General features: G+C 44.4%; 76 protein-coding genes and 2 tRNA genes (1 of these 78 running past the window's edge). 46 read left to right on the forward strand and 32 right to left on the reverse strand.

Annotated elements, in window-relative coordinates; all coding sequences use genetic code 11:
* Nucleotides 1-477 precede the first annotated feature (477 nt).
* The 3 genes from B3S93_RS11755 (at nt 478) to B3S93_RS11765 (ending at nt 2,665) form a co-directional block, all read left to right on the forward strand.
* Nucleotides 478-816, forward strand: a complete 339-nt coding sequence (locus B3S93_RS11755; protein WP_292748884.1) for a P-II family nitrogen regulator — start codon at nt 478-480, stop codon at nt 814-816.
* 9 nt (nt 817-825) lie between these two features.
* The gene (locus tag B3S93_RS11760) at nt 826-2,079 is read left to right on the forward strand and encodes an ammonium transporter (protein WP_292356038.1); all 1,254 of its coding nucleotides are present in this window, start codon (nt 826-828) and stop codon (nt 2,077-2,079) included.
* 286 nt (nt 2,080-2,365) lie between these two features.
* Complete coding sequence (locus tag B3S93_RS11765; RefSeq protein WP_292403005.1) at nt 2,366-2,665, forward strand: hypothetical protein; 300 nt, start codon at nt 2,366-2,368, stop codon at nt 2,663-2,665.
* 33 nt (nt 2,666-2,698) lie between these two features.
* On the opposite strand, the gene B3S93_RS11770 is transcribed toward B3S93_RS11765, so the two are convergent.
* The 5 genes from B3S93_RS11770 to pstS form a co-directional block, all read right to left on the reverse strand.
* Complete coding sequence (locus B3S93_RS11770) at nt 2,699-3,373, reverse strand: hypothetical protein (protein WP_292403008.1); 675 nt, start codon at nt 3,371-3,373, stop codon at nt 2,699-2,701.
* A gap of 66 nt (nt 3,374-3,439) precedes the next feature.
* Nucleotides 3,440-4,267 (reverse strand): phosphate ABC transporter ATP-binding protein PstB, encoded by an 828-nt coding sequence (pstB, locus tag B3S93_RS11775; RefSeq protein ID WP_104934604.1) that lies wholly within the window; start codon nt 4,265-4,267, stop codon nt 3,440-3,442.
* A gap of 14 nt (nt 4,268-4,281) precedes the next feature.
* Nucleotides 4,282-5,181 (reverse strand): phosphate ABC transporter permease PstA, encoded by a 900-nt coding sequence (gene pstA / locus B3S93_RS11780; RefSeq protein WP_292356032.1) that lies wholly within the window; start codon nt 5,179-5,181, stop codon nt 4,282-4,284.
* Complete coding sequence (gene pstC, locus B3S93_RS11785) at nt 5,178-6,083, reverse strand: phosphate ABC transporter permease subunit PstC (RefSeq protein ID WP_292403011.1); 906 nt, start codon at nt 6,081-6,083, stop codon at nt 5,178-5,180. Before pstC ends, pstA begins: the two co-directional genes overlap by 4 nt.
* Before the next feature lie 202 nt (nt 6,084-6,285).
* Entirely contained in the window at nt 6,286-7,377 is a 1,092-nt protein-coding gene (gene pstS, locus B3S93_RS11790; RefSeq protein WP_292403013.1) for a phosphate ABC transporter substrate-binding protein PstS, read from the reverse strand.
* Nucleotides 7,378-7,710: 333 nt separating this feature from the next.
* Here pstS and B3S93_RS11795 point away from each other — a divergent pair, with 333 nt between their 5' ends.
* The 4 genes from B3S93_RS11795 to B3S93_RS11810 all read left to right on the forward strand — a co-directional run bounded on the left by B3S93_RS11795 (nt 7,711) and on the right by B3S93_RS11810 (nt 11,326).
* Entirely contained in the window at nt 7,711-8,232 is a 522-nt protein-coding gene (locus B3S93_RS11795; RefSeq protein WP_292403016.1) for a hypothetical protein, read from the forward strand.
* Between the two features lie 63 nt (nt 8,233-8,295).
* Nucleotides 8,296-8,973 carry an OmpW/AlkL family protein gene (locus B3S93_RS11800; protein WP_292403019.1) on the forward strand — a complete coding sequence of 226 codons (678 nt, stop codon included), beginning with the start codon at nt 8,296-8,298 and terminating at the stop codon, nt 8,971-8,973.
* Between the two features lie 113 nt (nt 8,974-9,086).
* The gene (locus B3S93_RS11805) at nt 9,087-10,643 is read left to right on the forward strand and encodes a sensor histidine kinase (protein ID WP_292403021.1); all 1,557 of its coding nucleotides are present in this window, start codon (nt 9,087-9,089) and stop codon (nt 10,641-10,643) included.
* A gap of 2 nt (nt 10,644-10,645) precedes the next feature.
* Complete coding sequence (locus B3S93_RS11810; RefSeq protein ID WP_292356023.1) at nt 10,646-11,326, forward strand: response regulator transcription factor; 681 nt, start codon at nt 10,646-10,648, stop codon at nt 11,324-11,326.
* Between the two features lie 161 nt (nt 11,327-11,487).
* Here B3S93_RS11810 and B3S93_RS11815 read toward each other — a convergent pair whose 3' ends face one another.
* Both B3S93_RS11815 and B3S93_RS11820 read right to left on the reverse strand, forming a co-directional pair.
* Nucleotides 11,488-13,260 carry a methanol/ethanol family PQQ-dependent dehydrogenase gene (locus B3S93_RS11815; RefSeq protein ID WP_292403024.1) on the reverse strand — a complete coding sequence of 591 codons (1,773 nt, stop codon included), beginning with the start codon at nt 13,258-13,260 and terminating at the stop codon, nt 11,488-11,490.
* Nucleotides 13,261-13,595: 335 nt separating this feature from the next.
* Nucleotides 13,596-13,671, reverse strand: a tRNA-Asn gene (locus B3S93_RS11820).
* 373 nt (nt 13,672-14,044) lie between these two features.
* On the opposite strand from B3S93_RS11820, the gene B3S93_RS11825 reads away from it, so the two are divergent.
* Nucleotides 14,045-14,482 carry a hypothetical protein gene (locus B3S93_RS11825; RefSeq protein ID WP_292403025.1) on the forward strand — a complete coding sequence of 146 codons (438 nt, stop codon included), beginning with the start codon at nt 14,045-14,047 and terminating at the stop codon, nt 14,480-14,482.
* Nucleotides 14,483-14,507: 25 nt separating this feature from the next.
* Here B3S93_RS11825 and B3S93_RS11830 read toward each other — a convergent pair whose 3' ends face one another.
* Entirely contained in the window at nt 14,508-15,695 is a 1,188-nt protein-coding gene (locus tag B3S93_RS11830) for a pyridoxal phosphate-dependent aminotransferase (RefSeq protein WP_292356018.1), read from the reverse strand.
* A 72-nt stretch (nt 15,696-15,767) separates the two neighbouring features.
* Here B3S93_RS11830 and uvrB point away from each other — a divergent pair, with 72 nt between their 5' ends.
* Both uvrB and B3S93_RS11840 read left to right on the forward strand, forming a co-directional pair.
* Nucleotides 15,768-17,780 carry an excinuclease ABC subunit UvrB gene (gene uvrB / locus B3S93_RS11835; RefSeq protein ID WP_292356016.1) on the forward strand — a complete coding sequence of 671 codons (2,013 nt, stop codon included), beginning with the start codon at nt 15,768-15,770 and terminating at the stop codon, nt 17,778-17,780.
* Nucleotides 17,781-17,878: 98 nt separating this feature from the next.
* Nucleotides 17,879-17,955: transfer RNA gene (locus B3S93_RS11840), tRNA-Val, on the forward strand.
* A 93-nt stretch (nt 17,956-18,048) separates the two neighbouring features.
* Here the strand turns inward: B3S93_RS11840 and B3S93_RS11845 are convergent.
* From B3S93_RS11845 to B3S93_RS11950, 22 genes are all read right to left on the reverse strand, one after another.
* Entirely contained in the window at nt 18,049-18,384 is a 336-nt protein-coding gene (locus B3S93_RS11845) for a hypothetical protein (RefSeq protein WP_292403027.1), read from the reverse strand.
* A gap of 27 nt (nt 18,385-18,411) precedes the next feature.
* Nucleotides 18,412-18,702 (reverse strand): hypothetical protein, encoded by a 291-nt coding sequence (locus tag B3S93_RS11850; RefSeq protein WP_292403029.1) that lies wholly within the window; start codon nt 18,700-18,702, stop codon nt 18,412-18,414.
* 14 nt (nt 18,703-18,716) lie between these two features.
* A complete protein-coding gene (locus tag B3S93_RS11855) occupies nt 18,717-19,868 on the reverse strand; it encodes a phage integrase Arm DNA-binding domain-containing protein (RefSeq protein WP_292403032.1) in 1,152 nt (383 codons plus the stop codon).
* A gap of 198 nt (nt 19,869-20,066) precedes the next feature.
* Nucleotides 20,067-20,258 (reverse strand): hypothetical protein, encoded by a 192-nt coding sequence (locus B3S93_RS11860; RefSeq protein WP_292403036.1) that lies wholly within the window; start codon nt 20,256-20,258, stop codon nt 20,067-20,069.
* Nucleotides 20,259-20,290: 32 nt separating this feature from the next.
* The gene (locus B3S93_RS11865; protein WP_292403039.1) at nt 20,291-20,494 is read right to left on the reverse strand and encodes a hypothetical protein; all 204 of its coding nucleotides are present in this window, start codon (nt 20,492-20,494) and stop codon (nt 20,291-20,293) included.
* Nucleotide 20,495: 1 nt separating this feature from the next.
* On the reverse strand, nt 20,496-20,834 hold the full coding sequence (locus B3S93_RS11870; RefSeq protein WP_292403042.1) for a hypothetical protein: 339 nt from the start codon (nt 20,832-20,834) through the stop codon (nt 20,496-20,498).
* Nucleotides 20,831-21,055 carry a hypothetical protein gene (locus tag B3S93_RS11875; RefSeq protein WP_292403045.1) on the reverse strand — a complete coding sequence of 75 codons (225 nt, stop codon included), beginning with the start codon at nt 21,053-21,055 and terminating at the stop codon, nt 20,831-20,833. Before B3S93_RS11875 ends, B3S93_RS11870 begins: the two co-directional genes overlap by 4 nt.
* A gap of 159 nt (nt 21,056-21,214) precedes the next feature.
* Complete coding sequence (locus B3S93_RS11880; protein WP_292403048.1) at nt 21,215-21,694, reverse strand: hypothetical protein; 480 nt, start codon at nt 21,692-21,694, stop codon at nt 21,215-21,217.
* Complete coding sequence (locus tag B3S93_RS11885; protein ID WP_292403050.1) at nt 21,694-22,014, reverse strand: hypothetical protein; 321 nt, start codon at nt 22,012-22,014, stop codon at nt 21,694-21,696. Before B3S93_RS11885 ends, B3S93_RS11880 begins: the two co-directional genes overlap by 1 nt.
* Before the next feature lie 11 nt (nt 22,015-22,025).
* Nucleotides 22,026-22,505: a hypothetical protein gene (locus B3S93_RS11890; RefSeq protein ID WP_292403052.1), complete on the reverse strand. Its 480-nt coding sequence runs from the start codon at nt 22,503-22,505 to the stop codon at nt 22,026-22,028.
* On the reverse strand, nt 22,502-22,675 hold the full coding sequence (locus B3S93_RS11895; protein WP_292403055.1) for a hypothetical protein: 174 nt from the start codon (nt 22,673-22,675) through the stop codon (nt 22,502-22,504). The genes B3S93_RS11890 and B3S93_RS11895 overlap by 4 nt, the downstream gene beginning before the upstream one ends.
* On the reverse strand, nt 22,672-22,854 hold the full coding sequence (locus tag B3S93_RS11900; protein WP_292403058.1) for a carbon storage regulator: 183 nt from the start codon (nt 22,852-22,854) through the stop codon (nt 22,672-22,674). Before B3S93_RS11900 ends, B3S93_RS11895 begins: the two co-directional genes overlap by 4 nt.
* Before the next feature lie 31 nt (nt 22,855-22,885).
* The gene (locus tag B3S93_RS11905; RefSeq protein WP_292403061.1) at nt 22,886-23,095 is read right to left on the reverse strand and encodes a hypothetical protein; all 210 of its coding nucleotides are present in this window, start codon (nt 23,093-23,095) and stop codon (nt 22,886-22,888) included.
* A gap of 747 nt (nt 23,096-23,842) precedes the next feature.
* Nucleotides 23,843-24,235, reverse strand: coding sequence for a single-stranded DNA-binding protein (locus tag B3S93_RS11910; protein WP_292403064.1), 393 nt, complete (start codon nt 24,233-24,235; stop codon nt 23,843-23,845).
* An 8-nt stretch (nt 24,236-24,243) separates the two neighbouring features.
* Nucleotides 24,244-25,068: a YqaJ viral recombinase family protein gene (locus tag B3S93_RS11915; protein WP_292403067.1), complete on the reverse strand. Its 825-nt coding sequence runs from the start codon at nt 25,066-25,068 to the stop codon at nt 24,244-24,246.
* Entirely contained in the window at nt 25,068-25,664 is a 597-nt protein-coding gene (locus tag B3S93_RS11920; protein ID WP_292403070.1) for an ERF family protein, read from the reverse strand. The genes B3S93_RS11915 and B3S93_RS11920 overlap by 1 nt, the downstream gene beginning before the upstream one ends.
* Nucleotides 25,661-25,828: a hypothetical protein gene (locus B3S93_RS11925; RefSeq protein WP_292403072.1), complete on the reverse strand. Its 168-nt coding sequence runs from the start codon at nt 25,826-25,828 to the stop codon at nt 25,661-25,663. Before B3S93_RS11925 ends, B3S93_RS11920 begins: the two co-directional genes overlap by 4 nt.
* A complete protein-coding gene (locus tag B3S93_RS11930) occupies nt 25,812-25,988 on the reverse strand; it encodes a hypothetical protein (RefSeq protein WP_292403075.1) in 177 nt (58 codons plus the stop codon). The genes B3S93_RS11925 and B3S93_RS11930 overlap by 17 nt, the downstream gene beginning before the upstream one ends.
* Nucleotides 25,988-26,257: a hypothetical protein gene (locus tag B3S93_RS11935; RefSeq protein WP_292403076.1), complete on the reverse strand. Its 270-nt coding sequence runs from the start codon at nt 26,255-26,257 to the stop codon at nt 25,988-25,990. Before B3S93_RS11935 ends, B3S93_RS11930 begins: the two co-directional genes overlap by 1 nt.
* Complete coding sequence (locus tag B3S93_RS11940) at nt 26,254-26,598, reverse strand: hypothetical protein (RefSeq protein WP_292403079.1); 345 nt, start codon at nt 26,596-26,598, stop codon at nt 26,254-26,256. Before B3S93_RS11940 ends, B3S93_RS11935 begins: the two co-directional genes overlap by 4 nt.
* On the reverse strand, nt 26,588-26,890 hold the full coding sequence (locus tag B3S93_RS11945; RefSeq protein ID WP_292403082.1) for a hypothetical protein: 303 nt from the start codon (nt 26,888-26,890) through the stop codon (nt 26,588-26,590). Before B3S93_RS11945 ends, B3S93_RS11940 begins: the two co-directional genes overlap by 11 nt.
* Nucleotides 26,890-27,084 (reverse strand): hypothetical protein, encoded by a 195-nt coding sequence (locus B3S93_RS11950; RefSeq protein WP_292403085.1) that lies wholly within the window; start codon nt 27,082-27,084, stop codon nt 26,890-26,892. Before B3S93_RS11950 ends, B3S93_RS11945 begins: the two co-directional genes overlap by 1 nt.
* A 292-nt stretch (nt 27,085-27,376) precedes the next feature.
* Between B3S93_RS11950 and B3S93_RS11955 the strand changes: the two genes are divergently transcribed.
* Complete coding sequence (locus B3S93_RS11955) at nt 27,377-27,991, forward strand: hypothetical protein (RefSeq protein WP_292403088.1); 615 nt, start codon at nt 27,377-27,379, stop codon at nt 27,989-27,991.
* A 140-nt stretch (nt 27,992-28,131) separates the two neighbouring features.
* Here B3S93_RS11955 and B3S93_RS11960 read toward each other — a convergent pair whose 3' ends face one another.
* On the reverse strand, nt 28,132-28,500 hold the full coding sequence (locus tag B3S93_RS11960) for a helix-turn-helix domain-containing protein (RefSeq protein ID WP_292403091.1): 369 nt from the start codon (nt 28,498-28,500) through the stop codon (nt 28,132-28,134).
* A gap of 410 nt (nt 28,501-28,910) precedes the next feature.
* Between B3S93_RS11960 and B3S93_RS11965 the strand changes: the two genes are divergently transcribed.
* The gene (locus B3S93_RS11965) at nt 28,911-29,363 is read left to right on the forward strand and encodes a phage regulatory CII family protein (RefSeq protein ID WP_292403092.1); all 453 of its coding nucleotides are present in this window, start codon (nt 28,911-28,913) and stop codon (nt 29,361-29,363) included.
* Nucleotides 29,364-29,563: 200 nt separating this feature from the next.
* Here B3S93_RS11965 and B3S93_RS11970 read toward each other — a convergent pair whose 3' ends face one another.
* Nucleotides 29,564-29,911, reverse strand: coding sequence for a hypothetical protein (locus B3S93_RS11970; RefSeq protein ID WP_292403094.1), 348 nt, complete (start codon nt 29,909-29,911; stop codon nt 29,564-29,566).
* A 30-nt stretch (nt 29,912-29,941) separates the two neighbouring features.
* On the opposite strand from B3S93_RS11970, the gene B3S93_RS11975 reads away from it, so the two are divergent.
* The 34 genes from B3S93_RS11975 to B3S93_RS12140 form a co-directional block, all read left to right on the forward strand.
* Nucleotides 29,942-30,682 (forward strand): helix-turn-helix domain-containing protein, encoded by a 741-nt coding sequence (locus B3S93_RS11975; protein WP_292403097.1) that lies wholly within the window; start codon nt 29,942-29,944, stop codon nt 30,680-30,682.
* Nucleotides 30,679-31,479: a hypothetical protein gene (locus tag B3S93_RS11980; RefSeq protein ID WP_292403100.1), complete on the forward strand. Its 801-nt coding sequence runs from the start codon at nt 30,679-30,681 to the stop codon at nt 31,477-31,479. Before B3S93_RS11975 ends, B3S93_RS11980 begins: the two co-directional genes overlap by 4 nt.
* Nucleotides 31,480-31,524: 45 nt before the next feature.
* Nucleotides 31,525-31,749, forward strand: coding sequence for a hypothetical protein (locus B3S93_RS11985; protein WP_292403103.1), 225 nt, complete (start codon nt 31,525-31,527; stop codon nt 31,747-31,749).
* Nucleotides 31,746-32,336: an HNH endonuclease signature motif containing protein gene (locus tag B3S93_RS11990; RefSeq protein ID WP_292403106.1), complete on the forward strand. Its 591-nt coding sequence runs from the start codon at nt 31,746-31,748 to the stop codon at nt 32,334-32,336. Before B3S93_RS11985 ends, B3S93_RS11990 begins: the two co-directional genes overlap by 4 nt.
* Entirely contained in the window at nt 32,336-32,731 is a 396-nt protein-coding gene (locus tag B3S93_RS11995) for a hypothetical protein (protein ID WP_292403108.1), read from the forward strand. The genes B3S93_RS11990 and B3S93_RS11995 overlap by 1 nt, the downstream gene beginning before the upstream one ends.
* Nucleotides 32,728-33,339 (forward strand): hypothetical protein, encoded by a 612-nt coding sequence (locus tag B3S93_RS12000; protein WP_292403111.1) that lies wholly within the window; start codon nt 32,728-32,730, stop codon nt 33,337-33,339. Before B3S93_RS11995 ends, B3S93_RS12000 begins: the two co-directional genes overlap by 4 nt.
* Complete coding sequence (locus B3S93_RS12005) at nt 33,336-33,623, forward strand: hypothetical protein (RefSeq protein ID WP_292403114.1); 288 nt, start codon at nt 33,336-33,338, stop codon at nt 33,621-33,623. Before B3S93_RS12000 ends, B3S93_RS12005 begins: the two co-directional genes overlap by 4 nt.
* Nucleotides 33,624-33,698: 75 nt before the next feature.
* Entirely contained in the window at nt 33,699-34,055 is a 357-nt protein-coding gene (locus B3S93_RS12010; protein ID WP_292403117.1) for a DUF7681 family protein, read from the forward strand.
* 159 nt (nt 34,056-34,214) lie between these two features.
* Nucleotides 34,215-34,412 (forward strand): hypothetical protein, encoded by a 198-nt coding sequence (locus B3S93_RS12015; RefSeq protein WP_292403120.1) that lies wholly within the window; start codon nt 34,215-34,217, stop codon nt 34,410-34,412.
* The gene (locus B3S93_RS12020; RefSeq protein ID WP_292403123.1) at nt 34,405-35,301 is read left to right on the forward strand and encodes an HNH endonuclease; all 897 of its coding nucleotides are present in this window, start codon (nt 34,405-34,407) and stop codon (nt 35,299-35,301) included. Before B3S93_RS12015 ends, B3S93_RS12020 begins: the two co-directional genes overlap by 8 nt.
* Complete coding sequence (locus B3S93_RS12025; protein ID WP_292403125.1) at nt 35,294-35,593, forward strand: hypothetical protein; 300 nt, start codon at nt 35,294-35,296, stop codon at nt 35,591-35,593. The genes B3S93_RS12020 and B3S93_RS12025 overlap by 8 nt, the downstream gene beginning before the upstream one ends.
* A gap of 2 nt (nt 35,594-35,595) precedes the next feature.
* Nucleotides 35,596-35,910 (forward strand): hypothetical protein, encoded by a 315-nt coding sequence (locus B3S93_RS12030; RefSeq protein ID WP_292403128.1) that lies wholly within the window; start codon nt 35,596-35,598, stop codon nt 35,908-35,910.
* A gap of 194 nt (nt 35,911-36,104) precedes the next feature.
* A complete protein-coding gene (locus B3S93_RS12035; RefSeq protein ID WP_292403131.1) occupies nt 36,105-36,269 on the forward strand; it encodes a hypothetical protein in 165 nt (54 codons plus the stop codon).
* Nucleotides 36,266-36,478: a hypothetical protein gene (locus B3S93_RS12040; protein ID WP_292403134.1), complete on the forward strand. Its 213-nt coding sequence runs from the start codon at nt 36,266-36,268 to the stop codon at nt 36,476-36,478. The genes B3S93_RS12035 and B3S93_RS12040 overlap by 4 nt, the downstream gene beginning before the upstream one ends.
* 224 nt (nt 36,479-36,702) lie before the next feature.
* Nucleotides 36,703-37,311 carry a hypothetical protein gene (locus B3S93_RS12045; RefSeq protein ID WP_292403136.1) on the forward strand — a complete coding sequence of 203 codons (609 nt, stop codon included), beginning with the start codon at nt 36,703-36,705 and terminating at the stop codon, nt 37,309-37,311.
* 422 nt (nt 37,312-37,733) lie between these two features.
* A complete protein-coding gene (locus B3S93_RS12050; protein ID WP_292403138.1) occupies nt 37,734-38,030 on the forward strand; it encodes a phage holin in 297 nt (98 codons plus the stop codon).
* 25 nt (nt 38,031-38,055) lie between these two features.
* Nucleotides 38,056-38,367, forward strand: a complete 312-nt coding sequence (locus tag B3S93_RS12055) for a hypothetical protein (RefSeq protein ID WP_292403140.1) — start codon at nt 38,056-38,058, stop codon at nt 38,365-38,367.
* Nucleotides 38,368-38,414: 47 nt separating this feature from the next.
* Entirely contained in the window at nt 38,415-38,882 is a 468-nt protein-coding gene (locus B3S93_RS12060; RefSeq protein ID WP_292403143.1) for a hypothetical protein, read from the forward strand.
* 43 nt (nt 38,883-38,925) lie between these two features.
* Entirely contained in the window at nt 38,926-40,122 is a 1,197-nt protein-coding gene (locus B3S93_RS12065; RefSeq protein WP_292403146.1) for a terminase large subunit domain-containing protein, read from the forward strand.
* A gap of 2 nt (nt 40,123-40,124) precedes the next feature.
* The gene (locus tag B3S93_RS12070) at nt 40,125-41,297 is read left to right on the forward strand and encodes a hypothetical protein (RefSeq protein ID WP_292403149.1); all 1,173 of its coding nucleotides are present in this window, start codon (nt 40,125-40,127) and stop codon (nt 41,295-41,297) included.
* Between the two features lie 3 nt (nt 41,298-41,300).
* A complete protein-coding gene (locus B3S93_RS12075) occupies nt 41,301-42,788 on the forward strand; it encodes a hypothetical protein (RefSeq protein WP_292403150.1) in 1,488 nt (495 codons plus the stop codon).
* Nucleotides 42,789-42,815: 27 nt separating this feature from the next.
* Complete coding sequence (locus B3S93_RS12080) at nt 42,816-43,553, forward strand: hypothetical protein (protein WP_292403152.1); 738 nt, start codon at nt 42,816-42,818, stop codon at nt 43,551-43,553.
* A gap of 13 nt (nt 43,554-43,566) precedes the next feature.
* Nucleotides 43,567-44,580 (forward strand): hypothetical protein, encoded by a 1,014-nt coding sequence (locus tag B3S93_RS12085; protein WP_292403154.1) that lies wholly within the window; start codon nt 43,567-43,569, stop codon nt 44,578-44,580.
* A gap of 57 nt (nt 44,581-44,637) precedes the next feature.
* Nucleotides 44,638-44,934, forward strand: coding sequence for a hypothetical protein (locus B3S93_RS12090; protein WP_292403157.1), 297 nt, complete (start codon nt 44,638-44,640; stop codon nt 44,932-44,934).
* 94 nt (nt 44,935-45,028) lie between these two features.
* A complete protein-coding gene (locus B3S93_RS12095; RefSeq protein WP_292403160.1) occupies nt 45,029-45,517 on the forward strand; it encodes a DnaT-like ssDNA-binding protein in 489 nt (162 codons plus the stop codon).
* Nucleotides 45,514-45,912: a hypothetical protein gene (locus tag B3S93_RS12100; RefSeq protein ID WP_292403163.1), complete on the forward strand. Its 399-nt coding sequence runs from the start codon at nt 45,514-45,516 to the stop codon at nt 45,910-45,912. Before B3S93_RS12095 ends, B3S93_RS12100 begins: the two co-directional genes overlap by 4 nt.
* A 60-nt stretch (nt 45,913-45,972) precedes the next feature.
* The gene (locus tag B3S93_RS12105; RefSeq protein ID WP_292403166.1) at nt 45,973-46,332 is read left to right on the forward strand and encodes a hypothetical protein; all 360 of its coding nucleotides are present in this window, start codon (nt 45,973-45,975) and stop codon (nt 46,330-46,332) included.
* The gene (locus tag B3S93_RS12110; protein WP_292403168.1) at nt 46,332-46,535 is read left to right on the forward strand and encodes a hypothetical protein; all 204 of its coding nucleotides are present in this window, start codon (nt 46,332-46,334) and stop codon (nt 46,533-46,535) included. The genes B3S93_RS12105 and B3S93_RS12110 overlap by 1 nt, the downstream gene beginning before the upstream one ends.
* A complete protein-coding gene (locus tag B3S93_RS12115) occupies nt 46,528-46,680 on the forward strand; it encodes a hypothetical protein (protein WP_292403171.1) in 153 nt (50 codons plus the stop codon). The genes B3S93_RS12110 and B3S93_RS12115 overlap by 8 nt, the downstream gene beginning before the upstream one ends.
* Nucleotides 46,670-47,083 (forward strand): phage tail terminator-like protein, encoded by a 414-nt coding sequence (locus B3S93_RS12120; RefSeq protein ID WP_292403175.1) that lies wholly within the window; start codon nt 46,670-46,672, stop codon nt 47,081-47,083. The genes B3S93_RS12115 and B3S93_RS12120 overlap by 11 nt, the downstream gene beginning before the upstream one ends.
* A 63-nt stretch (nt 47,084-47,146) precedes the next feature.
* On the forward strand, nt 47,147-47,605 hold the full coding sequence (locus B3S93_RS12125; RefSeq protein WP_292403178.1) for a hypothetical protein: 459 nt from the start codon (nt 47,147-47,149) through the stop codon (nt 47,603-47,605).
* 150 nt (nt 47,606-47,755) lie between these two features.
* Nucleotides 47,756-48,181 carry a hypothetical protein gene (locus B3S93_RS12130; protein ID WP_292403180.1) on the forward strand — a complete coding sequence of 142 codons (426 nt, stop codon included), beginning with the start codon at nt 47,756-47,758 and terminating at the stop codon, nt 48,179-48,181.
* Between the two features lie 56 nt (nt 48,182-48,237).
* Nucleotides 48,238-48,609 (forward strand): phage tail assembly chaperone, encoded by a 372-nt coding sequence (locus B3S93_RS12135; RefSeq protein ID WP_292403183.1) that lies wholly within the window; start codon nt 48,238-48,240, stop codon nt 48,607-48,609.
* A gap of 12 nt (nt 48,610-48,621) precedes the next feature.
* A protein-coding gene (locus tag B3S93_RS12140) for a phage tail tape measure protein (RefSeq protein ID WP_292403185.1) crosses the window boundary here: on the forward strand, nt 48,622-52,313 show its 5' portion. Its footprint extends 253 nt past the window's final position; only the first 3,692 of its 3,945 coding nucleotides appear in the window; its start codon is at nt 48,622-48,624; its stop codon lies beyond the right edge, outside the window.

Below are 52,313 nucleotides of genomic sequence, written 5' to 3' on the forward strand. Positions count from 1 at the left end.
TAGGTCAGGGGCGTGAGCAGGATGCGGAAGCTTTGCTCGTCACTTATTTAGAACAACTACAAAAACGCCGGGACAAGCAATGTTCCAGACATTGCTTTTGCATACACTCCATCCATGGAGATAAACGTTTTTGAGCGTAAGCCCCAACGGGGTGGGATACATGGATGTATCTCACAAAAGGCGCTCCTCGTGCCTTGATTGACGCTTTTTCAGCTCACAACAGAGGCGGAGATGAAAGATCAACACGCCCTAATAACAGAACCTGCTTTGAATCCTGAATAAAAATTCCTTTACTTAAAGGTGCACATTGCCAGTGCATTTTTAACTTTTCTGCTGCACCAAAATGATGCGTTTGTTCTTCATCTATCTAACATTTATTCTTAACTCACTGACTATTATAGGAAAAATACGTGGCATGGATTTTTCATTGTTTCGCCAGGGTAAATTAAATTTAATTTTAATCAACAGGAGCGAGAAATGAAGATGATAACGGCGATCATTCGCCCACATGCTCTCGAACTGGTGCGGGCCGGGATTCAGGAAATTGGTATATCCGGCCTCACCGTGACAGAGGTTAAGGGTTATGGCCGGCAAAAAGGCCATAACGAGATGTATCGGGGGGCAGAATATACGATTAATTTTCAGCCAAAAATCAAACTTGAATTAGTGGTGGGTGATGATGATGTGGCAAAAGCCATTGAAGCCATTACTACCAGCGCCAAATCCGGAAGAATCGGTGATGGCAAAATTTTCGTTTCAACACTGGAGTCGGCTGTTCGTATCAGAACGGGTGAAACCGGTGAAGCAGCTATTTAGGAGAGTAAAATGGATACGCTTGTAATTGAAGTAAGTTATGCGCTCGACACATTTTATTTCCTGATGTGTACAGCGCTGGTGATGTTGATGGCAGCTGGGTTTGCCATGTTGGAATCGGGATTGGTACGTAGTAAGAATACTGTCGAAATTCTCAATAAAAATGTTCTTTTATATGGTATTGCCTGTCTGGTGTACTTTGTTATCGGCTACAACATCATGTACCCGGCCGATCCAGTAAACTCGTGGATTCCTGGTCTGGACTTCTTCCTCGGTGAAGATAATAGTCCTGAATCGGTATTAGCCGGTGGCGAAGGTGCGCCATATTACTCAGCGATGGCTGATTTTATCTTCCAGGCGGTATTTGCTGCAGCAACCATGTCGATTGTTTCTGGTGCGGTAGCTGAACGTATGCGTTTGTGGCCTTTCCTGATCTTTGCTGTGTTTATGGTCGGTTTTATCTATCCGGTAGAAGGTTATTGGAAATGGGGTGGTGGTTTCCTCGATCAACTGGGCTTCCAGGATTTTGCCGGTTCAGTCGTCGTGCATATGGCTGGTGCCGCCGCCGCGTTGGCCGCGGTCATTATTATCGGGCCACGTAAGGGCAAATACGGTAAAAATGGTGAGGTTCACGCGATTCCAGGTGCGAATTTACCGATGGCAACATTAGGGATGTTTATTCTGTGGTTTGGCTGGTTCGGTTTCAATGGCGGTTCTGAGTTAAAAATTGCCAATATTGAAGAAGCCAACGCCGTAGCGAAGATCTTTGTAAACACCAATATGGCCGCCGCTGCAGGTATGGTTGCTGCATCATTGCTGGCCAGATTCCTGTTCGGTAAAACGGACTTAACTATGACAATCAGTGGTGCGTTGGCTGGTCTGGTGGCAATTACTGCTGAACCCTTAATGCCAAGTCCTGGGCTGGCACTGATCATTGGTGCAGTTGGTGGTATTGTGCTGGTGTTCTCTGTCATCTTTCTGGATAAAATGCAGCTTGATGATCCGGTTGGGGCAATCTCGGTCCATGGTACTGCCGGTATCTGGGGTATCTTCGCGGTCATGTTCAGTAACCCGGATGCTACCTTTGCCGGTCAGCTGATCGGTACTGTAGTCACGTTTGCGTGGATGTTTATCGCTTCATTTATCGTACTGTCGATCATTAATAAATTCGCCAAACTACGTGTTGATGAAGAAGAAGAAATGGAAGGTATGGATATCAGCGAATGCGGTATGTCTGCTTATCCGGAATTTACTTCTGATAAATAAATCGAGCAGTGACATTGTTCCACTAAAACGCCGGCTTAATGCCGGCGTTTTACCTTTGGGGATTTATTCAAACCGGCTTTTAGCGGATCATATACTGGTAGCCGACAACATTACCTACAATAGAATCAAAGCGAATAATTGTGCAGCTTAAGACTACGAACAAAAGTCGATTATTGGTTTTACGTAATGACATGGCCCAAGATATATCATTAGCCTATGAATTAACTATCTGAGCTGACTGAGCCTCTATCAGACAAAACACCGTTTACAGTATTTGAGAATCACTATGAGCAAAAAAGAAAATCAGGATATGGTGGTGGAGTTTACGCCGTTAGAAAAAATCGAAGCACTCTATAGTGAGCTAACCGACTGGTATGGTGAAGCGGATAACAAAGAACTCAGAGTCGCTGCTAAATTATTAATGGTGTCACTGGAGAAGTTTTCCATTTACGGTGGTGCCGACTGGCATGAATTAGTAAATGAATATGTCAATATTCTCAAAAACGATCCGGAACAGTTTCAAAAAATCCTGCGCTCCAATCGTGGTGAATTAAAAGATAAAAAATCCACGGGAAACTATCACTAGGATCTATTTCACATTAATAGCTGAGTTTGAAGTTCAACAAGCACCACTCAGTAAAAACCGGCGTTTCTCCTGCTCGCTTCTGAGTAGCTTGGCAAATTTTCGTGTTTGTTTGGGCAGGTAAATGAAGTCATCTACCAGCGATTTTTTTCGCCGCTTTTTAGTTAACTCTGCTGGCTCAAAAAAATGCTTGGCATTTTCATAAGATAAGACAAAAGGTGAATAACCTTCACGCATTAACACATAGCTCATAATCAAGGAGCCTGTGCGGTGATTTCCTTCTAAAAATAGCTGTGGCTGACTGAGGATGTTGGTGAAGATACCAGCACAACGTTTCCAGACATTCGTATTCTGATTTAATGCCAGCCAATCCATTAACTGACCAATCCCACCATCTCTTACATCATAAAAGTGGGCTTGAGTGGCTTCAAACTGGGAGTGTTTCTCTACAGATGATGTGGTGGAGTGTTGATACAGAACAATATAGTTCAGTTCGAGAAGTAACCCCGAATTACCATAGGCAAATAAATCAATACCGTTGACCAGGTACTCGTCTATTTTTGCATAACCCGCTATCAGGTTTTCGATCACCGTATCGCTTGGTGGTGTGCGTTTCACCTTGAGCGAGGCATTAATCTTTTTAAAGTTGAGTTGCGTATCTATCAGGCACGATCTGATGGCAGCAATATCAAGTCTTGCAATATTGACCATCAAATCAAGCCCGATAGTTCATCATGTTGTTCCGTAATTATTCGTGAAAATGACAAAAGACCAGGATTAACTAAACTCACCCCGGACATATTGTTTGGTGAGCAATTGCTGTGGGTCTTCAAAAATTTTCTTTGTGTCATCCATTTCCACCAGATAGCCGGTGCGGCCACCATTAGAAATATCCACTCCCAGAAATGCGGTGACATCAGCAACACGCATTGCCTGCTGCATATTGTGGGTGACCAGCGCTACGCTGTAATGCTGTTTTAACTCAACCATCAGTTCTTCAATCTGTCGTGTGGCAATGGGATCCAGGGCAGAGCAGGGCTCATCCATTAACAGCACATCGGGCTCTGTTGCAATCGCTCGAGCAATACACAAACGCTGCTGCTGGCCACCTGATAGTGAGAGACCACTGTTTTTAAGTTTATCTTTAACATCATTCCAGATAGCCGCTCTTTTCAACGCTTTGACCACCATCTCTTCTTCATCGCCTTTATAACCATTGAGTCGTAAACCAAATGCAACATTGTCATAAATGCTCATTGAGAAGGGGTTAGGAAGCTGGAACACCATGCCGATATAACGTCTTACTATCACGGCATCTACTTTTTTGCTGTAGATATCGTGATCATGATATTGAATGTGACCTTCAAATCTGAACGAGTCAATCAAATCATTCATCCGATTCATACTTCTCAGTACGGTACTTTTGCCGCAACCAGAAGGACCAATAAAGCCAGTCACTTTATTTTTTTCAACCGGGATAGTGGTATCTCTAACAGCCCTGAAATCACCGTAGTAAATATTTTTGACGTAGCAGTCTAAAACGACTGGGCCTTTAGGCTCATATTTCTTGGCAATAAATTCACCTGTTTCGGCTTGCATATTCATAGTTATTTCCTTGGTTATTCTTTAAATTTCGTTCTGCCAACGACACGGGCAACGATATTGAAAAACAGTACGAGTAAGACCAGCGCCAGCGATGCGGTCCATGCCAGTTCAATCTGATTCTCAAACGGCATACCAGAGAAGTTGTAAATCAGAATGGAGAGCGAGGCAGTTGGTTCTGCCAGCTCTGACATGTAGTAATTGCTGAACAAGGCTGTGAACAGTAATGGAGCAGATTCACCCGCCGCACCGGCAACAGCCAGAATGACCCCGGTCATAATCCCGGGTAGGGCGGTCGGTAATACCACTTTAAATATGACCTGAGTACGGGTACATCCCATGCCAAACGCAGCATCTTTCATTCTTTGTGGAACCTGCTTCATGGCTTCCTCAGCAGCCAGAGTGACCGTTGGCAGCATTAATACAGCCAATGCCACACCACCGGCCCAGGCCGAGTAGGTGCCGGTGGTGATAACGATGACAGCATAGACAAACACACCGGCCAAAATAGAAGGAAAGCCGGTCAGCACCTTGGCTAAAAATCTGGAAACGGTCGCGGTTTTACTGTTGGGATTAAGAATGGCCAGATACAGAGCAGCCATGGTTCCAATAGGAATACTCAGTGCGGAGGCAATACCTACCATGGTTAACGTTCCCACGATGGCATTACCAAATCCACCGCCGGTTTCGAATCCGGCTGGTGGCAAGGCTGTGATAGCCTCGAAATCAAGCCTTGCACCACCTTCCATGATGAGCATGTAAATAACCGATACCAGCGGAATACTGGCTAATATGGCTAGCCCCCAAACCAGTCCTGTCAGGAAAAAATCTTTCAGGGCTCTCAGTTCGAGCACATTTTTTTCAAGACTGGGTAAATTGATTCTTGGTGGAAGAATCTGTTCGTTAATCTGACTCATTTTTTACCCTCAAATTTACGCATGGTGTATTGCTGTACGGCCAGGCCGGCAACATTGACCACAAAGGTGATAAGCAGCAAAACCAGAGACGCATACATCAGAGCCTGAATTTCAATCTCACCTGCTTCTGGGAAGGTTGAAGCCAGCAAGGATGCCAGTGTGTTGGCAGGAGCAAACAGCGAAACACTGATGTCATTCACGTTACCAATTAACATGGCCAGTGCCATGGTTTCACCCAACGCGCGACCAAATCCCAATACCAAACCGGCCAGAATCCCGGAGGAGGCTGTTGGTAACATGACTTTAAGAATCACTTCCCATTTTGTCGCCCCCATACCATAGGCTGCTTCTTTTACTTTATAAGGAATACGACGGAAGGCATCGGCTGAAATGGCTGCGACAGTCGGAAGAATCATAATAGCGAGTACTAATGCGGCGGGAGCCAGGCCTGGACCACTTAAATCAGTACTAAATAAAGGAAACCAGCCAAACGTTTCATGTAGCCAATGGGCGGCCGGCCTGATTAGCGGGATAAGTACATAAATACCCCACAAACCATAAACCACCGAAGGAATCGCCGCTAACAGTTCAATGATGGTTCTGAACATCACTTCGATTTTGGCATGCATGAATCCCTGGGTCAGGAAGATGGCAATAGCGACTCCTAATCCACCACCAATCAGCAGCGCGAGCAGTGAGCTGTATAACGTGCCCCAAATTTCAGGTAACACGCCAAATTCATTCTGGTTGGTATCCCAGGTTGTACCAGTAATAAAACCTAAACCATGCTCCTTAATTGCAGGTAAAGCCTGAGAACCGAGTTCAAAGACGATATAAGCCAATAAAAGTATGATTGATAAAGCACATAAATAAGCAAAAGATCGGAAGACAGAATCTTTCATATAATCACTGGGAGAAGGTGGCGCGGACAATGTTTTGCCACTTGCGGAATCTTTAAAAGGATCGTGAACCATTTGTGTTCCTATCAATCGTGAATATTTATAATAAATATCGCTAACATCTTATTTTCAGGCTCTTGAACAGATAAATGCTGCAAGTGTTTTAAACACTTGCAGCATTGTTTTATCCGATCACCAAGAGTGATTACTGAATCATGCTGGCCGCGTTGCGAACTTTCTCAACAACATTTTCTGGCAGCGGGATATAGCCCATTGCTTCAGATGATTCCTGACCTGTTGTAATCATGTATTCAATAAGGTCTTTTAAGGCTTTGGCTTTCTCTTCACCTTGGTTTTTGTAAACCAATAACCATGTGAACGTTGCGATAGGATAGGCATCATCACCCGATGGGTCAGTTGCCCATGCACGCAGGTCCGGTACATCACTATTTGGCAGATTACCCTCCGGGAAATCAGTCGTCGCTAAGGCTGAAGCACCTGTTTCGCCACCAGCTTCAATAAAGTTACCTTTTTGATTTTCCAGCATGGCCGTCGGCATTTTGGTCAGTTTGGCAAATCCATATTCAACATAGCCGATTGCGCCAGGTGTTTGTTTGATAGTCGCTGTTACACCATCATTTTTAGGTGCTTTGACAATTGTGCCAGCACTTGGCCAGTTAGGTGCTTTTGCACCACCAACTTGTTCTTTGAAGTTATCGCTGATTGCTGCTAAGTGATTAGTGAATACATAGCTGGTACCACTTGAATCAGAACGAACAACAACAGTAATGTTTTGGTCAGGAAGTTTTACACCAGGATTGGCCGCCTGAATTTTCGGGTCGTTCCAGTTCGTAATGTTGCCCAGGAAGATTTCCGGATAAACATCACGTGGCAATTTTAATTCTTGAATACCATCAAGGTTGTAAGAAATGACGACTTCGCCCGCCGTGACTGGAAGCAGGATAACGCCTTTTTTGACTTGTTCTATTTCACTGTCTTTCATTGCAGCATCACTGCCTGCAAAGTCTACCGTTTCGTTAATGAAATCCTGAATACCTGCGCCACTACCTTTAGATTGGTAATCAATACGAACGCCATCAGTTTGCTTGCTGTAGTCCTTAAACCACTTGTTATAAAGTGGTGCTGGGAAACTTGCACCAGAACCAATCAATTTAAGATCAGCGTATGCAGCGGATGAATTCATGGCACCAATAAGCGCGCCAATGACAAAAACTGACTTTGCGCTCTTCGCAAATAGTTTCATAAAAACTCCTGACAAATGAAAAAAGTAAAACACTCAATTTACTGGTTGCTAAGTCTATTGGTGGTTTGTTAAAGATTTATGACAGTGGCGAAGATGTTGAATGTATCTCTCTAAATGACGCGTAAGTTTGGCCTTAAAGGTATTCCTGGACCGACGGCATTAACAGGTGAAATCTCACGTTAGCCTTGTTTATCAGGTCATCGAACTAGTATTAAGTTGATATGCCAATGCCGTCTTCTGAAAACAGACAATAAAAGATTAACAACTTGTTAATCTGTTATTCATCCAAGCTTAATTCCTTGTCGGTTTGATTTTCATCTCTTGCAAATATCATGGCTCTCAGGTTAACAACAGGAGAGACCAACAATGAAAACGACATATCTTGCAAGCGCATTCAGTCTGATTTTTACCACCTCGGCATTTGCTCAAATCGATAAAATCGATGCAGAAGCTATTCAGGCAGCACAAAACGCCTGGGCAGAAGGTATTGTGGAAATCGGTCAGGCCAAAATCAATGGTGAAGATGCAGGTGCAGTCGCCAGTGAGTTACTGGACAACTTGTATGCATTCGACGACAAAGTGCTATTCAAACCAACTAAAGCGGTGGATGACCCGTTCCGAAACAGTTATGAAGAAGCGCTTTCGTATTTTGTAGGCGGCATGCTTGAGGAAGATAAAGGCTTTGCTCTGCAGCCTTGGACTGCAGTTCGATTTGAGAATGAAGACTTGCTGATTCGTGACGACAATGCCCTTGCAATGGGGCTTTACTACTTTACCGATACGGCTGGTAACGAAACCAAAGTTGAATACACATTTGGTTATCGATTGGATGACGATGGCAGTGTCAAAATCGAATTACATCACTCTTCCTTACCTTTTAGTAAGTAATTAATTCAGCCTGCACAAGATCTTGTGCAGGCTTTTTCTCCTTTATTAAAGAGTCTGCTTAATATGAAGAAATATTCGAGTGCACCTTTGTTTATGCTGTTGGCCGGGTTTCTTGGTCCTGTCAGTTATGTTCAGGCTTATGAGGCTGGTGACTGGTTGATTCGTGGAAGGGTGATTAACGTTAATCCAAATGATTCAAGTGGAACGGTATCAGTCAATGGAGTTGATCAAGGAACGGAAGGTGTCAGTGTTGATAGCGATACTGTACCGGAACTGGATATCACCTACATGATGACACCCAACTGGGGCATAGAGTTGATTTTAGGGTATTCCGAGCACACCGTGGATGGTAGCCAAAGCTGGGATTTTCTGGGGCCGGTCGCTGAAACCAAAGTTCTGCCACCAACCCTAACCTTGCAATATCATTTCCGCCCAAATGGCAAACTGAAGCCGTATGTCGGAATGGGAGTGAACTACACCTATTTCTTTGATGAAAAGGTTCCCAACAGCTCTGGCCTCAGTAATCCCGGTGACTCGGTCAAGCTTAAATCATCCTGGGGACTGGCTTTTCAGGCGGGTGTTGACTATGCACTGGATGATGACTGGTTTGTGAACCTTGACCTGAAATACATCGATATTGATACCACAGCGACTTATCGGAATACGGCGGCGGGCTCTGTGTCTGTCAGCACTGATATTGATCCTGTGATCTTCGGTATCGGTATTGGCAGACGTTTTTAATGTGAAAAACCCATTAGATTAATCTGAGATAGTGGAGATGGTTTAAGTAAACTGCCTGAATGTTGATATATTAGCTTTTGCGAACGATTTTATTCTTCACTGGGTTGCATTTGATGTACCGGAAAAAAATTATTGCTTTTGCTGTTGTCGCTCTTGCCATGGTTTTCCTGGCAGGAGCGCTGGCTATCTGGTCAACAAGACTGACTGCCCAGAACATCGTTCAAGTGAACATGGCAAATGCATTGCTCACAGAGCATTGGAAATTATCCAATAACAGTTATCGTTTATTCAAACAGATTACCGATGAATTATTATTTGGCAAAAATGCCAATCAGGCGTTAGTTCGTAACAAGCGAGAGTTGATTGCCAATGCCATTTCCACAATAACGCAACTTGAACAACAACAACGACTGGCTCTGGGCGAAATCGCCACCAAGGGAACGGTAGAAGATACCAAGGAGCTGGAAAAGTTACTCAACGATATTCTTGATGCGTTTGACGCGGTGCTTGCTGAGCCGGTAAGTCAGCTTAATACTGAAAAAATTCGTTTCCTGCTGGAGGAGCAGATTGATAATCGGTTTCGGGAAGCCATTAATTCAGCTTTGCAACGACAAAGTACTATCGTCAATTCACTAAATTCAGATATCGAAAATATTCACACCAATATTGCCTGGGCTGCTGCCGCACTCACTATTTTTGCTGTATTTGCAGCGCTGTTGGGTAGTTATGCCATGATTCGTAATATTTCGATTCCAGTAGATTTTCTAAAAAAAGCAGCCGAATCTTTTGCTGGCGGAAACCTGAATTATCGTGTGCCACGCGGATTTGATCGAGAGTTTGATGCGATTTCAGCCGCCTTTAACGATATGGCTCAGAAACTTTCTGAAGAGAAATCTTTGCGGGATAAACTCAATAGTCAGCTGGAGTTTGAGGTTAATAAACGCACCAGTGAATTGCAGGTCCTCAATGAAACCTTGAAAAAAAATGATGCTGCCAGAAGAAGCTTTCTGGCAGATGTCAGTCATGAACTGCGCACACCACTCACCATCATTCGTGGCGAAACCCAGGTCGCGCTTCGACAGAGCAGACAACTTGATGAGACCGAGGCACGAAGTATTTTGGAAAGCGTTCATGAACAGTCTCTTTTATTGAGTCGTCTAGTGGATGATTTGTTGTTTATTGCTCGAACAGAAGCCAATAATCTTCAGTTAAAGATAGATGTATATTCGATTAATAAGCTGCTGAAAAATTGCGTAAATGAATTTCAACGTACGGCAAATCAGCACAAAATCAATCTGAAATGTGGCCTTCCTTTTGATGAGGCTATTGTCAGGGTTGATAAAGATCGATTTCAACAATTGCTGAGAATCTTGTTTGATAATGCAATTAAATATAGTCCATCCGATACCAACGTTACCGTTTCGTCAAAACTGGATGCTGGTAATGTAATCATTACTGTTCAGGATCAAGGTGCTGGGGTGGCAGATGACGAGTTGCCATTAATTTTTGACCGATTTTATCGAAGTCAACGAATGCAGCATGAAAAACCAACGGGATCAGGACTGGGCTTGTCCATTGCCAAATCAATATGTGATGCCCATCAGGCATCTATCTGGGCGGTCAATACGGAAGACGGACTGGCAATTCATATTAAGCTTGCTGTGGAGTAACAATGCAAATATTGATTGTTGAAGATGAAAAGCGTGTGGCCGATTTTATCTGCAAAGGTTTGAGGGTTGAAGGCTATTTTTGTGAACAGGCTCATAATGGTCAATCAGGGCTTATGCTGGTCAATTCACATAGCTTCGATGTCATTATTCTTGACAGAATGTTACCGGATACAGACGGCATCAGTTTTTTAAAGCATATTCGTAATGCAGGTATTTCTACGCCGGTGTTATTTCTTACAGCGTTGGATGATATTGAAGAAAAGGTTCACGGCTTGCGTGCAGGAGCCGATGATTATTTAACAAAACCTTTTGATTTTGAAGAATTACTTGCCCGTATCGAAGTTCTTTCCCGCCGGGGAATAAATGGACCTGATGTCGATGAAAATATTATTAAATTGAATGATATTTCTATTTCTCTGACCCACAGGACAGTATATAAGGGCAATGAGCTGATAAAAATGACCACAATGGAATTTGACTTATTGTTGTTTTTAGCAAAATCCAAAGGTCGTGTGTTAAGTCGTGAACGTATACTGAATGCAGTCTGGCAACTCAACAGTGATCCATTGACGAATGTGGTTGATGTTTATATCAATCGTTTACGCAAAAAATTCGACATTCATCAATCCGAATCCTTTATCGAAACACTTCGTGGTGTAGGTTACAGATTAAACATTAATTGACGTAAGGATGTCGGCTGGGAATTTCAATTAGCCATTTTGCTGCACACTGTTAGATCACTGAAAATCTTGCTTTGGTGTATTTATTTCCAACGACTCCAATAAAAAAAGCCCAGCACTATTAAGAGTGCCGGGCCAATTTATGAAGCTGCTTTTACATTAACTTACAAGCTAAACACGCTTAATACACCACCCAGTGTGGTCCAGCTTGATAGCGATCGGTAGGCACCTACAGCGCCAAGACCATCGGTATCATTTTCAAGATTATTGGTCATGCCAATACCGGCCCAACCACCAATGCCTGACAAAATTGAGATGTATTGTTTACCATCGTGTTTGTAGGAATTAACGTTGCCAATAATGCCCGATGGGGTTTTAAAGCGCCAAAGTTCACGTCCGGTTTTGGCATCCAGGGCTTTCAGATACCCCTCCAGCGTGCCATAAAAAACAACATCGCCAGCGGTAACCATGGCTCCGGACCAAACTGAGAACCGTTCAGGATTTGTCCAGACGATTTTGCCTTCACGAGCATCCCAGGCAATAAAGTTACCCATATTGTCTTTGGTGGCCGCAAACATATTTACTTCAGCACCGACGTATGGCTGACCGGCTAAATATTCAACTTCAAACGGTTCCAAATCCATACAGATATGGTTGGTTGGTACATAGAACAAACCCGTTCTTGGAGAATAAGCCGCAGGTTGCTGATCTTTGGCTCCATGGGCCGCAGGACAGATACCGGTTGTCTGAGTATCTTCACCATTGGCTTCAGGTGAGTAGGTGGCCACACGATCCGGAAGTCCCGTTTTCATATTGATGCTGTTGGCCCAGTTAACACTTGGGTCGAATTTTTCAGCTACCAATAATTCACCGGTTGCACGATCCATGGTGTAACCAAAGCCATTACGGTCAAAATGCACCAGCATCTTACGCATTTTGCCTTTTACTTTCTGGTCCACCAGAATATTTTCGTTAACGCCGTCATAATCCCATTCATCATGCGGTGTCATCTGATAGATCCATTTGGCTACACCGCTATCCAGATCACGAGCAAACAGGGACATGGTCCATTTGTTGTCACCGGGTCGTTGTAGCGGATTCCAGGTAGATGGATTACCGGTTCCGTAGTAATAAAGATTCATTTCAGGATCATAGGAGAACCAGCCCCAGGTAGTGCCGCCACCAATTTTCCACTGCTCACCTTGCCAGGAATTCAATGAGGAATCTTTGCCGATTGGTTGTAACATAGCGGTGGTATTTTCTGGATCGACCATCATTTCGTCATCAGGTCCGGTGCTATATGCTTTGTAGAGTGTTTTGCCATTCATATCATAGGCTTGAACATAGCCACGAACACCAAATTCACCACCGGAAATACCGACAATGATTTTGTCTTTAAAGACATTGGCATTACCGGTATTGGTTGCGCCGGTAGTTGGGGTATCACGTTTATCTGACCAGAGCACTTCACCGGTATCAATATCTAACGCCACCAACGTGGTATCCGCCTGGTTAAGGAAAATTTTACCGTCCCCATAAGACAAACCACGATTGACCACGTCACAGCACATTACTGGAACCGTTTCAGAGTAGTTTTGTTTGGGTTCGTATTTCCATTTGATGGCCCCATCGTTGCTCAAATCCAGTGCATAGACGATATTTGGATAAGGTGTATGGACATACATCACATCATCAATGATCAACGAGTTACCCTCGTGCCCGCGTAATACGCCGGTAGAAAAAGACCAGGCCATTTCCAGATCTTTAACGTTCTCCAGATTGATTTCATCTAATTGGCTGTAACGTGTATTGGCATAGTTTCCTGCTGACATAACCCATGTCTCTGGATTTTCCTGCATGCCGAGTAACTCATCTGCAACAGTGAGACCGGGAAGCGCCAATGACATCATTGCGATAGATAATTTAGTTTTATTCATATTGTTTCCTCTATGTTAGCCGCTTCAAAAACCGATAATTAACCGTCATGTGAAATTAGCTTTTGAACGGAGTGAGGATGTTAGCAACGAGGTAACAGGAATAATTGCCCGTGTGTCCGAATCTTTTTTAACGCTCTGGAACCACAGTCAAGTTGGCGCGGTAGATGTTAAGCAGAAGAAATTCTGTAAAGAACATATATATAAGTTTGAGCACGGTCTATCTGATGGAGAAGAGATCGATTTACAAATTGATGGAGTATTAAAGAAGTGATTAACAAATTTCAGACATAAAAAAACCTCAGAAGTAGCACTTGCTGAGGTTTTTTAATAATCATTGGCTCCCCGAGCTGGACTCGAACCAGCGACCCAATGATTAACAGTCATTTGCTCTACCAACTGAGCTATCGGGGAACAGAAAGATGGCTATGATAGTGATTTGAGCCCGGAGGGTCAAGGATTACTACTAATTTTTTTAACTGTCTGGGCATGACTTTATATATGTTATTGATTGTAATATTTTTTCAACTGTATCGTGTTGACTGGCTTAAAACACTTTTTAGACAGAAGGAGGATTAAGTGGAATATATTGCTCCTATTAGCTCTGCCGTTATGGCACTTATCTGGGTGATTTATTTACAACTATTTATTTGTTCAATATCGCCGCAGTAATCGACCTTATCTGATTTTTCACCATGCCCAGAATGAAAATCCTGATGCATTGTGCCTATTGGTCAATATGGGTGAGAGAGCGATTCATATTCAATGTGTCCAGGCAGTTGTAACGATGCAATCCGGAGAAATATATGAGCTTGGTGTTACCCAGTTCAAACGGGTGAATGTGATGGAGCAAAATGTTCAGCAGACTCTGCGTCAGGGACCATTGTTAAATGGGGGCTATCTGGTACTTGGAACCTTCAGAGATATTATTGAGAATGCTGAAGCAGCAAAAGGAGAAGCAATTGTGCTTGAACAGGTTGAAACGCTTGAATTAAGAGCTGCTGCTATACATGCGCCCAGTAAACATCCAGTGGGAGCCCGGCGTGGCTTTAAACTAAAACATGATGGAGGTTCATGCATTTTTCCAAAACAGATCTCCACTGAGCAGATGGTGAACCGTAAACAACAGAAAGAGGTGATTAACTGGATTGAAACAGAACTTAACCCAGTTAATCATCCAACAGACAGAGATGATCAGGAAAAGCCAAAAGAGCCTAATCCCTAGGCTCAAATGCAATTATCAGAGTAATTTATTGCTCAATAAATTCAGCAATGCGTTGTAAAGCATTTTGTAAATTACTTTCGCTGGTGGCAATTGATAAACGAATATGGTTTTTCAGACCAAATGCGGTTCCAGGAACCACTGCAACACCTTTTTCAACCAATAAGGCTTCTGCAAAGTCCATATCATCTGTTAAATCTGGTTTGTTAGCCAATACACCGCTGATATCTGGAAACACATAAAAAGTACCATCTGTTTCGAGAGCGGTAATGCCTTGCATCTGATTGAGCTTTTCGACCACAAAATCGTGACGTTTTTTGAATTCAACCAGCATAGTTTGTACGCAGCCCTGATCACCATTTAAGGCTTCGACTGAGGCCGCTTGTGAAATAGATGTGGGGTTTGATGTGCTCTGCGATTGAATTTTTTTCATCGCGCCGATTAATTGAGCAGGGCCACCGGCATAACCAATACGCCAGCCAGTCATTGAATAGGCTTTGGAGACACCATTCATAACGATTGTGCGGTCATATAAATCAGGGCAAGCCATTACGATATTGTAAAACGGTTCATCGGCCCAATATATAAGTTCGTACATGTCATCAGTGGCGATGAGAATGTCAGGATACTTACGCAACACTTCGCCCAATGCTTCAAGTTCAGCTTTGGTGTAAGTCATGCCGGTTGGGTTGGAAGGGCTGTTGATGACAAATAACCGGGTTTTGTCAGTGATGGCTTCTTCAAGTTGTTGTGGAGTGATTTTATAACGTTGATCACGGTCGCCAATGATGATCACCGGTTTGGCATCAGCGAGTAAAACCATATCAGGATAAGATACCCAGTAAGGGGCCGGGATAATTACTTCATCGCCAGACTCTAATAAAGCCTGTGCCAGATTAAAGAAGCTTTGTTTACCGCCACATGAAACCAGAATTTGATTGGCTTCGTAAGTTAAACCGTTATCACGGGAAAACTTTTTGATGATGGCGTTTTTCAATTCAGCGGTACCATCAACCGCGGTATATTTGGTTTGGCCCTTATCAAGCGCTTTAACGGCTGCTTGTTTAATATGATCCGGCGTATCGAAATCCGGTTCGCCGGCACCAAGACCGATAATATCTTTACCTTCGGCTCTCAAGGCCGCGGCGCGTGCGGTAATGGCTAAAGTAGGTGAGGGTTTGATGCTTTGAACGCGCTGTGAGAGTTTGATAGTCAAAATCTGTCCTTCGAGAAACGATAGTGATTAGAAAACCGTAATATACGATAAACACGGACATTGCTAAAGAGTATGAAAAAACAATTTGAATTAGTCTGCGAGTTTGAACCGGCGGGGGATCAACCAACTGCGATTGCGTCGCTGGTTGAGGGATTAAACAACGGTGAAATGTGGCAGACCCTGTTAGGGGTCACCGGCTCGGGAAAAACCTTTACGATTGCCAATGTTGCGCAAGCTGTGCAGCGTCCGGTAATGGTTCTGGCACCCAATAAAACGCTGGCTGCACAACTTTATAGTGAGATGAAAGAGTTCTTTCCCAATAATGCGGTGGAATATTTCGTTTCCTATTACGATTATTATCAGCCGGAAGCCTATGTGCCGTCATCCGATACCTTTATCGATAAAGATGCCTCGGTGAACGAACAGATAGAGCAAATGCGTTTATCAGCAACCAAAGCCATGCTGGAACGGCGCGATGCGATTATCGTCTCCAGTGTGTCCTGTATTTATGGTTTGGGTGATAAAGATGCCTATCTGGCGATGGTCATGCATCTGGTTCAGGGCGATATCATTAATCAACGCGAAATTTTACGGCGTCTTGCCGAGTTGCAGTATTCGCGAAATGATATTGAATTATCGCGTGGTACCTATCGGGTTCGAGGCGAGGTTATTGATATATTCCCGGCTGAATCGGAACGTGATGCGGTACGTGTAGAGTTGTTTGATGATGAAGTTGAGCAGATCAGTTATTTCGATCCGTTAACGGGTGAAATATTGCAACGGATGAATCGCATTACCATTTATCCGAAAACGCACTATGCCACCCCCCGCGAGACCATTCTGGGTGCTGTGGATTCGATCAAAGATGAATTACGTGAAAGATTGGCTGAACTAAATGAACAGAATAAATTAGTCGAAGCTCAGCGCTTAGAGCAGCGCACCCGTTTTGATATCGAAATGTTATTAGAGCTTGGCTACTGCAACGGTATTGAAAACTATTCTCGACATTTATCGACTCGACAAGCAGGAGAGGCACCGCCCACTTTATTTGATTATCTGCCTGATGATGCCATTTTGGTCATTGATGAAAGCCATGTGATGATTCCGCAGATTGGCGCGATGTATAAGGGGGATCGGTCACGTAAGGAAACGCTGGTGAATTATGGTTTCCGATTACCGTCTGCACTGGATAACCGACCAATGATGTTTGATGAATGGGAAAAGCAGGCACCGCAAACCATTTTTGTTTCGGCTACGCCCGGGAAATATGAAGCAGAACATGCTGGCAATATCGTCGAACAGGTAGTGCGTCCAACCGGGTTAATCGATCCAGAAGTGGAAATTCGTCCGGTCGGTACGCAGGTCGATGATTTGCTTTCCGAGATTAATAAACGCACAGCCGTCAATGAGCGGGTTTTGGTCACCACCTTGACCAAACGTATGTCTGAAGATCTCACTGATTATCTTCGCGAACACAACGTCAAAGTGCGATATCTGCATTCGGATATCGATACGGTCGAACGGATGGAGATTCTGCGTGATCTACGGCTGGGTGAGTTTGATGTGCTGGTGGGTATCAACTTACTCAGGGAAGGACTGGATTTACCTGAAGTCTCGCTGGTAGCGATTCTGGATGCTGATAAAGAAGGGTTCCTGCGCAGTGACCGTTCGCTGATTCAGACAATTGGGCGTGCAGCGCGAAACCTTAATGGTAAAGCGATTTTATATGCCGACAAGATTACCGGCTCAATGCAACGGGCAATTGATGAAACCGATCGGCGTCGTGAAAAACAGATTGCCCACAATCTGGAGCATGGCATTACCCCGATGGGTATTATCAAATCGATTCGTGGTGGCATGGATGATTCGAAAAGCAAAAAAGAGGAAAAACTGCGCTTTGCCGAAGTGGCAGAAGAACATGCCAAATATGCCTCACTGTCTCCACAACAATTGGCCAAACGTATTCAACAGATTGAAAATGCAATGTATAAACATGCACAGAACCTGGAGTTTGAAGAAGCGGCTAAATTAAGAGATGAACTTGATAAAGTCAGAAAGATGGCGCTAGGGCCGGTTGCTTTGTAATAGAGACCTATACATACGCTTGGAAATACTTAGTTCTATTGGCGGTATAAAGCGCTTGCAAAATATGCCTGACTGCGTATAATTTCGCGCTTCACAGCAGGCACGTAGCTCAGTTGGTTAGAGCACCACCTTGACATGGTGGGGGTCGTTGGTTCGAATCCAATCGTGCCTACCAATTTACTCTATATAATTCAGTAAGTTGGCGGGTTTTTACTTTTCGCCTTTCGCATAAAATAATATATAATAATATTCAAATAATATACGATCACTATTTACTGTGATCAACATGACCAATTGTGCCTACACTGGCAAACTTCTTTTCTAACTTCTTTCTGCCGTACTGAGCTTTCCATATCGGTTTGAAAATACGAACCGATTCATCGTAAGATAAATGCCCACCATAAATAACGTTGGCATCAAAATCTGCAAATTTACCTTTCCCGTCAGTGCAAACGGCAATATGCTTGCGATCCTTATAATCCACAAAGAAGCAATGCCTTAGAGGGTTCAGTTCGCCAGCACAAACATTAGTCACTGGATCCCCGAAAGAAATACCCTTCATCCTTCCTTTTGCAATCTTTTTAATTTCTAACATTTCACTCATTACCAACCCCCATTAAGCCCGTAGGCATTAAAATCTAAAATGCTCTTTTCCGTTTCGAAGAATCTCTAGCGCCATTTTTACACGCAGCTTATCCTCCCCTTGAAAGTCCCTTGGCTCAATCGTAGTGTTCTCAATTATCCAGTCAAAAGAATCAAGGCCCATCAACGCCGTTTCCACGTCCTCTAAGATTTTCCTGTAACGTAAGACCTCATCTGCAGCCACGGACAAGTACCGTATAGGATCTGACTTTATTTGAGCCTCTTTTATCGCAGCTACGGCTGTGAGTCGTGCAAAAATATTTAAGTGCTTTTCATCCATAATGATAAGGCCTATTAGTTTTTCTGAGGAAGTACGGCAGGCATTTCAATCCTAACCCATTCAATATGCCGATCCAGATAATCTTGCGTAGTTTTCTCTTTACGATGCCCACGCAATAACTGGAGCTGCTTCGTTGTCCATCCTTGTTTTTCCCGTAACGATTCACCTAATGCAAGTAATTCGTGAAACGTTGGTGGGTTTTCCATTTTAATGCCTGCCAAATCTCTGGCCTTGGCAAATCCATCGCTAATCTGCTTAACTGATAACTGCATCGAGTGCGTTTTTTCTTTTGACTCTTTACGCCGTTGCCGTGACTCATGGACTAAATAAGGGCAAGCCAAATCATCCCGACAATTACGTACAATATCATCCAGCGTTTTTGCACCAGCAGCAGAGTAGGCCACTGGTAATGATGCAGGTATTTCAATATTCGAATTGCTGCCATGCTTTCGGGTCTTCTGAATAATCACCCGGTAAAATTCACCTTCCTTGCTGTCAAAGCGCCATTTTTGGATATCGCTACGCCGTTGCAGGGCGTTCAAGGATAGCTCCATAGCGTTCTTAATCGGTGTGCTGGCATGTTTGTATATCAATTCGTATTGCTCAAGCGTAAGCGGCTGACGTTTGGTTTTATCCATGTCGCGCTTAACAATTTTCTCAGCAATGTTTTCAGGGTATTTTTCATCTGAAACCGCTTGCCGGAAAATCATCACTAGCAAGGTTCTGTGCTTGTTGTAAACCTCTGCTGTTGAGCGAGTGTTTAAGTATTCTGCTATATGACGCTGGCCAATCGTTTCAAAACCATGATGGCCTAACTCGGTAATGAAGGTTTTAATCAGGCGAGAATATTCCCGTACAGTGCTATCTGATAATGGCTGACCATTTACCCGTTTTTGGGGAATGATTTCATCACGGAAGTATTCAAGGTATTCTGAGAATGAGCCGGCAGGTTGAACGACTTTTCCGACTAAGTCAGGGTTCTGTTTTAATAGCTGCTGTAACTGTTTAGCTGCTTCAATCGCCTCCTTACGGTTAAAACCAAAGCCGTGATACTTGCCAGTAATAGGGTGCTTATACTGATAATAATTGCGCTCACCGCGTTTCTGAACATATAAATTCAGTCCGGCTAAATCCTTATTACCGCGCTTTCTAGGCCGTGGCGTCATTTCTCAGCACCTTTGAAACCAAATGATTTGCTGGCTTAATCTTATCGAGATCAACATAGTACATTCCGCCGATAATTTCACCCTGAATTTCGCCGTTATCAATCCATTTTTTTATCGTGTTCACAGACGGCCGTGAGCCTTCCGCAAAGCGTTTCTTCCTGTAGACTGATACTTTCATTAGGGGCATTGTTATCGACCTTAATCTAAATTTAACTGTGAAAAAGTTAATGGTGGCATATAGCCAGAAGCTGACTGTCTGTACCATCGTGGCATCGGGCAATCCTTCCCAATAAACTTGTTAAGCAAAATATCTCTTTGCTCTAAAGTTAAATCTTCACCAATAACTCTACCGTCATAATTTGAAACAACTGTATATCTGTCTTCGCTCATTTCATTAATCCTTATTCAATTCGGTGATGATGCTAGTTACCTGGAAAGCACAAATATTTTCTTGTGGGCATATCATCTCTTTTGTCCTGAATCCATCCATCCGGTCTTGGCTCGCAAGCCTCAATTATTTCTATTTCATCGGCATCCAACATGACCTGCTCACTAAAGCATTGATAGATAACATCCAAGTCTTGTGGTTGTGTTTTTAAATATTCAATTAATTCTGAAACTTTCATATCACTTACCCTCTAGGCTGTTGGCGTATTCATCAAGCTCTTGTTCGTACTCCCTTAGCGCTTGAACAACAGCAAACTTCCCGCGATTAAAAGCAAAATATTGGTCGGCAGTGTAATTATCCGGCACATTTACACTTTCAATTCGTTCGCGAAACTCCAGTAATGTTTCTATTTTTGCCGCCTTAAGCTGCTGCTCAAGGTTGAATATAGAAATATCTCTATGTGCTAATTCGGCTGCAATATCTGACTTACTGTGAAGGCCTTCTTTGGTCATGGCATTTATATGCCTGACGTAATAATCTTCCTGCTCAATAATGTCTCTTTCAGCGTATTCACTCATTCCCCATTACTCCCGTTGCTTTGTTGGCGTAGCTTTTTGATAGATTCCAGCTTTTGTAAGCAATGATTTACTACTTCCTGTAAGGTGTTAGTATTATCACCATCAGCGATAGCTTTAACTTCCGCCATGTGGTCTGCCAGAATATCTCTGTGTCGCGCCAGCTCATCGTTTTGGCGTTGAAGCTCGGCTATTACCTTGTTGTTGTCTGTTACTATTTCCATTATCAATCCTCCATAAACCGGGCAATAATATGTCCGATTAAAAGCACTGCAAACACAAAAACACCGAAAGCTATATACGCACACAATTCACTCATAATCACTCTCCAATAGCTGAAAGTAGATGGCTGTTACATTCGGTTATTTCGGTTGGGGTGGGTTTCATAATTCCAGCTCTCCGCGAATGTATGCTTCAACGTCTTTGCACAAATCGTTAACAGCTAACTCAAAACTTCTTTCTAATTGATTTTGTATTAACTCTGAAATCGCGTTATCAGTCAGCGGCTTAATCTTTCTAAACCCATTGTCATAAAGTGTTTTGCAGAAATCCTCCCGAGACAGCATTCCTGTTTTAGCGCCATGCAAGTAAGGGTCAAGCAAAAGCATTTCAGCAACAGCCAAATCTCGCCGCTTTTCGGCTTCTGTTTTGATTTGACGAAACGAAACGTTATAATCCATGAAGTCCATAAAGCACTGCTCGTCATTTTCATCCCTAACGACAGCGCCGCACGAGCTCAAAAATTCCGGGACACACTTTTCAAAATCAGTGGCAAAGTCTTCCAGTCCTTCTACTCTAGCTACAGAGCGAAACTCACAAGCCTCACCAACCACAGGCACCCACCCATCATTTGATTTAGTCATTAGCTGTCTCCGCGTCCTAGCTCATGCAATGCTTTTAGCGTGCCAGGGATAATCTCGTCTGGTGATAAATCAGCCAAGGATTCGCACTCCAATTCCGCACGATAACGGCACCAGCATGAAAGAAAAGCTGATGCTTCTTCGTGTCGCAGGTACGCGCTATTGTTGTAAGCGTCCATACCTACATTCCAAGTGGTTCCGTTTAGCACAACAATGACTGCATCTGAATAATCCTCACGCATGTCACGTTCAATATGGTGAACTTCTGCCATAGGAATGATGTGTGTTTTTCCTGAAAAAATACTCTCGGTTACTGTTTTCATAAATTCCTCCATTACGCTGCAAATCTGCGAGCAACTTCATGCTCGATATTGCTTTCATCAATCCCCATGCGTTTTAGGCTGCTGAGCAGGTTAGCCAGGTAGTGCTGCTCTGGGTCATGTTCTGGCAGTACAGGGTCCTTCATCTTTTTCATGTGCCGGCCACCATTGTTTTTCAGTGCTTTAAAGTCGTCATGCTCTACGGCAAAATCAACACCATGCCGCTTGATTCGGGCAGACATTGCAGAGCAAGTGCATTTAACGGCCGCAACCTCAATAAGCTCGTCTAATGTCATTTGCTGGCCTTTGTAGTCATAACGCTTTTTCATGCGCTCACCCTGGTTTAATCGGGTATATGCCATCGCATCATAGGCTCCATACTTTGATAGCAGTAAGGCCATATAAGAGCGTCCTACGCCTTTAATCTCAGCTAACTGACGAACGGTTAAGTGCTCGCCGTTGTATTCGTGTTTTGTTGGTGCTGGTCCTTTCATTTCGTCTCCTCGATAAATTTCAAATCTTCGTCAAGAATTTCACACCAGATACCCTGAATACCTACAAGCTCAAATTGATGCCATGAACCGGACTTGCCAAAATAAGTTAATCTTTCAGGCTGGTCTTTCCAGTTGTATCTACCGCCTCTAACTAAATCCTCTGCTTTCATTTCGCTGTCTCCAGTTTGCTTGCTAGTTTCCGTTCACGTAGTTCTGACCTGTCATTTTCTACTGATAAAGGTGCGTCAATGCCGATTCTGACCTGCCCTCTATTTACTTCCAAAACCGTCACCACAATGTCATCACCGATGATGATTGAGTCTCCCACTGAGCGAGTTAATACCAACATCAGTTAATTCCTTCTTGTGTGTGGTTAAGGTTCACGCTTCAACCCATTTGAAATCTGGATAAGTTCCAGTAAGTGTGTAGCCGCAATTCCCCTTTGGAAAAGCAGGCATGGCATCAACGCATTTCTGGCAATAAGCTCTATATCCGCCTACGTTTCCATCGATTCCACCCTTAAGCGGAGTAGAGCAGCCAGGGCATGAAATGCCGATATCATCTTTATCTGCTGTATTTGGTGAGGCCATTGCCTTATTCCTTTGTAAAATGTCTTTTAGAGCATGTCGCAATCGCAGCCATCTTGGCCGCACCAGTAGCACCTGAATGCGAAATCATCCTCATCACACATACATGAACTATCAAACGAGCTATCACACAGCCCGCCCGCCATAACGCCAGCACAAGGAACGTCACTGCATACCTGGCAGCAATCACACTGTTTCCTTAATAAATCCATTACATGCTTTGGTGGTGCGTATTCGTTCATAATAATTTCCTCGTTAAAAGTGTTATCGCATTGGACTAACAACTGCTAATCACTGAGAAAGAAGAGGGCACGTCTAATAGCTTTCACAGTTGCTAGTCCGATGAGAACTTGCGTATTCAATATTGGACGCTGGATTTAAAGTGGCGCGCCTAACCACTAATGCGAGGTCTTTCGACATCTGGTGCCTTACGGGTCTATTCCAGTTCATCCCGTCGCTTCTAGGCTTCACGCATTGGGATAGTGACTCTACCCATCAACAGGGTTTATTCCTCCAGGCTTTACAAGCCACCATCCCGATACGATCACCTGTATCAGCTGCCGGGCTTTCTCCGGCGCGTTATCATGACTATCTCCTTTTGCTTAGTTAACGCTTATCTATTCTCAAAAATTCCAGCCTATTGCTGGCACCCTTTAGCCCCATTTAAGGGGCTGGTTGTTAATCGGGAGTGGTGGTTAAATAATCGTGCCGCGTAAGTGCTGGTTAAATGGAATATCTTGATCATCAAAGTCATTGCCAGCTGAATAATCCGGCCCCGCTTGTTGTGCTGCTGGTTGTGGTCGTGATTGCTGCTGCCCCCCCTTCTTTTTTACTGCCAATCAAATCAATGCTGTTTACATTCAATTCCAGGCTTTTCTTTTCTATACCGTCATTACCTGTAAAAGCGTTTTCAGATAACTCTCCCGATACCGCTACAGACTGACCTTTAACTAAATACTGAATTAACCCTCCTGTTGCTCTGTTACCCCAAAGATTACAACGCACCCACATCGTTTTTTGCCTATCACCAAAGCCCGTTGTTATAGCTAATGGGAAGGTCGCTACGGTTGAACCTGATGGTATGGCGCGTGTTTCCACATCACGTCCGATATTGCCTGTTGCTGAGTAGTTGCTTAAGCTCATTTTTATTCCTATTTAACGGTGATTCGATATGAATAAACCGGCTCAACTAATTGCTCCGTTGCCAGTTCGATTTTGTTTTCCTTGATGTATGCGGCTGGTGTTTGCTTTTTCTCCCAGACTTCCGAAACCGAAACCCGAACACCACCACCCATTGCAGAATGATTCCCTGCCAGACTCTGCAAGCTTGTAGCAACGACTTTCTTACTCGCTTCCAGGTTCTTTATTTGCTGATCAATCTGTTTGTAGTTTTCAGCCAGTGCCAGCCATTCGGAGTCAGAACGCTCAAAGTTTTCAAGGTCTTCCCGCCATTGCTTCCAGCCATTGATTAACTTTTCCTGGCGTTCAGGCTGTGGCTTATACTCATGGTGCGTAATAGCTCTATCTTTACGGCTGGTAATGGTTAAAACCGCCATTTCGGCTCCGGAGACTAAAAGCTGATGCTCAAGCTGCCAGTAATACAGGGCTGGAATATCGGTAAACGTCTTGCCGGTAAATTTATGCTCCCAGACCAGATCGTTATCCATTGTGATACCGTCAAAGCTTGCCAGCAGTTTCAATCCTTCCATTTCTTTAATGCCCACTAACGGGCTAACGGATAAACCATAATCTTCCTCAAACACTGGGCGAGCTTCGGCCTCTGCCGCATGACCTTCATCGAACAGTCCCTGCATTTTTGAGTTATCACGTTGACGAAGCCCGAGCGCATACTCCATTTCAATGTCGCGGCTGTTGTAACCTTCACCCATCATGGCGGGGGCGATTGACGCGGTAAAAGCCTTCTCGCGCGCTTTGAGCCATTCCGGTGTTCCTTGTTGCAAATTTAAGACCTTCATTACGCAGCCTCCTTAACTTTCTTGTTTAGCATGGCAATCGCAGCCTTAAATGCCCGTTGTGGAAGTTCATCAACACTGTTGATGGTGTAACCTTCCTTGCCTGAGAAGTGCTGTAGAAACCGGGCAGTATCTGTTGATGTTTCGTGAATGCGATCCTTCAACTCTTTTGCCTGGTCTGCCGTAACCACTGCTGGTTTAGGCGCTGTATCTACATGGGTTTTATGCTCGTCCGTGTCTGCATCTTTAGTGTCGTCAATAGCAAACAGGCCGTTTAATGCGTACTTACGGGCATAACTGGATGCTGTGCCAGTAATCTGGCTATCATCCATTCCTTTCTTGGTTTCAGCCTCTCTTGCAAGTGCTGTTGATTCAGCAATCACCTTGTCTCCTTGCATAACCCGGCATGTTGCTTTTATGTAAACGCGATCACCAACACCAACAACATCATCACTCATACTTAAATAGTATTCATGCTTTGCCAGGATTGGCTTTACAGCCTCAACAATATCCTCACAACTACGGTATTTATACTTACCAAAACTGTTGAACTGACCTTTAGGCGCTTTTAATTCCGCCTGAATTTTTGACATACTCATTGCATTAACTCCTTTTCTAAAGCTTCTGCCAGTGCAGATTCACGCTCCGATGTTTCATATCCGCGCCCGTAAGCGTCTTTAAATTCTTCGCTAGCATCTGATGGACATTCAAGCCCTTGCTGACCTGCTAGGAAGCCATCAACAAAATCATTCTTGCTGTTCATCTTCTTCTCCTTCCTGGTTGTTATTTCCAAAAATCTCATAAAAAGCAGTTCTTTCTGCTTCGTTCAAACCCTGTTCAAACTGTTTCTCTAAAGTTGGTTCAGCCATAGCTATTCCCATGAAAATTAATAAGCCGAATGTGATTTCGCGTAGGGTGGTCATTACTCATCCCTGTTAACAATGAAATAATCGCCACTAGAAAACATGGAGCCTGACTGTTCGCCACACGCTTTTTTGATGGCTTTCTCAGCTGGCTTTACAGCATCAATCATTGCTAGATGCAGCTGCATTGCGTATCCGTAATGGCTTTTTTGTAAAACAACCACTTTCTCAAGAGCCTCAAACAACTCCCTAGCCACATCAGCAGGAACCCATTCTGTTATTTCGCCGTGACCTGCTACTTCGGGGAATAGGTAGGTTTTAAGGGTCATGATTGTTCTCCGCGTGCTTTGGCTAGGGCGGCATCAGCATCAAACAAGTGCCCAATCATTTTTGGATGGTTTTTAATATCGGCTTTCATTTTCTTAACTTCTTCTGTCAAGCAATGCAGCGCCTCATACAAATCAGGTGCGGCTTTCTGTAAAGCAATATTTGCTTCTGCTTCACGCGCTCTTTCTTGTCTCAACGGCTCTGTTCTTTCGCGCATATCCAGCCATGACTCACCATCAAGCTTTTCATCGCTGACGGATAATGGGTAATTAACGCCATTCTTAATCACGCCGCCAAGTGGCAAAACTTGATCCCAAGGAGCAGGAGTAAATTTAGTAGTCATAATCGCTCTCCATAACTGCCAGCTTTTGGCTTAATTCTGATTCTTCACGCTCAGCAATCATCTGGTCTTCAATGAAGTCAAAATGGTCAGATTCGATTGCAGCCCAAACGCCATCAATATTTATTCTGGCCTTGGTGACTGATGGTCTATCGCCATTCATGTCATAGGTAATGATTGCTTCGTAGCTCGTATCACCAATAGTCAAATCCATATCGTGACTGAGGCCTGTTTCAGCAAAAGGGCTTAGCGGGTGACTGTCGAATTGGCGGATACCTTCTGGATAATTACCCATCACAGCACCCCCATAACTTTAAGAAGCGGTTGCAAAACCATGTTTGCCAAAGGCCATGCAAAAATCCAAACAAGGAAGGTGCAGGCGATTACATGCAGGATGATTTCCAGTACACCCATAGGCTTTCTAGGCACTGGGTATTCGGCAGAACAATCACCGACTCGATAAGTAGGTTGTATCTTTGCTGACTTCATGTTGTTTTGCTCCCGTAACCGTTGTTGGTTTGGTCGAGACCGGCGTTGCCTTTGTGGCTTAAGCCGGTCAACAGAGAGGGCGCTAGGCATTTTTACGTGTGTTTGTTCACTGTTCGCCGGTTTCTCTGTGACCGTGGGGCTATTATTGAACAATTGTTCCGTACATGTCAAGAACAATTGTTCCGGGTTTGTAAATAAAAAGGCAAATATTACTATCGTTTAAATATATGGCGCGTAAACAGGTGTTTTATAGGATAAACTTGTTTTGTATTAATCTAACAAGGAATTACTGATGAGAATGTTCGTCTTGATTACTGCCATTATGATTGCAGGCTGCACTCCGTACTCATATGAGCAAGCAACTCAATCCCCACCTCAAGATTTAAGCAAGGAGGGTTTCAGTGAGAAAATAACGGTTAAGGATGGCCCGCTTGAAGATAAGGCGGAGATTAATACCTTATATGGCTTTAGATCGTTTAATACTAGCGGTGAGGTATGGAATGATAACTTTTTGAGGGCATACATAGATAAATCTACAGGTAGGACGACATACCAGGTATATGATGTTATTTACATGAAAGATTGGTCAAATTTTTACCAGGTAAACTATTTATCCAGCGGCGATTTAAAGTCTAAACCGCTTCTTAAGATATCAAGCGATGTTATATCTTGCAGCTACATAAGTGAATATGGCTGCACCCTAAGAGAGGATGTAGCCTGGAGCGTTGATAGGAATCTGCTTGAGCGCATAGCTTCAACTTATACAACCGTTGCCGATAGAGCTACATGGGAATACAAGCTTAAAGCTAGAACGGGATCGGATGAAAATAGAATGTTCTTCGCTGCTGAAGTAGCGGCACTGCTTGAGGCTGTTGACAGCTATAAATCTAGCAATGGTTTAAATTAATTTTACAGATATAGACTTACAGGCTTCACAATTAAAAACCTGCTCACCTTCAGCGTTAAGGTGCAATAACCGCCATTTATGTTTGTGTATTTTGCACCATATACGCGTAACGGGTGTATGCCACGCAGTAGATATAATCATTAATGTGCGTGACTATCGCCGTTTGAAACTTTGCGGGTGGCTTCGCGCTTAGCGGCATCTTCTATAAAAGCCTTTCCGTCAGGATCGGCTTTATTCCAGTTATCAATTAAGGCTTCAATGTGGCGCATTTGCTTAATATCACCCATAAGCTGAGGCATAATCAATTGCCAACCAGTTAAGTTGAAAGCTGCAGCCAGCTTGTCTGCGATCTCAATTGAAGGGCAACGCTCACCGCTGAGTATGTAACGTATCATTCTCGCGGTAACGCCGCTTTTCTTTTCCAAGTCCTTTATTTCCCACTCGCACATATCCATTAACCTTTTCAGGTTATTAACGAGGGTTTCCTGGGTAGATGGTTTGTTTTGCATATCATGTACTTTATACAAAACGTCGGGAAATTTTGTTCCTAATTTGAACGATTGTTCTTGACAGGTTGCGGAACAACTGTTCATAATTCACCCATGAATAAAAACTTATATGAACAGACATTGAAGTTACTTAACGCCAGCGATTTATCGCCGGAGTTCGTGGCTTCCAATATTGGTGTAACCGGGAGATGGGTTCGCAAGGTTCGTGATGGAATCATCAAGGAACCTGGCGTGCAAAAAATCCAGCGCCTACATGACTTCCTTAGCACTAATAAATCAGCCGCATAACAGCTCACCTTCGGGTGGGCTTTTTTTGTGCCTGATACGTTTTTGAAAGCTGATTTATCCATGACTCCAGATTAACCGAGCCATGGCAAGAAAAATATATTTAAGTTCCAGGAGTTCAAACAATGAATCAAGTTAAGTTAGCCATCTGGAGCACAGCACACGAATACAAGGACGGCAAAAACGGTGCATTCCGTGAGCTATCCGCATTAATGGGTATGAGTGAGCAGGTCATGCGTAATAAAGCTTGCCCAACTTCTGAAAACTCCTACTTTTCACCTGATCAGTTACTCAACCTGCAAAACATTGCAGACGACTACCGCATTAACAATGCTATGCGGCTGGCTGAAAAGCGCGCTGGAGCAACTGAGCGGGGCGTAACTGAATCACTGCTACATATCACCAGCGAATTAGGCTCAATGGCTCATATCATTAGTGAGGCCGAAGCTGATAACAAATACACAGAACGAGAGAAATCCGACTGCATTAGCCAGTTAAATCGAATTGAAAAAGCCTGTGAGCATTTAAAGCTGGCTATTCATCAGCAGGAAGCTGGCAAGTTGGTGAGGGCTGTTTGATATGAACCTAATCGACACAATCATAACCTCAAAAACATTCAACCTTATCCCTAATATCATTAAGTGGATCTGGTCTCCGGTCTCCAAGCGTCAGCACTTTCTCAGGCTTCGTGAGGTGTATGAGATTTTTGGAGAAAACGACTTCCAGCCATACAGCGATGTATACGGGAGAAAGGCCGCTGTCCGTCGTTATTTCAAAATCACTGGTGCTGCAACCAGCTCCACCCGGTGCTAAACCCCATGGCTGTCCAGTTCTCATCATCAATTTCAGCGACGAATATGCTATCACCCGCTAGTAAAGGGGATAGCCGAATCATCCCTGTATCGCCGTTAAGTACTGAGCGTATACCTCTGGCAACCAGATTTGACACAACAAAAAAAGCAGCGCATCGGCCGTCTGATGAGGTCATGAATTGCTTACATCGTTCATCGCTAATTTTCTCGATCGCTTTCTTTATTTCCCGCCAATTAGTCAGGGGCGTTTCATCACTAATTTTTATAGTTATGACGTATTTAGCTGTTTCTTCGTTATCTTCTGATAGGTACATCCATTCCACCTCATTAAAGAATTTAAGCTCATGAGTATTGAGCAATTAAATTTAGCGTTTAAGGCTGGCATTCAAAAAGCAGCCACCAAGTTCGTGCTTGTTGCCCTTGCTGACTACGCAAATGAGGCGGGTGAAGCCTACCCAACAATTGAAACGATCACAGCTAAAACATCCCTTAATCGCAAGACAATCATATCAGCGCTCAAAGAGCTTTCATTGCTTGGACTTATCACTGACACCGGCATGGTGAGAGGTAAAACGGGACAAGTGAAAGTCTGGAAGTTACAACTTAAACCCTCCAATGAAAGAGTACCAAAAACGGGACACTTAGATAAAGCAAAAAAACAACCAATGAAAGAGTCCCAAAAACGGAACAGTACCGAAAACGGAACAGTACCGTTTTTTCCTCCTAACGATCCCGAAAACGGGACTGTTAAAGAGTCCCAAAAACGGGACACAGAACCATCAGTTCTTTTAACCACCATAGAACCACCAGTTAAAGAGAAGGCGCCCGCGAAGAAATTCATGCCGCCAACTGAAAGTGAAATCGAAGCCCTAGCCTACGAGCAAAATTTAAACCTTGATGGCTATTTTGATTACTACGAATCAAACGGCTGGATGGTGGGTAAAAACAAAATGAAGAACTGGCAGGCCGCAGCAAGAAATTGGCATAAACGCCAAAAGCAATTTAACCGCGGCAACTCAAAAACCGCTCGCCGTCCTGGTGAGCTCAATTATCAACGTGAAGTACCAGGGGAGCGATTATCGTGATAGCCCAAAACTTGAAAGAATTTGATATTGCCTTGTGCGAGGCGCTGGCAATTTTTGACAAGCACCCACCTGAACCCTCGGTGGTTGAGTTCTGGATGAATATCTTATCGCCTTACAGTATTGAGCAGGTAAAGCGAGCATTCAAGGTTCATGTGGCAAAAAGCCATTTTGCACCAAAGCCAGCAGACATAATCGAAATCATCAACCAGCAAGACGGCAGACCATCAGCAGACGAAGCTTGGCCTATTGCCCTGCAAGGCGCTGATGAAAACACAACGGCCGTATGGACTGAGGAAATTGCACAGGCCTGGTATCACTGCCAGCCCGTATTTGAATCAGGCGATGAAATAGGCGCTCGCATGGCTTTCCGTCAGCACTACCAAAGACAAATTGAGCACTCCCGCATGACTGGACAGCCAATCCGCTGGACAGTTTCACTCGGACACGATCAGGCTCAGAAAAAAACAGCATTGGAAGTGGCTCAGCAAAAAGGGCTTATCTCACAAAGTCGCGTTACTGGATTACTTCCATCGCCAGAGCCAACAGGTGATGGTCAGCACATAGCTGCACTGGTTGGTTATGACGGCACGTTTGAAGCACCTATCACCAACGAATCAAAAGCAGGTTTTAAAAAACTACGCGAAGCGCTCGCGTCATCCACGCCTGAGCCACGCGTGAACAAAGTTGAGCAGCAAAAGCAGGACGAACAAAAACGCCGTGATGAACTGGCAGAGCAAGAAAGATTACTGCTTGAAGCCAGAAACCGCTATCAGGAGCAGCAGTATGATCACAACTAACACCAGAACAAAAGATCCAGTATCACAGATGATTTGGAGCACATTATGAATTTATCAACATTAAACAGCAGCTTATTTGCACAACTTGATCGGCTTGGTAGTGAAAGCTTGAAAGGTGATGCCTTACGCGAAGAGATAGAGCGAAGCAAAAGCATTGTTTCGGTTAGCGGGCAGATTATCGACAACGCAAAAATTGCCATACAAGCGCATGAATTGCAGCTTGAATACGGCATTAAATCACCACTGCCAAAAATGCTGGATCAGATATGAAAGGCCGGCAAATTAAATACGGCCAGGCTGAGTTAGATTTCATCTATGCGAATCGGACAATGGTTCGCAGGGAATTAACCGACGCTGTAAACGCTAAGTTTAATGCAAGCCATGACATTAAAAACATTAACGCACTTTGCAAACGAAAAGGCTGGATGACAGGTAGGACAGGCTGCTTTAAGAAGGGCAATATTCCTAGTCCGTTGGCTGGTTGTAAGGGGCCAAATAAAACCACATTCAAAAAAGGCAATACTCCAGTTAATCATCGTCCGGTAGGTTCCGAGCGGATCTCAAAAGATGGATGGCTGGAAGTCAAGATTGCAGAGCCAAGAAAGTGGTGCGGCAAGCACCGCGTTGAATGGGAAAAGCATCACGGACCAATACCGAAAGGCCATATTGTCATTTTCGTTGATGGAAATCCGCTTAACTGGCAGATAGAAAACCTGCAAATGATAAGCAGGGCAGAGCACGCGATTTTAAATAAACGTGGCCTGAGAAACGTTCCAGACGCAGTTAAGCCAGTGGCTATTACCTACGGACGATTGATTAACCGAGTCCGTGAAAAGACCACAGCGAGAGCCGCCTAATGCTCTCCCGCACCTTCATATTCCTGGATGACCAGAGACGCGACAAAATAAAAGTTGGTCTTTACGAGTGCCTTAAATCTTTACCGGCTGATAAGAAGTATCGCATCACGGTTCAGGATTACGTTGAAGATAAGACGGCAGAGCAGCGCGCTTTCTTCCATACCCTGTGCGGCATATTTGCGGACGAGACCGGTTACACAAAAGGTGAGATTAAAGAGCTGTGCAAGTTTGAGCTGATGGGTACGACATTCGTAAATCTGGCAGGCCGTGAAATCGAGGTCGTCAAGTCAAGCGAAACCCTCAAAAAACAAGAGTACAGCGAGCTAATCGAAACCTGTTACCGATTGGCGGCTGAGGCTGGAATAAGTCTGCCATCAGCGAGGTATGCAGCATGAACGTTCTAGTTGCTTGCGAATACTCTCAAGTCGTAACTCAAGCGTTTATTGCTGCAGGCCATAACGCATATTCAAATGACATTCTTGAAACAGAGGGTGACCCATCAAAACATATCCAGGGTGACTGCATAGAGGCTATCAGGTCGCGCAAATGGGACTTAATAATTATCCATATTCCATGCACCGCAATGGGCGTATGTGGTAACGGAACCTATGGAGAAGGCAAAGCGAAGCATCAGGAAAGGCTTGATGCAATAGATTTTGCATTAAAGGTATGGGGCGTGGCTTGCGAGCATTCTGAGCGTGTATCAATGGAAAACCCGGCAAGCGTTTTATTCCCAATACTGAGAAGCCAGAGAGGTGCTGACATTCAATATGTTCAACCCTACGAGTTTGGGCATCCAGAGCAGAAAAAAACAGGATTTGCATTAAAGGGGTTGCCACGATTAACCGGAACAGATGATGTTTACGAACACATGATGACATTGCCAAAACATGAGCGGGAGCGGGTTTTTTATATGTCACCAAGTAAGGATAGAGGCAAAGAGCGGGCAAGATTCTTTCCGGGGATAGCAAATGCAATGGCTACTCAATGGGGTGATTTATGAGCAAGTTAACGCAAAAATCCAAAGGCACAACCTGCATCAGATGCGGCTCACCTGACGCTTACTCATGCCATTACAACGGTGAAATGCAGCACTGGTACGGAAAGGGTAGAGGTCAGAAATGCAGTGACATGGCAACAGCAGAGTTTTGTTACGTGTGCGATCAACTGTTCAGTGAAGGCGTAAACATCTATCACAACAAGGCTGAGCGTTCAGAAATGTTCCTCCACTTCATCATGCTAACGAATATCAGACGATTTAACGAAGGGGTTTTGAAGGTTGCATGACCAAGCACCAGCAGAGATTGCCAAGGCTATTTTTGCGATGCAAAGCAGGGCAGAGCAGGAAAGGGCGTTAAGTGAATGCCCGAACAACAAACAGGTACGGCATTGTCTGAATATCTTTATAGAGCGCCGGAGACTATGCCGAGTCTTTGGTTGGAGTATGTGGTTATGAAAGATCAACACACGAAAATTAGCGGCTACCGCGACTTAAGTCAGGAAGAAATTGATTTGATGAATGAGATTAAGGCTCATGCAGAAGAAGTGCGACTACTTATCCATAAAATTGATCAACATATTAACTCCCAGCGGGAAACCGTGGACAACCCTCACACAGTTACAACGAACCCATCGCGCTGGCTGGCAGAAGGTAGAACCGATTTGCAGAAAGGTTACATGTGTTTGGTTCGCTCAGTAGCTCAGCCAGCAACATTTTAACTAAATGATTAACGGTCTCTGTGCGGCTTATTACGCTGAAAAAGTACTGGCCGCACAGACCAAAAAAGAACGCCAAAAACTGCTAGACGAAGTGCCAGAGCATTTAAAGAATTGGGTTAAACGAATTGTGGTTAATGAGTTTGAGATGAGGAAGCGTAAATGAAGCAGCCAATAAAAAACAGAAGATATTTTTTACATCAAAAATCAGGTGGTAAATATGAATTGCTGATGATTGCTGTAATGGAGGTCGACCTAACTAGAGCTTGTGTTTATCAAAGTGTTGATAACGGCAGTTTGTGGATTCGGCCTGAAAACGAGTTTTTTGACGGAAGGTTTAAGGAGTTGGTTGATGGGTAAATACCGTCAAGCCGCGAGAGTGGACGAAAACCAAGCCTTCCGATCAGGTCTGCAGAAGGTGGCTTGTTGTAAATACTGCAGTAATGATTTTTTTCATTGCAACAGACCATCAAGGCCACCTAAGTATTGTTCTACAGAATGCCAAAATCAAGCTCACTCCGAAAGAATGTCTGGCAGCGGCAACATAAACTATAAAGGCGTTATGGATGAGTTGAGGGTTTGCCCAACTTGTGGCGAAAAGTTCAAGCCGGTTAATGCTAAATCAAAATACTGCAGCAGAAGTTGCCTTGGCTCAAGGCCGGATAACATTGAAAGGCTTAAAGTGATTGCGCCTATTGCCGCAGCAATTTCAAATTCAACCCAGCAGCCCAGACCTAAACTCGGACGGAAAAACACTTGCAAGACCTGTAGTAAGGTTTTCCGCGATATTCATAAGAGGACTTATTGCGATGATCATATTGGGCATGTAAACGGCAAGCCACCCATGCAGAAGAAGGCAAAGTGCTCTATTTGTGGCAGTGATTTTGAGCGTCAATATGCAGGCAACGCAAGAAGAACTTGCTCTGACTTCTGCAGAAGCAAGCAATTAGCTAAACGGCAGAAAGGCGCTAAATCTCACAGATGGCAAGGCGGAAAAACTACTGATGCCATGATTATTAGAGGCTCCTTCGAATACAAGAGCTGGCGTGTTGCAGTATTTGAGCGCGACGGCTATCAGTGCCAAATATGTGGTCAGGTTGGCGGAAAACTAAATGCAGACCATATCAAGCCGTTTAGTACACACCCAGAGCTTCGTTTAAATATCGACAACGGCAGGACTCTCTGCATCGGCTGCCACAGGCAGACAGAAACATATGGAATTAAAGCTTTGAGGGCTGCCAATGAGTAAGTTTAGAAGGGCTGCAAGAGTTGATGATAATCAAAAATCCATAGTCAGCGACTTAAGGAAAATGGGTTACAGCGTACTGACTGGGCATGACGATATTTTGGTTGGACACAACGGGGTTACATATCTTTTTGAGATAAAAAATCCTGACAAAGCAGTTAAAAAATCAGGCGGCTTCAAAGCCGGTGCAATCAAAGACAGCCAAATCAAGTTAGCGGCGGAGTGGAAAGGTCATTACGCCATTGTTCATAGCTTAGAGCAAATATTAGATGAAATTAAATCAACTGGAGAATAGCAATGGATAAAAAATTAGACGCTGGAGCTTTACATCTTGCCGCGAAAGCCGTTTCAGGCGCTGGTGCAAGCATTCAAAAAGAAAGGGAATACAAGCATGTTGGTATTTACAGGGCAATCGAAGATATTAATTTAATTATCAGAGATTTAGATCGGGTGCTTGAGGATATTACCCATACCGGTGAGTTTGATGGCGAACGTGATGACTCTCCACCGCCCTCCTTGGTCCAGTTTATGGATAGTGCCCAAGACGATATTACGCAGAAGATAACTGCGGCTAGAGAAAGAATTGGGCGCATCAGAAGCTTGATTCTTTGAGTTTTCGATATGGCTGATGATGCAGACAAAACCAGTGACCGCCAAGAGAAGCAACCAGCCAGGAAAAAGCCAACATCACTTGATTGCGTCGACTGCGGTAATCGTATTCCAGCAAGCAGACAGGTAATCACTGGAGGCACTGAATTGTGCGAGCTTTGTGATTCTAACGAAGAACATTTAGGGAGGCATTTTAGATGAAAAATATCTACGCATTACAAATCGGGTTATCACTGGCCGAAATGGATTTGTCTTGGATGAAGCGTATGCCAGTCCATAACAAATACTCAAAACCTCCAACATTTAACCGGTTATCACAAAAAGGCCGTAGACGCAGATTGAGACAGGAGCTTTCACGATGACAGGCAAAGGCTCAACCAGAAGACCACAGCAAGCCGATGACGAAGTGGTGCAATCAGAATGGGATCGCATATTCGGCAAGCCCATCTGCATCTTAACCAGCAACAGCACTAAAACAGATAGGCATTACGAAGAAGCTGGATCGGTTGGTGAGGAAATGCAGCTGCATCAGGAGAAGATGGATATCCATAAAGGGGTGTCAAATGGCTGAGGTATTGATTGATATAAAAGTGATGGACCTATTCACGCCACGGGATTATCAGACCTTAGAGAGTAAGGTTAAGAGGCATGGCGCTCATCAACTTTACTTCCAAGGTGAAGGTATTCGGATTGTGCGAGACACACCAGAATCATCCCACATTAAAGAACTGCACATAAAGCGAGTTACATCAAAAACGCTACCGCCTTACCTGTTACTGCTAAAGGATATTGAATATGCCATCGAAAACTACAAATCGGATCTCAGAGCGAACAATTACGGCGGTAGCAGACAGAGCGCTAGAAGAATGGGCTAGAAACGTATTACATGACGGTGACGATTTAGGATATAACCACATAAGCCCGGAGCAAAAGATGGTGATTGGTTATAGCGGATACCAGGAACCAATAAGCGGTGAAGAAGAGCTTGTAATGGGTTATATGATATCGCTGTCAAAAGACGAGGAAATGATGCACAAGGTTGGGAAACTGCATTACATAGAGCGTAACTGGTGGAAGAGTGGAGTGAGGCGTAAAGGCCATTGGCTTAAACCTGAGCGAGGCAGAAATCCACAGCAGAAGCCAACAAGAATGAAGTTGACCATGCTGCACTATATTGGACAAAGCGCCTGGATGAATAAACTCAGAGATAGTGGCTTTAAGCATAACCGTGTAGGCCATCGTCCAAATCGACTGGTTCTTGGTGATGGTGAAACAGTTATCACTGAAAAGCCAAAAAATGAACTATGGCTGGCGTACATAGAGCAGGTTCACGATATAAGCAGGTCGGAGTATTACCGTAAATTAAGCACTTTACGTCACCGAGTTTACTATTTACTTAACTAACCCCAATAAAACCCCAAAAACAGCACAGAAAAAGGCACTATAGGCAGGAATAAACATGGTTTAATAAGCCATACTTCGGTTAAGTAACCGGAAAAAAGATTACATCACAGTACCAATTGAGAAGACAGGTTAATCCAGTCGTTTCTTTGGCGAGACAGTTGGTACTGTAATGTAAGCAGTATTGCAGGAGAGTTACCAACCGGCGCTTGCTCCCTGCAAAAATATAAAGCGCTAACCTACCAGTAACCCTTAAAAGGCGCTAATGAGACTAGCCCGTGCGTTTGACTGTATATAAGTGGCTTGGTAGGCGTGGGAAGCCTTTTACTCACTCAATTACCCACAAATAGATACAAACCAAACCCCAATACAGAAATGTGTCGGGGTTTTTTATTGCCCAACGTTCGGAGATTCAGGATTAACTAATGACTGGCATAACCCATCACTTGGCTGAGACAGCCGCCACCGTAGGCGCAAAGACAAACTACGGGGCAAGTGCCGGGTTACTGTTCTTGGGCTGGCTTAGTCCGGAAGAGTGGACAGTCGTAGCTATCCTGGCGGGTATCTTCTTTGCTGCAGCAGGCTTCTTAACGCAGTCACTTATGACGTGGTACTTCAAAAGCAAAACATTAAAGCTTGAACAGATGCGTATTGAAGCAGAAATGGCTCGTAACAAAGCAAACAACCATCCATATCCGAATGAAATAGACGACAGGCTCTAATACATAACCCTCAAAGGAGGGCAGCATGATCGAATTACTTTTCGCGGTGGCATTAAGCCAGCAGCAAATTCAAGATCAATGCATTTATCAGGCGGGTGTCGCAAGCCGAGTACAGGAAGTTCGACAAAGCGGCGATGACTGGGAAGCCTTCAAAGCCACAACTCAGAAAATATACAAAGATGATGAGGGTTATCACAACCTCCTGGGAATAGCCTATCTGGTCTACCACAAAATACCAGCAGAGCTTAACCCAGACCAAGTATTCGATCTGATGTTTGATACCTGTAAGGCGGGGCATAAAAAGCCCCGGAAAACAGAGCAAGAATTTAATTTATAAACCAGCCTAAAAAGGTCAGTGACCAAACTCAGTGAGGGGCTATACAGATGGCAAGCAAGTATGATAAGGCGGCCTTGTTAGCTGACTTTCATACAGGTTCATATAGCCAGAGAGAGTTAGCCAAAAAATACAGAATTTCATTAGGAACCGTTAACACTGCAACCAAAGGCGTTGAAAAGAAAACTGAACGCCTTGTTCAGAAAAAAGTTGAAGTAATTCAAGAGAGTGCAGAATTAACGCCCGAAGAACTGAACGCAGTTGAACACTCTGTTCAGTTTAAAATCCAGTTGCTCAGAGACATTGAAGGATTTACCTCACAAGCAATAGGAAAGGCAAAAGAATTATTAACTGTATCTGACTCAGGTTCAGACTTTAAAGCAGTGGTTGAAGGTGTCGACAGGCTTAGCGTCATGACTAAGTTAAATGACCGTCACGCCAAACCAACGCAAGTGCAACAGAACACGCAAAACAACGGCGAGAAAACGATCACGCGAGTTTTCCATGTCGTTGAGTGACCGAATAGAGATAACACGGCCTCAAGAGCTACTGATTAACTCAATGCACCCACATCCAGCCATGTTCGGTGGTTTTGGTTCAGGGAAATCTGAGGGGTTAATAAAGCGACTTGTTACATTGATGGAGCAAGACCCTGGCATTAGTGTCGGGCATTACTTTCCATCATACAAACTGGCAAAGCGTAGAGGTTTAAGTGGTGTTCAGGCTTACCTCAAGCAGTTAGGTTATGAGTACACGTTAAACAAATCAGATTTAACGATAACCATACCGGCATTAAATAACGGTATTTATTACCTCGACACCTATCACGACCCTGATGCGATTGTTTCGTATGAAATTGCTCATGGTGGCGTAGATGAATTAGACACACTCAAAAAAGACGATGCAGAACATGCATGGCGAAAAATTACAGAGCGCGTCCGTGAAAAAACAGTTCATGCATGCGGCAATACATTAGCGGTTGCCAGCACGACAGACCAAGGAACCGGCGGATTCTGTTTTGAGAAATGGGGTTACGGCGAGAATATCGGTGAGGGCTATCACTACATAAAAGCAGGAACGGACAGCAACAAGTTCCTTCCTAAAGGATATGTAGAGCAAATTCGTAAGAACTACGATCCGATAATGGCAGATGCCTTTATCTATGGTGGCTGGGTTAGCTTCACTAAAAACAAGGTTTATCACTTCTTCAACCGGAAAACACATCACTCTGATAGAGAAATCAGAGAGGGTGACAGATTACACATCGGACTTGATTTCAACATAGGCGGCACATGTGCAAATGTTTGGGTGATTGAGGGTAACAAACCAATTGCTGTTGATGAGTTCATTAGTCACGACACACATGATTTTGTAAACAACCTGGAACGTTATAGAGGTCACAACTTAACGGTTTATCCAGATAGTAGCGGCGGCAATAACAGCACCAACGCATCTGCAACGGATATTGAGATTATTGAAAACGCTGGTTATGCCGTTGACGCGCCGGATAAAAACCCTTTTGTCCGTGACCGTGTTAATGCCATGAACGCTTTGTTTTCACATAACCGAATTGCAATAAACACCGATAAATGTCCAGAGCTAACACATGCACTGGAAACCCAAGGCTACAACGATAAAAACGAACCGGAGAAATTCAACGTTCATCCGGCAATTGACGATCACAATGATGCGGCAGGCTATTTCATACACCAACGCTTCCCTTTACAAAGACCATCAGCCGCACCACGAACGGGGTAGATATGCCAATCAACATTGATGAATATCTACGCCACGAAACGTATTTAGCAAGACTGGCATCAGAAAACATTAATGCCATTATGACGCCAGCATTAAGTCGCACATATAGCCGGGTCAGACAGTTAATTGCAGAAGGCAATATCAGAACACCCTTACAGCTTAAGCGATTAGTCGAGCAGATTAACAAAGCCATCATTGCAGAATCGGGATGGCCTGAATTAACGGCTGAAATGAGGTCACTGGCCGAGTATGAAGCTGACTTTCAAGCAGGCTTTATAAGTAATAGCACGGAGCAGTCGCTTTCGGTTCCATCGGTTAAGCAGGTGCGCACATTTGTTGATGCGGCCACCATGAGCATAACCAGTGGTGAACGAGTTAATACAGGCGTTTGGACTGATTTTGTTGACGCTAATTTGCAATCACGGTTGAGACAGGTTTTAGGCATTGTTCGTCGAGGTTACAGCAGGCAGTTGCCCGTAAGTGAAATCATTCGGGATGTCCGTCAATCGGTTAACGGGATTTTATTACGCGAAACCGAAACATTAACCAGAACCGGCTACCAGCACTTTGCTAACCAAGCAAGAGCAGCAATGGCAGAGGCTAACCCAAGTGTTGAAATGGATGTGGTGTTCTCTGCCGTATTCGATAACCGCACGACATTAGGTTGTAGGGCATTAAACGGTAAGCGTTGGCCTAAAGGCTCACCCAATATCGTTGAAGTGCCTAGACATTTTAATTGCCGTTCTTCACACCTATATCTGCCATCAGCAGAAAAGCTGGAAGGCACTAGAGCGGCGATAGGCGGGCAACCTGGCACAGATGCTAAAGAAGCCTTTGAAGTGCGTGAACAACGCATCAGAGATGCACAGCGCAGACGTGCTAACGAAGAAAGCCCGCCCAAGAATTTAACCAAAGCGTCCAGGGTGAAATACCGAGGACGTAAGGACAGCGACATATTCAAAGCAGGGCAAGTCAGAGCGTCCACATCACAAGACAGTTGGATGAGATCGCAACCTGCCTGGTTTCAGGATGACGCACTTGGGCCAACTAGAGCCAAGCTATTGCGTAGCGGTGAATACGATTTTAATGACTTTATTGATATGTCTGGACGAAGACTCACGATTAACGAACTAAAGGCAAGAGACAGTGAAATATTCAAACGGCTTGGGCTTTAGATAATGGCAACAACAGAAGCGGCAACCATCAGTGAGGAAGTACATCCTGATTACACCGTGGGTATTAATGAGCTAACCAAGGTGCGTGATTGCCTGGAAGGTAGCCCAGAGATTAAGCGTAAAGGCTATCGTTACTTACCTCATCCGTCACAGATTGATACCGAATCTAATGAGCAGAAACTTCGCTACAAGGAATATATTGCCGGTGCTGAGTTTGAGCCCTATCCAGAGCAAACGCGCCGGACACTGCTTGGCAAGATGCGTATTGGTAATACAACAGTTGAATTGCCTGATCGCATTAGCTATTTAGAGCAAAACGTCGATGGTGATGGAATGTCACTCAAAGGCGCAGTTGAGTTTGCAGCCAGTAATGTGCTTTCAATGAAATGGCATGTGCTGGTTGCTGATTATCAGGGCTTATCTGATGTTGATTTAAACGCCATCAGTATTGCTGACTTAGAGGCTCAAAACCCACGGTCAAGTATTAAGCAATATACCCGCGAGAATGTCGTTAACTGGCACTTTGACCGAATTAACGGTGCGATGCAGTTACGGTTCATCATGCTGTTAGAGCGTGGCACAGAGTTTAATCAAGACAGCTTCATGCACCAGAATGTTGAATCATTTTTAGTGCTGGCATTGGATGAAAACGGGGATTATTACCAGCAAAAAATAGTTTATGGCACTGACGGAAAGCAAGAGGGCGAACGCTCTTATGTGACGGTTAACGGCTCACCTCTTAAGTGGCTACCCGTTTCGATTGTGGCTGATGAGGAAATGAGTCACGGCATATTTTCTCGTGGCATGGGGTTTTTGCATCCTATCTGCGATGCAACATTGCACCGCTATCGTGTTTCGGCTGTTTACAAAGAGACTCAGCGCAGCTTAGTTCCAACCAAATTTACCAAAGGTTGGAAGACGATTGATAAAGACATATTCAAAGAAATTAACGGACGTGACTACCAGGTAACAGGTGGCTATGGCGTCAATAATTACCCGAACAGCGTTGAAGTGGGAGTGCTATCAGCCGAAGCCAATATGGATGATTTCCATTGGTATTTCACCGAAAGCGATAAGCGCATAAGAATGCTTGGCGGCACAAGCGACAAAGCAGGCGCAATGACGGCTACCGAAGCTGAGATTGCAGCAGCAGACCAAAACGCACTACTTGAAACCGTTGCAGATAATTCCGAGAACTCCTGGAAGCGGGCTATTAGCTACTGCGCCATGTTTGAGGGTGTATGGCAACCAGAAGCCGTTGAAAGCTCACTAGATCAAATCACACTCGATCTACCACGCGACTTTGCATCACCACGCTTAACGACTGACGAAGTTCGCACGCTTATCGAATTGAAAATGAATGGCGATATAAGCCAACCAGAACTGCACCGCCAACTTGAAAACGGTGGATGGCTGATTTCGGACGTGGACTCAATGATGCAAGAAATGGAAAACCAAGGGCCGTTAATCGGCAATAACGACGGTCTGTGACCGTTTAACTAAGCAGAGGCAGTGCCAATGTCAGAACTAACAAAAGAACAATTTGAACAAGTGCCGGATTTTCTGAAAGCTGATTACGAGCAAGTCGGTGATGTGTGGAAGCACGCTGGAATGCTCAAGGTAAAGCAAACCGCAGACAATCTGGATAGCAAGTTAAAAGAAACCAATCAACGCCTTTCCGAGTTTGAAAAAACCCAAGCGTCAGCGATAGAAAAAGCGCGTGCTGATGCCCTGGAAGAAGCCCGCAGCAAGGGTGATGTAAAAGCCATTGAAGAGCGCTATCAACAGCAAATGGCAGACCTTGAAAAGCGGGTACGTCAAGAAGCTTATGATTCGGCGCGCTCAGAGATTAAAGGCGAACAGGCAGAAAAAGACGCTTCAAGCATTGCCGACAAAATCGGCTTGGCTTTAGGTGTTGATGAAGATGCCGGATATGCAATTGCAGATTTAATCCGCTCACAAATCAAGATTGACCCCGATACAGGGAAAGAAATTTATTACGACACAAAAGGCAGTGCCTTAAGTGTTGACCGCAACGGCTACATTGCTGAACTCAAAAAGCAGGCAAGGCTGAAACGGTTAATAAAAGGCGAACAAACTACTCATGGTAGTGGTAACGCTAATGGTTCACAAAACGGCGGCAGTGCTGTCAATCGTAAATTCAACGAAATGACCGGCGCAGAGCTGTCCGCACTTCGAAAAGAAGATCCGGCAGAGTATCAGCGTTTGAAGTCACAACATTATTCAAACAGCTAAGAGGAAATAACTAATGGCTACTGTACAACTCTCCGACATTATTGATGTCACCGTATTTCGCGACCTGCCTGCGGTAAATGGACCTGAAAAAACGGTCTTTTTCCAAAGTGGCGTGGTTACTCGTAATTCATTACTGGATGAGATCGCATCAGCTCCAGGTAAAACAGCAGAGCTGCCATTCTGGAAAGACTTGGACGGCACTGTTGAGGTTAATTACTCAACTGACGATCCATCTGATGTGGCTACCCCACAAAAAGTGGTTCAAGGTGAACAAATTGCCCGCAAAGCGTTTGTTAACCAAGGCTGGTCAAAGTCAGACCTGGCAAGTGAAATTGCTATGGGTCCAAAAGCAATGGATCACATTCGTTCGCGCACTGACACCTATTTCCAGCGTCAATGGCAGCGCCGTTTGATTGCATCTGCTAACGGTGTACTGGCTGACAACGTAGCAAATGATTCAGGTGATATGGTCGTTAGTGTCGCCGCTGAAGCAACTGGCTCAGTAACAGCAGATACCCGTTTTAACCGTGACGTATTTACAGAAGCGGTTTACACAATGGGTGACGCATCAGCAGCACTTAGCACCATGGCTGTTCACTCTGCCGTTATGGAGCAGATGGTTAAAAACGATGACATCGTTTATATGCCAGACAGTCAGGGTAATTTGACCATCCCAACCTACATGGGCTTGCGTGTTGTTGTTGTTGATGACGGCATGACCGTTACAGCAGGCACAACCAGTGGCTTTAAATACACTAGCGTTATCTTTGGTGCTGGTGCATTTGGTTATGGTGTTGGCTCTCCCGATGTTCCCGTTGAAGTTGAGCGTGAAGCGGCTCAAGGTGAAGGCGGTGGTATTGAAACTTTATGGATCCGTAATACTTGGGTATTGCATCCATTTGGCTTTCAAAACACTGGTACGCCTGCAAGCGTCAGCTTTACTTTGGCTGAATTGGCTGGTGCTGCTCGTTGGGATCGGGTTATTGAACGCAAAAATATCCCAATGGCGTTTTTAATCACTAACTAACCATAGGCGTTAATTGAAAGCCCGCCATGTGCGGGCTTTTCTTTAGAGGTGAAAATCATGGCTTCAAATAAAGAGCTGACAGCTAAAATCAAGTCAATTAAACCTGACGCGGTTACAGATAACTTAAAAAATGCAGAATTAGCGGCATTATTAAAGTCTTTATCGGTGGATGCTGAGAAAAAGGTTACGGGCGTTCAGGCATACATTAATCAAAAAGAGCTTTCGGATAAGCCTTTAGAGAAAAACAAGGATGGGTTAATTCCAGGATATGCAGTTGATGAAAAATCTTATTTGTCATTAAAAAACAAATACCGTGCAGAAAAGAATTTATTAATTCGGGAAGGTAATAAATGAAAGCACAACAGATGAAGTTCGCCCAACCCCAAAGCGCAGCGGTAAAGGCGTATCTAAGTCAACTGGCACGCAAGCGTCGGAAGGCTAACGCATAATGTTCACAGTCGAAGACGGCACAGGCTTAGATAACTCAAATGCACTAATCAGTGCAGAAGAATTTCAAGCGTTTGCATCAGATAGGGGCGAGGATATATCTGCCTTTGATGAAACTGCACAGCAAGCGGCTATTGTCGTGGCTTCGGTGAACTACATCGACACGTTTTATACGTTCAAAGGTGATGCATTAGAGGCCGATCAAGCCATGCAGTTACCTACCAATGAAGTGTCGATTAATAACAAAATCAAGCTGGCCTGTTATGAGGCCGCACTATTACAGTTAAAAAACAGATTATTTGTCAATCCGACTGAGCTAACCAGTGCTGGCCCGGTTTCAAGCAAGTCTGATTCGGTTGGTAGTCTATCGACCAGCAGAACCTATGCTGAGGGCTATGAACGCACAAGCACATACCCTACAGTCATGATTGACAGGTTATTGCAGCCTTACACGCTTGCACAGGGTATGGGAACGGTTAAACGCTGGTGAAATCAGTAAAGGCTCAAATTGATGCCATTGCCAAACGTGCTAATGGTGATTTGGAGAAAGTCGCCGGAGAAGCACTGCAAACGCTAGGTGCAAGAATAGTTGCCAAGTCTCCTGTAAGGGATGGCTTGTTTCGTAACTCATGGCTTTCTAGTTATGGTTCGCCGGATAATACGGTCCCAGATATTCAGAATAAATCCGGTAGCGATTCAACCGGCAAATTAGAAACAGCATTGGCAGGCTTAAAGTTAGGATCAGAGTTTTATTTCGTAAATAACCAGCCTTATGCAGAGCCGCTAGAAAATGGCTGGTCTGAGCAGGCACCGTTAGGCATGGTTAAAACATCCACACCGGACTTTCCTGGCATTGTGGCGAGAGCGGTTAAGCGGTACAGCTAAACAAAACAAATTTACTAGAAACCCCTTAATTGGGGTTTTTTATTATCTGGAGATTGGAAAATGGTTACACGCGCTGATTTCCAAGGTATAGCAGCGGACATTAAAACCACCTTTTCTGATTTCTTCCTGCCGCGTGTATTTACTTTGCCGGGTGCTGTTGATCCAATTACAGAGCAAGAAACCGGCGGCGCTACTGAAACGGTAGATGCAGTTCGTGAAGAATATCAAGCAAGACAAATTGATGGCCAAGCCATCCAGTCACGCGATTTTAAACTGCTCGCCTTGGTAAATAATTTCACAGAGATAAACCCAAAAACAGACGGCCTGAAAGTTAATGTCGATGGTGTTGATTGTCAGGTGGTTCGTGCTGAAAAAGATGCAGCCGATGCGGTTTGGATTATTCAGGTGAGGGGGTTGTAATGGCTTTAGCATTTCCGACTAACGCAAGATTTCCAAAAGAAAGCAACACAAGGCTTTCAATTATGGAGGTGGACGGTGTTTTGATTGTGGTTGATCAGTATGGACACATGATACCTGACCAATTAAACGTTTCCGCTTCAAGTGGTGTGGGCGAGCTAACGCAAGTGACACTTACATTTAATTCGGCAAACCGTAATGGCTAGTGATACTGAGCACAAAGAAATGCTTTGGGGCAGCTTGGTTTATCAGCGCGTTGGTGATATTGAGCTGACCACTCTTTTTGGTATAGCAATTTATAAACGTGTTGGCAGTGTTAGTTCATTATTTGGTCTTATTTATGGCAAATAACCTACAGCAACGCAACATCCTGACAACGCTACTGGTAAACGCCATCACAGCAGCCGGAATCAGCAAGATTAAAGTGCCAAATGGTAGTTTTGAAACCCCTGATAACGAACTTTGGGCGCGCATAACTCTACTCAGTGGTGATCTGTCGTTTTTCACTTACGGCAACGGCAAAGACCGCATGAATGGCATTGCTCAGATTGATTTATTCGCACCGAAAGGTAGCGGCGTTATCACATCGCTGACCAAAGCAGATGCAATCAGCCAAGACATTTCACATCAAGATATAACCGAAAGCGGCTTCCAGTTACGCACGTTTGAGTCAACCGTCAAGCCAAAGCCTGACGAAGACGTGTGGTACGGGATCATGATTGAGTTACGTTTTGATGCTTTCCATATCAGATAAGAGCGCGCCGCTCTACCGATAAAACCGGATGATTTTTGTGTACACAACTAAGAGGATTTACCAATGAGTGTTTTAACAAGCACAGGCACAATCTTATCGGTAGTCGCTGACGAACCAGCAACCATCGATGCAGCAGGCTTCGGCGCTTTAACGTTTGTTGAAGTGGGTGAGGTTACCGATATTCCAGAGTACGGCCCCAATGTTCAGGTCGTTGAGCATAACCCGCTTAAAACCGGCGTTACTCAGAAATTCAAAGGCTTTATTAACTACGGCTCAACAGCATTACAGCTGGCACAGGATGTTGCTGACGCTGGCCAGGTTATTTTGTCTGATGGTGTTACGGGTTCAACCAAGAATGATGAGCATTCCTTCAGTATCGAATATCAAGACGGTTCGATTGATTACTTCACTGGCAAGGTTTTCAGTTATACCACAAACCCTGGTTCAGCTAATTCAATGGTAGGCAGTACGGCCAGTGTTGAAATCAATTCAATCGTGGTTCGGGTTTTACCAACACCATAATCGCATAACCAAAGAAAACGACACAGGCCCGCTTATGCGGGTTTTTTTGTACCTGTTTGTGCGGCTAGATTGGCGCAATCGAAAACGCGGTTTTTTCATCCGGCCCGCGCTGCCGCGCAATTCATTATCTCGGATGTAGGATGAATAATTATGGCTTTAAATTTATCAGTTTTTGACACGGTTTCTCAGGCTAACAGTGGTGCAGTTTTACATTTAACTGTTCCCGGCTCTGGGGTCCCAGCCTATCTTGATGAAGGCGTTAAAAACCCTAAAAAACCACTTACGATCACTTTGCTCGGTCTTGATTCTGACGAATACACCAAATACGTTCAGGTTAAAGCCCGCGCTCGCCGTAAGAGCAATAAAAAGGATGATATTGATATTGAGCAATCCATCCAGGACGCTTGCGAGCTTTACGCAAAATTAACGGTTGGCTGGGAGAATATTCCAGACAAAGAAGGTAATGCCATGCCGTTCACTTTTGAAAATGCTGTGAACCTTTATAAAAGCTTCAAAGATATTCGTGTTCAGGTCGGCAACTTCATTGCTGAGCAGGAAAATTTTATCAAGAGCTGACGGACAAACTAAAACTGTATGCAGCGCAATTGGCATGGCTGCATACAGCGCCGTCAGTGAAAGATAAAGATACAGAGCCACGAATAAAAACGCTGGAAGATGAATCACCATTCAAAGCGTTGCCGGAAATCGAAAACGCTGAAGACCTGGCGCATCACTTTTCCCGTATGGGGCAAATCAATCAAGGCAGCATGGGGATTACTCCATTTACTTGGGGCGATGTCCAAAGCTATTGCCAGCAATCAGGTGTACCGCTTTCGGGCTGGGAGTCCGAGCAAATCATATTGATGTCGCGGGAATATGCCGTGATGTCGCAAAAATCAAAACAGAAAACCTATCCGGCTCCCTATGCGGATGAAAGCAAGATCACGTCTTGGCGTGAAGTGCTGAGTAAAGGCATTAAAGACGTGTTTGGAAAAATTACCTAAAAGGCGGCGAGCATGACTGATTTAGTGAGTATTGGCTTTAAAGCCGACACAAGCGATCTATCCAAAGCTGGCCGTGAATTTGACAATTTAAGCCGTAAAGGTCAAACGGCTGAGCGCACTACAAAACAATCAACCACAGCAATGGTGCGTGACTATTCACGCATAAAGGTTGCAGCTTTGGGTGCGGCAGCAGGTATTGCGGCGGTTGCAGCGGCAGGCGCACTGGTTAGCAAGGCGCGTCGCGACATATCTCAGTTCGGACAGTCTATTGCTGATTTGTCTGCTATTACAGGAGCCGCAGGGCGTGACTTAGCCTTTTACAGTGAACAGGCACAGGAGATAGGGAGAACCACGTCGTTAAGCGCCTCTCAGGCTGTTGAAGCCTTTAAACTGATTGGTTCAGCTAAGCCCGACTTGCTTGGCAGTGCTGACGCTTTAAATCAGGTTACCAGAGAAGCTGTTACCTTGGCTGAGGCAGCTGGGATTGACTTACCTAATGCTGCATCAGCCTTGGGTAGCGCATTAAACCAGTTTCAACTTGACGCTACCAAATCGAATGAAGTCATTAATATTCTGGCCGCATCTGCCAAATTCGGTGCGGCTGAAATACCAGCCGTTACAGAAGCCTTAAGAAATGCTGGTCCAGCAGCCAACGCATTAAGTGTTGATCTCGCTGAAACGGTTGCCGGTATTCAAGGCTTAGCCATAGCAGGGCGTCAAGGCGCTGATGCGGGCACAGGCTTGCGCCAGGTACTGTTACGGCTTGAAAAGACAGCAGACGCCCAATTGCAGCCATCTGTTGTTGGTTTAACCGGCGCATTACTTGAACTTGAAAGAAGAAATCTTTCAAACACTGAATTAATGGAGCTATTCGGTGACGAAGCCTTTACAGCCGGTACAGCACTATTAACCCAGGCTGGTAACGTTGAAAAATTAAACTCACAGTTACGCGGCACTGAAACCGCTACAGAGCAAGCCTCCATAAGAATGGACACGCTTAAAGGCGATGGCCTAGAGCTGGATAGTGCTATTGAAGGCTTAAGTATTACCTTTGGAGAAAAGCTTGAACCTGCATTACGCAGTTCAACTCAATGGCTAACCGAGTTCATTAACAAGATTACTGAGGCGGTTGGCGGACAAACCATTGCGTCACTTGAAGAAGAAATCGCGAGCCTTGAAGAACGGCTTTCTAGTAGTCGTTTCTTTGGACGTTCAGCGGGCGCACAAGAATCTGCATTACAGCAACAATTAGCAACTGCCAGGGCAGAGCTTGCACTTTTAAAAGCAGATGCTGGCGATTTGGATGCTGTTGCTGATGCGCTGGTATCGTCACGCGCCGAATTAGAATCACTTCTTGACGGAAATTCTGGTCGCGGTCAAATGTCACGCGGCAATGCGGCAAGGATCGCAGAATTACGGGCGCAGATTTCAGAATATGAATCTGTATTACGTGGCACTGTTCTAGTCACTGAAAATATTGCACAAGCAGAAACGCAGGCCGCTGAATCAACTGAAAATCACGGGAAGGCTGCACAAAAGCTTTCTGAAAAATATAAAGAACTGCTAACAGATTTAGAAACTCAAACCAAAATGCTCACCATGTCTGAGCGCGAGCAGTTTATCTATAACGAACAAATAAAGCTTGGTGTCAGCGATAACCACCAATACGCGCAATCGATAAGAGAAGTTGCCGCAAGCCTTTATGACCAGACTGAAGCATTAAAAACAAACGGTATCACGTTAAAAACAGCAGCAGACGATCAGTTTATGTCTAGCCTTATAGCTGACATGGAGGCGGTGGAAAAGCTTGAAGGGTCATTAAATCCTTTAATTGCTCAAACGAATGAATGGATCAAGCAAGAGAAGATAATAAACGACTTGCTCAAAAAAGGCTTAATCAGCAAGCAGGACGCTGAAAGGTTAAATGAGCAGCTGGCTGACTCACTTGATGATGTTGGCAGAAAAACCAAAGATACTGCGACAGAATTTGAAACAGCGTGGAAGCGTGGCATTGAGCGCGTGGACGACATGTTCGCCAATCTGTGGACATCTGCTTTTGATGGGTTCAAGGATTTTGGCAGTACCTTAAAACGCAGCTTTACGGGGTTATTAGCTGAATTAGCACATGCAGCCATTACTCGGCCAATTGTCATGCAGTTTCAGCAGGCTTTTTCAGGCGGTGGTGGCGGCACTGGTCAAAGTGGTGCGGCGGCAGGCGGAACAGGTGGTGTTGCAGGGGCAGGAAATACCATCGTTGGCGCTATCCAGCAGGGCTTAATGAAAGGCAACAATGCCGTAGTTGAAGGTATAGCAAAGCTCGGTGTTTCCATCGGCGGTAATTTTGAAGGCATCAGAGGAACGCTTGGTAACTTCCTAATAGAAAACAACGTTGCCATATCAAAAGCACTCCCTTATGCCGGAGCAATACTGCAAGCCGTTCAGGGTGATGTGAAGGGGGCAGCGTTTACGGCGGCAGGAACATACCTTGGCAGCCTCTTCGGTCCAATAGGTGCGGCAATCGGTGGCGCACTTGGCAGTGTAGTTGGCAGTCTGTTTGGCGGAGACGACTTGCCCGACCGGGTAGGTGGTATCGCATCAGCATCTTCAAATAATGGCGTTATATCATCCCGCAATATGACTGGATGGGGTGAATACGATCCAAGCATAACGGGAGGTATTCGTAACGCCACGACAGCGTTTGTCACATCGCTTGATGCGCTGCAGAAAGGCTTTGATATAGAAAAAAATATCTATGCCACTGCGCGCTATTCTGGGCGTGATGGAGGCTCATCTTACTGGGGCTTCTCCGGTGGCGGCGTTAACACTGGAACTATGCGCGATAAAGACGCATTCGGGCAGGAAAATTTAGAGGCGTTTTTAGGCCGCATTGTTGGAACATACCTAGTTCAAGCCATACAAAAAAGTGACATCCCTAGCCAGGTTAAAAGACTGTTTAATGGTATGACAGACAATGCCTCAATCAATAAAATGATTCAGGCGTCAATCAATCTCAATAATGCGCAAGAGCAACTTGCAGAAAGATTCGGGTTAACAGTTAACCAGGCTGCACAGGTTGCGTTAGCTTCCGGCGCGGCAGGCGATCAATTAAGAGAGCTTGTCAACTATATTGCTCAAACTGCTGATGGTAGTAAATCACTAGGGCAGCAGCTTGTGCAAATCCGTGAGGCGATGGAATCCGTTTATGGCGGAGCATTGCCTGCAAGTCTAACGGCTTATGACGAAGCTTTAAAAGCTATAGATACCACTACACAAGCTGGTATCGATTCATTCTATGAACTATTCGCATTACGTGAAGGCTTTGCCGATTACACCGCTGGAATAAATGAGTTAAAAAGCGCGGTTTCTGGTGCTGTCTTTGGTTTGTTAAATCCGACTGAACAATTAAAACAGATGCGCGCCAATACCAGTGCATTGTTTGAAGAATTTGGCCTTGAAGTGCCAAGCAGCGTTCAAGGGTTAATCCAGATAGCGTCTGGAATTGATTTCATGACAGAGGAAGGGTTAAACCTTGCCTCGGTATTCCCATCGCTGGTTGATGCATTTATGCAGACCAGAGAGCAGGCAGACGCACTAGCTGACAGTTTAAGCTCATTAGATTCAAGCCGATTCAGCAATGTTGTTGATTTCCGCAGAGCGGTTGCACTTAATCAAAACGGCATACCGGGCTTTGCTAATGGCGGTTA

Origin of the sequence: Methylophaga sp. UBA3613 (assembly GCF_002375415.1) — a bacterium.
Taxonomy (GTDB): domain Bacteria; phylum Pseudomonadota; class Gammaproteobacteria; order Nitrosococcales; family Methylophagaceae; genus Methylophaga.

What these genes read in the sequence shown, in the direction of transcription:
- B3S93_RS12120 (WP_292403175.1), top strand. Translation starts at nt 46,670, where the DNA reads ATGGCAAATAACCTACAGCAACGCAACATCCTGACAACGCTACTGGTA.
- B3S93_RS11855 (WP_292403032.1), bottom strand. Translation starts at nt 19,868, where the DNA reads ATGACGCCACGGCCTAGAAAGCGCGGTAATAAGGATTTAGCCGGACTG.
- B3S93_RS11850 (WP_292403029.1), bottom strand. Translation starts at nt 18,702, where the DNA reads ATGGATGAAAAGCACTTAAATATTTTTGCACGACTCACAGCCGTAGCT.
- B3S93_RS11975 (WP_292403097.1), top strand. Translation starts at nt 29,942, where the DNA reads ATGAGTATTGAGCAATTAAATTTAGCGTTTAAGGCTGGCATTCAAAAA.
- pstA (WP_292356032.1), bottom strand. Translation starts at nt 5,181, where the DNA reads ATGAGTCAGATTAACGAACAGATTCTTCCACCAAGAATCAATTTACCC.
- B3S93_RS11940 (WP_292403079.1), bottom strand. Translation starts at nt 26,598, where the DNA reads ATGACTACTAAATTTACTCCTGCTCCTTGGGATCAAGTTTTGCCACTT.
- B3S93_RS11880 (WP_292403048.1), bottom strand. Translation starts at nt 21,694, where the DNA reads ATGACTAAATCAAATGATGGGTGGGTGCCTGTGGTTGGTGAGGCTTGT.
- B3S93_RS12075 (WP_292403150.1), top strand. Translation starts at nt 41,301, where the DNA reads ATGGCAACAACAGAAGCGGCAACCATCAGTGAGGAAGTACATCCTGAT.
- B3S93_RS12085 (WP_292403154.1), top strand. Translation starts at nt 43,567, where the DNA reads ATGGCTACTGTACAACTCTCCGACATTATTGATGTCACCGTATTTCGC.
- B3S93_RS11800 (WP_292403019.1), top strand. Translation starts at nt 8,296, where the DNA reads ATGAAGAAATATTCGAGTGCACCTTTGTTTATGCTGTTGGCCGGGTTT.
- B3S93_RS11765 (WP_292403005.1), top strand. Translation starts at nt 2,366, where the DNA reads ATGAGCAAAAAAGAAAATCAGGATATGGTGGTGGAGTTTACGCCGTTA.
- B3S93_RS12050 (WP_292403138.1), top strand. Translation starts at nt 37,734, where the DNA reads ATGACTGGCATAACCCATCACTTGGCTGAGACAGCCGCCACCGTAGGC.
- B3S93_RS12070 (WP_292403149.1), top strand. Translation starts at nt 40,125, where the DNA reads ATGCCAATCAACATTGATGAATATCTACGCCACGAAACGTATTTAGCA.
- uvrB (WP_292356016.1), top strand. Translation starts at nt 15,768, where the DNA reads ATGAAAAAACAATTTGAATTAGTCTGCGAGTTTGAACCGGCGGGGGAT.
- B3S93_RS12060 (WP_292403143.1), top strand. Translation starts at nt 38,415, where the DNA reads ATGGCAAGCAAGTATGATAAGGCGGCCTTGTTAGCTGACTTTCATACA.
- B3S93_RS12080 (WP_292403152.1), top strand. Translation starts at nt 42,816, where the DNA reads ATGTCAGAACTAACAAAAGAACAATTTGAACAAGTGCCGGATTTTCTG.
- B3S93_RS11870 (WP_292403042.1), bottom strand. Translation starts at nt 20,834, where the DNA reads ATGAGTGAATACGCTGAAAGAGACATTATTGAGCAGGAAGATTATTAC.
- B3S93_RS11885 (WP_292403050.1), bottom strand. Translation starts at nt 22,014, where the DNA reads ATGAAAACAGTAACCGAGAGTATTTTTTCAGGAAAAACACACATCATT.
- B3S93_RS11960 (WP_292403091.1), bottom strand. Translation starts at nt 28,500, where the DNA reads ATGCAAAACAAACCATCTACCCAGGAAACCCTCGTTAATAACCTGAAA.
- B3S93_RS12030 (WP_292403128.1), top strand. Translation starts at nt 35,596, where the DNA reads ATGGATAAAAAATTAGACGCTGGAGCTTTACATCTTGCCGCGAAAGCC.
- pstB (WP_104934604.1), bottom strand. Translation starts at nt 4,267, where the DNA reads ATGAATATGCAAGCCGAAACAGGTGAATTTATTGCCAAGAAATATGAG.
- B3S93_RS12055 (WP_292403140.1), top strand. Translation starts at nt 38,056, where the DNA reads ATGATCGAATTACTTTTCGCGGTGGCATTAAGCCAGCAGCAAATTCAA.
- B3S93_RS11865 (WP_292403039.1), bottom strand. Translation starts at nt 20,494, where the DNA reads ATGAAAGTTTCAGAATTAATTGAATATTTAAAAACACAACCACAAGAC.
- B3S93_RS11890 (WP_292403052.1), bottom strand. Translation starts at nt 22,505, where the DNA reads ATGAAAGGACCAGCACCAACAAAACACGAATACAACGGCGAGCACTTA.
- B3S93_RS11995 (WP_292403108.1), top strand. Translation starts at nt 32,336, where the DNA reads ATGCTCTCCCGCACCTTCATATTCCTGGATGACCAGAGACGCGACAAA.
- B3S93_RS11895 (WP_292403055.1), bottom strand. Translation starts at nt 22,675, where the DNA reads ATGAAAGCAGAGGATTTAGTTAGAGGCGGTAGATACAACTGGAAAGAC.
- B3S93_RS11805 (WP_292403021.1), top strand. Translation starts at nt 9,087, where the DNA reads ATGTACCGGAAAAAAATTATTGCTTTTGCTGTTGTCGCTCTTGCCATG.
- B3S93_RS11925 (WP_292403072.1), bottom strand. Translation starts at nt 25,828, where the DNA reads ATGAACAGCAAGAATGATTTTGTTGATGGCTTCCTAGCAGGTCAGCAA.
- B3S93_RS12020 (WP_292403123.1), top strand. Translation starts at nt 34,405, where the DNA reads ATGGGTAAATACCGTCAAGCCGCGAGAGTGGACGAAAACCAAGCCTTC.
- B3S93_RS12090 (WP_292403157.1), top strand. Translation starts at nt 44,638, where the DNA reads ATGGCTTCAAATAAAGAGCTGACAGCTAAAATCAAGTCAATTAAACCT.
- B3S93_RS11905 (WP_292403061.1), bottom strand. Translation starts at nt 23,095, where the DNA reads ATGGCCTCACCAAATACAGCAGATAAAGATGATATCGGCATTTCATGC.
- B3S93_RS11950 (WP_292403085.1), bottom strand. Translation starts at nt 27,084, where the DNA reads ATGAAGTCAGCAAAGATACAACCTACTTATCGAGTCGGTGATTGTTCT.
- B3S93_RS12040 (WP_292403134.1), top strand. Translation starts at nt 36,266, where the DNA reads ATGACAGGCAAAGGCTCAACCAGAAGACCACAGCAAGCCGATGACGAA.
- B3S93_RS11955 (WP_292403088.1), top strand. Translation starts at nt 27,377, where the DNA reads ATGAGAATGTTCGTCTTGATTACTGCCATTATGATTGCAGGCTGCACT.
- B3S93_RS11900 (WP_292403058.1), bottom strand. Translation starts at nt 22,854, where the DNA reads ATGTTGGTATTAACTCGCTCAGTGGGAGACTCAATCATCATCGGTGAT.
- B3S93_RS11825 (WP_292403025.1), top strand. Translation starts at nt 14,045, where the DNA reads ATGCAATCCGGAGAAATATATGAGCTTGGTGTTACCCAGTTCAAACGG.
- B3S93_RS11920 (WP_292403070.1), bottom strand. Translation starts at nt 25,664, where the DNA reads ATGAGTATGTCAAAAATTCAGGCGGAATTAAAAGCGCCTAAAGGTCAG.
- B3S93_RS11990 (WP_292403106.1), top strand. Translation starts at nt 31,746, where the DNA reads ATGAAAGGCCGGCAAATTAAATACGGCCAGGCTGAGTTAGATTTCATC.
- B3S93_RS11970 (WP_292403094.1), bottom strand. Translation starts at nt 29,911, where the DNA reads ATGTACCTATCAGAAGATAACGAAGAAACAGCTAAATACGTCATAACT.
- B3S93_RS12105 (WP_292403166.1), top strand. Translation starts at nt 45,973, where the DNA reads ATGGTTACACGCGCTGATTTCCAAGGTATAGCAGCGGACATTAAAACC.
- B3S93_RS12095 (WP_292403160.1), top strand. Translation starts at nt 45,029, where the DNA reads ATGTTCACAGTCGAAGACGGCACAGGCTTAGATAACTCAAATGCACTA.
- B3S93_RS12025 (WP_292403125.1), top strand. Translation starts at nt 35,294, where the DNA reads ATGAGTAAGTTTAGAAGGGCTGCAAGAGTTGATGATAATCAAAAATCC.
- B3S93_RS12035 (WP_292403131.1), top strand. Translation starts at nt 36,105, where the DNA reads ATGAAAAATATCTACGCATTACAAATCGGGTTATCACTGGCCGAAATG.
- B3S93_RS11930 (WP_292403075.1), bottom strand. Translation starts at nt 25,988, where the DNA reads ATGACCACCCTACGCGAAATCACATTCGGCTTATTAATTTTCATGGGA.
- B3S93_RS12010 (WP_292403117.1), top strand. Translation starts at nt 33,699, where the DNA reads ATGCCCGAACAACAAACAGGTACGGCATTGTCTGAATATCTTTATAGA.
- B3S93_RS12115 (WP_292403171.1), top strand. Translation starts at nt 46,528, where the DNA reads ATGGCTAGTGATACTGAGCACAAAGAAATGCTTTGGGGCAGCTTGGTT.
- B3S93_RS11810 (WP_292356023.1), top strand. Translation starts at nt 10,646, where the DNA reads ATGCAAATATTGATTGTTGAAGATGAAAAGCGTGTGGCCGATTTTATC.
- B3S93_RS12045 (WP_292403136.1), top strand. Translation starts at nt 36,703, where the DNA reads ATGCCATCGAAAACTACAAATCGGATCTCAGAGCGAACAATTACGGCG.
- B3S93_RS11985 (WP_292403103.1), top strand. Translation starts at nt 31,525, where the DNA reads ATGAATTTATCAACATTAAACAGCAGCTTATTTGCACAACTTGATCGG.
- B3S93_RS11845 (WP_292403027.1), bottom strand. Translation starts at nt 18,384, where the DNA reads ATGAGTGAAATGTTAGAAATTAAAAAGATTGCAAAAGGAAGGATGAAG.
- B3S93_RS11770 (WP_292403008.1), bottom strand. Translation starts at nt 3,373, where the DNA reads ATGGTCAATATTGCAAGACTTGATATTGCTGCCATCAGATCGTGCCTG.
- B3S93_RS12015 (WP_292403120.1), top strand. Translation starts at nt 34,215, where the DNA reads ATGAAGCAGCCAATAAAAAACAGAAGATATTTTTTACATCAAAAATCA.
- B3S93_RS11965 (WP_292403092.1), top strand. Translation starts at nt 28,911, where the DNA reads ATGAATCAAGTTAAGTTAGCCATCTGGAGCACAGCACACGAATACAAG.
- B3S93_RS11755 (WP_292748884.1), top strand. Translation starts at nt 478, where the DNA reads ATGAAGATGATAACGGCGATCATTCGCCCACATGCTCTCGAACTGGTG.
- B3S93_RS12110 (WP_292403168.1), top strand. Translation starts at nt 46,332, where the DNA reads ATGGCTTTAGCATTTCCGACTAACGCAAGATTTCCAAAAGAAAGCAAC.
- B3S93_RS12005 (WP_292403114.1), top strand. Translation starts at nt 33,336, where the DNA reads ATGAGCAAGTTAACGCAAAAATCCAAAGGCACAACCTGCATCAGATGC.
- pstC (WP_292403011.1), bottom strand. Translation starts at nt 6,083, where the DNA reads ATGAAAGATTCTGTCTTCCGATCTTTTGCTTATTTATGTGCTTTATCA.
- B3S93_RS11945 (WP_292403082.1), bottom strand. Translation starts at nt 26,890, where the DNA reads ATGGGTAATTATCCAGAAGGTATCCGCCAATTCGACAGTCACCCGCTA.
- B3S93_RS11915 (WP_292403067.1), bottom strand. Translation starts at nt 25,068, where the DNA reads ATGAAGGTCTTAAATTTGCAACAAGGAACACCGGAATGGCTCAAAGCG.
- B3S93_RS11860 (WP_292403036.1), bottom strand. Translation starts at nt 20,258, where the DNA reads ATGAGCGAAGACAGATATACAGTTGTTTCAAATTATGACGGTAGAGTT.
- B3S93_RS12130 (WP_292403180.1), top strand. Translation starts at nt 47,756, where the DNA reads ATGGCTTTAAATTTATCAGTTTTTGACACGGTTTCTCAGGCTAACAGT.
- B3S93_RS11910 (WP_292403064.1), bottom strand. Translation starts at nt 24,235, where the DNA reads ATGAGCTTAAGCAACTACTCAGCAACAGGCAATATCGGACGTGATGTG.
- B3S93_RS12000 (WP_292403111.1), top strand. Translation starts at nt 32,728, where the DNA reads ATGAACGTTCTAGTTGCTTGCGAATACTCTCAAGTCGTAACTCAAGCG.
- B3S93_RS11760 (WP_292356038.1), top strand. Translation starts at nt 826, where the DNA reads ATGGATACGCTTGTAATTGAAGTAAGTTATGCGCTCGACACATTTTAT.
- B3S93_RS12125 (WP_292403178.1), top strand. Translation starts at nt 47,147, where the DNA reads ATGAGTGTTTTAACAAGCACAGGCACAATCTTATCGGTAGTCGCTGAC.
- B3S93_RS11815 (WP_292403024.1), bottom strand. Translation starts at nt 13,260, where the DNA reads ATGAATAAAACTAAATTATCTATCGCAATGATGTCATTGGCGCTTCCC.
- B3S93_RS11935 (WP_292403076.1), bottom strand. Translation starts at nt 26,257, where the DNA reads ATGACCCTTAAAACCTACCTATTCCCCGAAGTAGCAGGTCACGGCGAA.
- B3S93_RS11795 (WP_292403016.1), top strand. Translation starts at nt 7,711, where the DNA reads ATGAAAACGACATATCTTGCAAGCGCATTCAGTCTGATTTTTACCACC.
- B3S93_RS12065 (WP_292403146.1), top strand. Translation starts at nt 38,926, where the DNA reads ATGCACCCACATCCAGCCATGTTCGGTGGTTTTGGTTCAGGGAAATCT.
- B3S93_RS11875 (WP_292403045.1), bottom strand. Translation starts at nt 21,055, where the DNA reads ATGGAAATAGTAACAGACAACAACAAGGTAATAGCCGAGCTTCAACGC.